The organism is Gordonia hirsuta DSM 44140 = NBRC 16056 (assembly GCF_000333015.1).
GTDB lineage: Bacteria > Actinomycetota > Actinomycetes > Mycobacteriales > Mycobacteriaceae > Gordonia > Gordonia hirsuta.
The window spans coordinates 1-56,980 of the sequence record NZ_BANT01000013.1; the positions used below are offsets into that span (position 1 = coordinate 1).

At 67.9% G+C, this 56,980-nt stretch carries 54 protein-coding genes and 1 tRNA gene (1 of these 55 cut by a window edge); 42 read left to right on the top strand and 13 right to left on the bottom strand.

Annotated features, from left to right (window positions below; all coding sequences use genetic code 11):
* The 3 genes from GOHSU_RS17165 to GOHSU_RS04795 all read right to left on the bottom strand — a co-directional run.
* On the bottom strand, positions 1 to 255 hold a 255-nt coding region (locus GOHSU_RS17165), incomplete at its 3' end, for a 2-oxoglutarate dehydrogenase E1 subunit family protein (protein WP_005937649.1).
* A gap of 127 nt (positions 256 to 382) precedes the next feature.
* Positions 383 to 4,153 carry an ABC transporter ATP-binding protein gene (locus GOHSU_RS04790; protein ID WP_005937653.1) on the bottom strand — a complete coding sequence of 1,257 codons (3,771 nt, stop codon included), beginning with the start codon at positions 4,151 to 4,153 and terminating at the stop codon, positions 383 to 385.
* The gene (locus GOHSU_RS04795) at positions 4,150 to 5,013 is read right to left on the bottom strand and encodes a hypothetical protein (protein ID WP_005937656.1); all 864 of its coding nucleotides are present in this window, start codon (positions 5,011 to 5,013) and stop codon (positions 4,150 to 4,152) included. The genes GOHSU_RS04790 and GOHSU_RS04795 overlap by 4 nt, the downstream gene beginning before the upstream one ends.
* A 251-nt stretch (positions 5,014 to 5,264) precedes the next feature.
* Between GOHSU_RS04795 and GOHSU_RS04800 the strand changes: the two genes are divergently transcribed.
* The 7 genes from GOHSU_RS04800 (at position 5,265) to GOHSU_RS04830 (ending at position 15,608) form a co-directional block, all read left to right on the top strand.
* A complete protein-coding gene (locus GOHSU_RS04800) occupies positions 5,265 to 6,752 on the top strand; it encodes a DHA2 family efflux MFS transporter permease subunit (protein WP_024332498.1) in 1,488 nt (495 codons plus the stop codon).
* A gap of 128 nt (positions 6,753 to 6,880) precedes the next feature.
* Positions 6,881 to 8,122, top strand: a complete 1,242-nt coding sequence (locus tag GOHSU_RS04805) for a metallophosphoesterase family protein (protein WP_005937661.1) — start codon at positions 6,881 to 6,883, stop codon at positions 8,120 to 8,122.
* A complete protein-coding gene (locus tag GOHSU_RS04810; protein ID WP_005937664.1) occupies positions 8,119 to 10,734 on the top strand; it encodes an AAA family ATPase in 2,616 nt (871 codons plus the stop codon). The genes GOHSU_RS04805 and GOHSU_RS04810 overlap by 4 nt, the downstream gene beginning before the upstream one ends.
* 67 nt (positions 10,735 to 10,801) lie before the next feature.
* A tRNA-Arg gene (locus GOHSU_RS04815) sits at positions 10,802 to 10,874 on the top strand.
* A gap of 149 nt (positions 10,875 to 11,023) precedes the next feature.
* Entirely contained in the window at positions 11,024 to 11,725 is a 702-nt protein-coding gene (locus tag GOHSU_RS04820; protein ID WP_005937667.1) for a PAS and ANTAR domain-containing protein, read from the top strand.
* 128 nt (positions 11,726 to 11,853) lie between these two features.
* Positions 11,854 to 12,474, top strand: coding sequence for a TetR/AcrR family transcriptional regulator (locus tag GOHSU_RS04825; RefSeq protein ID WP_005937670.1), 621 nt, complete (start codon positions 11,854 to 11,856; stop codon positions 12,472 to 12,474).
* A gap of 65 nt (positions 12,475 to 12,539) precedes the next feature.
* Entirely contained in the window at positions 12,540 to 15,608 is a 3,069-nt protein-coding gene (locus GOHSU_RS04830) for an MMPL/RND family transporter (protein ID WP_005937673.1), read from the top strand.
* 39 nt (positions 15,609 to 15,647) lie between these two features.
* Here the strand turns inward: GOHSU_RS04830 and GOHSU_RS04835 are convergent, their stop codons facing one another.
* Positions 15,648 to 15,998: a hypothetical protein gene (locus GOHSU_RS04835; RefSeq protein WP_155820953.1), complete on the bottom strand. Its 351-nt coding sequence runs from the start codon at positions 15,996 to 15,998 to the stop codon at positions 15,648 to 15,650.
* A gap of 255 nt (positions 15,999 to 16,253) precedes the next feature.
* On the opposite strand from GOHSU_RS04835, the gene GOHSU_RS04840 reads away from it, so the two are divergent.
* The 4 genes from GOHSU_RS04840 (at position 16,254) to GOHSU_RS04855 (ending at position 20,082) form a co-directional block, all read left to right on the top strand.
* A complete protein-coding gene (locus tag GOHSU_RS04840; protein WP_051139438.1) occupies positions 16,254 to 17,057 on the top strand; it encodes an SDR family oxidoreductase in 804 nt (267 codons plus the stop codon).
* A gap of 430 nt (positions 17,058 to 17,487) precedes the next feature.
* A complete protein-coding gene (locus GOHSU_RS04845) occupies positions 17,488 to 18,183 on the top strand; it encodes a sigma-70 family RNA polymerase sigma factor (protein ID WP_005937682.1) in 696 nt (231 codons plus the stop codon).
* Positions 18,184 to 18,428: 245 nt separating this feature from the next.
* Entirely contained in the window at positions 18,429 to 19,019 is a 591-nt protein-coding gene (locus tag GOHSU_RS04850; RefSeq protein ID WP_005937685.1) for a PAS and ANTAR domain-containing protein, read from the top strand.
* Positions 19,020 to 19,071: 52 nt separating this feature from the next.
* A complete protein-coding gene (locus GOHSU_RS04855) occupies positions 19,072 to 20,082 on the top strand; it encodes an iron-containing redox enzyme family protein (protein WP_005937689.1) in 1,011 nt (336 codons plus the stop codon).
* 25 nt (positions 20,083 to 20,107) lie between these two features.
* On the opposite strand, the gene GOHSU_RS16470 is transcribed toward GOHSU_RS04855, so the two are convergent.
* The 7 genes from GOHSU_RS16470 to GOHSU_RS04885 form a co-directional block, all read right to left on the bottom strand.
* The gene (locus GOHSU_RS16470) at positions 20,108 to 20,302 is read right to left on the bottom strand and encodes a CDGSH iron-sulfur domain-containing protein (protein ID WP_245551680.1); all 195 of its coding nucleotides are present in this window, start codon (positions 20,300 to 20,302) and stop codon (positions 20,108 to 20,110) included.
* 14 nt (positions 20,303 to 20,316) lie between these two features.
* A complete protein-coding gene (locus GOHSU_RS04860; RefSeq protein ID WP_005937692.1) occupies positions 20,317 to 21,024 on the bottom strand; it encodes a methyltransferase in 708 nt (235 codons plus the stop codon).
* On the bottom strand, positions 21,024 to 21,350 hold the full coding sequence (locus GOHSU_RS04865; RefSeq protein WP_005937694.1) for a hypothetical protein: 327 nt from the start codon (positions 21,348 to 21,350) through the stop codon (positions 21,024 to 21,026). The genes GOHSU_RS04860 and GOHSU_RS04865 overlap by 1 nt, the downstream gene beginning before the upstream one ends.
* Positions 21,347 to 21,664, bottom strand: a complete 318-nt coding sequence (locus GOHSU_RS17425; protein WP_500778468.1) for a metallothionein — start codon at positions 21,662 to 21,664, stop codon at positions 21,347 to 21,349. Before GOHSU_RS17425 ends, GOHSU_RS04865 begins: the two co-directional genes overlap by 4 nt.
* Positions 21,665 to 21,680: 16 nt before the next feature.
* Positions 21,681 to 21,881, bottom strand: coding sequence for a hypothetical protein (locus GOHSU_RS16860; protein ID WP_005937700.1), 201 nt, complete (start codon positions 21,879 to 21,881; stop codon positions 21,681 to 21,683).
* 73 nt (positions 21,882 to 21,954) lie between these two features.
* On the bottom strand, positions 21,955 to 22,977 hold the full coding sequence (locus GOHSU_RS04880) for a hypothetical protein (protein ID WP_005937703.1): 1,023 nt from the start codon (positions 22,975 to 22,977) through the stop codon (positions 21,955 to 21,957).
* Between the two features lie 5 nt (positions 22,978 to 22,982).
* Positions 22,983 to 23,243, bottom strand: coding sequence for a hypothetical protein (locus GOHSU_RS04885; RefSeq protein ID WP_029759727.1), 261 nt, complete (start codon positions 23,241 to 23,243; stop codon positions 22,983 to 22,985).
* 48 nt (positions 23,244 to 23,291) lie between these two features.
* Between GOHSU_RS04885 and GOHSU_RS04890 the strand changes: the two genes are divergently transcribed.
* The 9 genes from GOHSU_RS04890 (at position 23,292) to GOHSU_RS04930 (ending at position 34,001) form a co-directional block, all read left to right on the top strand.
* Positions 23,292 to 24,146, top strand: a complete 855-nt coding sequence (locus tag GOHSU_RS04890; protein WP_024332502.1) for a shikimate 5-dehydrogenase — start codon at positions 23,292 to 23,294, stop codon at positions 24,144 to 24,146.
* A gap of 146 nt (positions 24,147 to 24,292) precedes the next feature.
* Entirely contained in the window at positions 24,293 to 25,960 is a 1,668-nt protein-coding gene (gene argS / locus GOHSU_RS04895; protein ID WP_005937712.1) for an arginine--tRNA ligase, read from the top strand.
* 8 nt (positions 25,961 to 25,968) lie between these two features.
* Complete coding sequence (gene lysA / locus GOHSU_RS04900; protein ID WP_024332503.1) at positions 25,969 to 27,390, top strand: diaminopimelate decarboxylase; 1,422 nt, start codon at positions 25,969 to 25,971, stop codon at positions 27,388 to 27,390.
* On the top strand, positions 27,383 to 28,702 hold the full coding sequence (locus tag GOHSU_RS04905) for a homoserine dehydrogenase (protein WP_005937717.1): 1,320 nt from the start codon (positions 27,383 to 27,385) through the stop codon (positions 28,700 to 28,702). The genes lysA and GOHSU_RS04905 overlap by 8 nt, the downstream gene beginning before the upstream one ends.
* Positions 28,695 to 29,777 carry a threonine synthase gene (gene thrC / locus GOHSU_RS04910; protein ID WP_005937720.1) on the top strand — a complete coding sequence of 361 codons (1,083 nt, stop codon included), beginning with the start codon at positions 28,695 to 28,697 and terminating at the stop codon, positions 29,775 to 29,777. The genes GOHSU_RS04905 and thrC overlap by 8 nt, the downstream gene beginning before the upstream one ends.
* A 9-nt stretch (positions 29,778 to 29,786) precedes the next feature.
* Entirely contained in the window at positions 29,787 to 30,743 is a 957-nt protein-coding gene (thrB, locus tag GOHSU_RS04915) for a homoserine kinase (protein ID WP_005937723.1), read from the top strand.
* Between the two features lie 267 nt (positions 30,744 to 31,010).
* Positions 31,011 to 32,810, top strand: a complete 1,800-nt coding sequence (gene rho, locus GOHSU_RS04920; protein ID WP_081597720.1) for a transcription termination factor Rho — start codon at positions 31,011 to 31,013, stop codon at positions 32,808 to 32,810.
* A 49-nt stretch (positions 32,811 to 32,859) separates the two neighbouring features.
* Positions 32,860 to 33,402, top strand: coding sequence for a methylated-DNA--[protein]-cysteine S-methyltransferase (locus GOHSU_RS04925; protein WP_005937728.1), 543 nt, complete (start codon positions 32,860 to 32,862; stop codon positions 33,400 to 33,402).
* Positions 33,399 to 34,001 carry a DNA-3-methyladenine glycosylase I gene (locus GOHSU_RS04930; protein ID WP_005937732.1) on the top strand — a complete coding sequence of 201 codons (603 nt, stop codon included), beginning with the start codon at positions 33,399 to 33,401 and terminating at the stop codon, positions 33,999 to 34,001. Before GOHSU_RS04925 ends, GOHSU_RS04930 begins: the two co-directional genes overlap by 4 nt.
* 6 nt (positions 34,002 to 34,007) lie before the next feature.
* Here the strand turns inward: GOHSU_RS04930 and GOHSU_RS04935 are convergent, their stop codons facing one another.
* Positions 34,008 to 35,180 (bottom strand): diflavin oxidoreductase, encoded by a 1,173-nt coding sequence (locus GOHSU_RS04935; protein ID WP_005937735.1) that lies wholly within the window; start codon positions 35,178 to 35,180, stop codon positions 34,008 to 34,010.
* A 200-nt stretch (positions 35,181 to 35,380) separates the two neighbouring features.
* Between GOHSU_RS04935 and rpmE the strand changes: the two genes are divergently transcribed.
* From rpmE to GOHSU_RS05015, 16 genes are all read left to right on the top strand, one after another.
* Entirely contained in the window at positions 35,381 to 35,593 is a 213-nt protein-coding gene (rpmE, locus tag GOHSU_RS04940) for a 50S ribosomal protein L31 (protein ID WP_005937739.1), read from the top strand.
* A gap of 132 nt (positions 35,594 to 35,725) precedes the next feature.
* On the top strand, positions 35,726 to 36,799 hold the full coding sequence (gene prfA, locus GOHSU_RS04945) for a peptide chain release factor 1 (RefSeq protein WP_005937743.1): 1,074 nt from the start codon (positions 35,726 to 35,728) through the stop codon (positions 36,797 to 36,799).
* Positions 36,796 to 37,692, top strand: coding sequence for a peptide chain release factor N(5)-glutamine methyltransferase (prmC, locus tag GOHSU_RS04950; protein WP_005937746.1), 897 nt, complete (start codon positions 36,796 to 36,798; stop codon positions 37,690 to 37,692). The genes prfA and prmC overlap by 4 nt, the downstream gene beginning before the upstream one ends.
* On the top strand, positions 37,689 to 38,348 hold the full coding sequence (locus GOHSU_RS04955; RefSeq protein WP_005937749.1) for an L-threonylcarbamoyladenylate synthase: 660 nt from the start codon (positions 37,689 to 37,691) through the stop codon (positions 38,346 to 38,348). Before prmC ends, GOHSU_RS04955 begins: the two co-directional genes overlap by 4 nt.
* Entirely contained in the window at positions 38,345 to 39,583 is a 1,239-nt protein-coding gene (gene glyA / locus GOHSU_RS04960; protein ID WP_005937753.1) for a serine hydroxymethyltransferase, read from the top strand. Before GOHSU_RS04955 ends, glyA begins: the two co-directional genes overlap by 4 nt.
* Before the next feature lie 13 nt (positions 39,584 to 39,596).
* Positions 39,597 to 40,817, top strand: a complete 1,221-nt coding sequence (locus GOHSU_RS04965) for a glycosyltransferase family 4 protein (RefSeq protein ID WP_005937756.1) — start codon at positions 39,597 to 39,599, stop codon at positions 40,815 to 40,817.
* Between the two features lie 10 nt (positions 40,818 to 40,827).
* Positions 40,828 to 41,307: a Cg1360 family ATP-synthase-associated protein gene (locus GOHSU_RS04970; RefSeq protein ID WP_005937758.1), complete on the top strand. Its 480-nt coding sequence runs from the start codon at positions 40,828 to 40,830 to the stop codon at positions 41,305 to 41,307.
* A gap of 309 nt (positions 41,308 to 41,616) precedes the next feature.
* Positions 41,617 to 42,468, top strand: a complete 852-nt coding sequence (gene atpB, locus GOHSU_RS04975) for a F0F1 ATP synthase subunit A (RefSeq protein ID WP_428829732.1) — start codon at positions 41,617 to 41,619, stop codon at positions 42,466 to 42,468.
* Positions 42,469 to 42,549: 81 nt separating this feature from the next.
* Positions 42,550 to 42,798, top strand: coding sequence for an ATP synthase F0 subunit C (locus GOHSU_RS04980; protein ID WP_005937765.1), 249 nt, complete (start codon positions 42,550 to 42,552; stop codon positions 42,796 to 42,798).
* 14 nt (positions 42,799 to 42,812) lie between these two features.
* Complete coding sequence (locus tag GOHSU_RS04985) at positions 42,813 to 43,370, top strand: F0F1 ATP synthase subunit B (RefSeq protein ID WP_005937768.1); 558 nt, start codon at positions 42,813 to 42,815, stop codon at positions 43,368 to 43,370.
* 101 nt (positions 43,371 to 43,471) lie between these two features.
* Positions 43,472 to 44,287, top strand: a complete 816-nt coding sequence (locus GOHSU_RS04990) for a F0F1 ATP synthase subunit delta (protein WP_024332505.1) — start codon at positions 43,472 to 43,474, stop codon at positions 44,285 to 44,287.
* Positions 44,288 to 44,348: 61 nt separating this feature from the next.
* Positions 44,349 to 45,983, top strand: a complete 1,635-nt coding sequence (gene atpA, locus GOHSU_RS04995) for a F0F1 ATP synthase subunit alpha (RefSeq protein WP_005937774.1) — start codon at positions 44,349 to 44,351, stop codon at positions 45,981 to 45,983.
* Positions 45,984 to 45,985: 2 nt separating this feature from the next.
* On the top strand, positions 45,986 to 46,951 hold the full coding sequence (locus tag GOHSU_RS05000; protein ID WP_005937777.1) for a F0F1 ATP synthase subunit gamma: 966 nt from the start codon (positions 45,986 to 45,988) through the stop codon (positions 46,949 to 46,951).
* 24 nt (positions 46,952 to 46,975) lie between these two features.
* The gene (gene atpD, locus GOHSU_RS05005; RefSeq protein WP_005937780.1) at positions 46,976 to 48,421 is read left to right on the top strand and encodes a F0F1 ATP synthase subunit beta; all 1,446 of its coding nucleotides are present in this window, start codon (positions 46,976 to 46,978) and stop codon (positions 48,419 to 48,421) included.
* Between the two features lie 9 nt (positions 48,422 to 48,430).
* The gene (locus GOHSU_RS05010) at positions 48,431 to 48,805 is read left to right on the top strand and encodes a F0F1 ATP synthase subunit epsilon (protein WP_005937783.1); all 375 of its coding nucleotides are present in this window, start codon (positions 48,431 to 48,433) and stop codon (positions 48,803 to 48,805) included.
* A gap of 226 nt (positions 48,806 to 49,031) precedes the next feature.
* Entirely contained in the window at positions 49,032 to 49,364 is a 333-nt protein-coding gene (locus GOHSU_RS05015) for a DUF2550 domain-containing protein (RefSeq protein WP_005937786.1), read from the top strand.
* A 21-nt stretch (positions 49,365 to 49,385) separates the two neighbouring features.
* Here the strand turns inward: GOHSU_RS05015 and GOHSU_RS05020 are convergent, their stop codons facing one another.
* On the bottom strand, positions 49,386 to 49,976 hold the full coding sequence (locus tag GOHSU_RS05020) for a cob(I)yrinic acid a,c-diamide adenosyltransferase (protein ID WP_005937790.1): 591 nt from the start codon (positions 49,974 to 49,976) through the stop codon (positions 49,386 to 49,388).
* A gap of 44 nt (positions 49,977 to 50,020) precedes the next feature.
* Here GOHSU_RS05020 and murA point away from each other — a divergent pair, with 44 nt between their 5' ends.
* From murA to GOHSU_RS05050, 6 genes are all read left to right on the top strand, one after another.
* The gene (murA, locus tag GOHSU_RS05025) at positions 50,021 to 51,277 is read left to right on the top strand and encodes a UDP-N-acetylglucosamine 1-carboxyvinyltransferase (RefSeq protein ID WP_005937793.1); all 1,257 of its coding nucleotides are present in this window, start codon (positions 50,021 to 50,023) and stop codon (positions 51,275 to 51,277) included.
* A 160-nt stretch (positions 51,278 to 51,437) separates the two neighbouring features.
* Positions 51,438 to 52,709, top strand: a complete 1,272-nt coding sequence (gene mdo, locus GOHSU_RS05030; protein WP_005937797.1) for an NDMA-dependent methanol dehydrogenase — start codon at positions 51,438 to 51,440, stop codon at positions 52,707 to 52,709.
* A gap of 84 nt (positions 52,710 to 52,793) precedes the next feature.
* Complete coding sequence (locus GOHSU_RS05035) at positions 52,794 to 53,864, top strand: MadB family AAA-type ATPase (RefSeq protein ID WP_005937800.1); 1,071 nt, start codon at positions 52,794 to 52,796, stop codon at positions 53,862 to 53,864.
* Positions 53,865 to 53,866: 2 nt separating this feature from the next.
* Positions 53,867 to 55,420 carry a MadC family VWA domain-containing protein gene (gene madC / locus GOHSU_RS05040; RefSeq protein WP_005937803.1) on the top strand — a complete coding sequence of 518 codons (1,554 nt, stop codon included), beginning with the start codon at positions 53,867 to 53,869 and terminating at the stop codon, positions 55,418 to 55,420.
* 68 nt (positions 55,421 to 55,488) lie between these two features.
* Positions 55,489 to 56,667 carry an iron-containing alcohol dehydrogenase gene (locus GOHSU_RS05045; protein ID WP_005937806.1) on the top strand — a complete coding sequence of 393 codons (1,179 nt, stop codon included), beginning with the start codon at positions 55,489 to 55,491 and terminating at the stop codon, positions 56,665 to 56,667.
* Between the two features lie 2 nt (positions 56,668 to 56,669).
* Positions 56,670 to 56,980: the 5' portion of a MadS family sensor histidine kinase gene (locus GOHSU_RS05050; RefSeq protein WP_005937809.1), read on the top strand. The gene runs 997 nt beyond the window's last position; 311 of the gene's 1,308 nt are visible here — the first part of the coding sequence; it begins with the start codon at positions 56,670 to 56,672; its stop codon lies beyond the right edge, outside the window.

Genomic DNA, 56,980 nt, shown 5'->3' on the forward strand with positions numbered 1-56,980 from the left:
CAGGATCGGCTTGGCCGACGCCGGAGCGGCCGGCGCCGGTGCCGGGCCGTGGGAGGTCGGTGCCGGTGTCGCTGCGGCCGGCGAGGCGGGAACCGGCGGTGTGACCGGCGCCGAATCGCCGTTGGGCTTATAGCTCTTCAGCAACTCGTGCCAGCTGGGATCGACGGAGTCCGGGTCGGTCTGGAAGCGCTGGTACATCTCCTCCACCAGCCACTCGTTCTGTCCGTAGTCGGTTTCGGATGTGGAACTGCTCACAGCGTCGTCTCGCCTCTTAGATCTTCCGGAGTTGTCTTCGGTCCGAACGTCAATCGTACGCGTCGAATCGCTGGTCCGCCGCGTTCTGGTCGGCGTCGCGTGCCGACCGGCGAGTAAGTGGGCAGAATCACTCCGCGGCGACGGTATCGGGCTCGACTCCGGCTGCCCAGAGGCGGGCGTAGACCCCGCCGGCGGCCAGGAGTTCATCGTGCGTGCCGGACTCGGCGATCGTGCCGTCGGTCACCACCGCGATGCGGTCGGCTCGCGCCGCGGTGGCCAGCCGGTGGGCGACGATGACCGCGGTGCGCCGACGCTGAAGTGCCGTACCGGCGGCCAGCACCTGCGCTTCGGTGGCCTGATCCAGGGTGGCGGTCGCCTCGTCCAGCAGGATCAGATCCGGATCCACCAGCTCGGCGCGCGCCAGTGCGATCAGCTGGCGCTGCCCCGACGACAGACTGCGGCCTCGTTCGGAGACGACGAAATCCATCCCTGCGGGCAGATCGGCGATCATCGCCGCGGCCCCGACGCGCCGGGCCGCTGCGGCGATCTCCTCCGGGGTGGCGTCGGGCCGGCCGTAAGCGATGTTCTCGGCCACGGTGCCGGCGAACAGGTGCGCCTCTTGGGGAACCAGCCCCAGGTGCCTGCGATACCGGTGTAGATCCAGGCCGCGCAGATCGTCGCCGTTGAACCGGATCGTCCCGCGAACCGGATCGTAGAAGCGCGCCAGGAGTTTGACGATCGTCGACTTGCCCGCGCCGGTCGGCCCGACCAGGGCCAGGGAGGTTCCGGGCGCTAGGTCCAGGTCGATGCCGTGCAGGGCATCGGCCGGCGCTTGCGAGTACCGGAAGCCCACGCCGGCCAGGCCCACGCGCGCCCCCGAGTCTCCGGACGGTCGCGGGGCGTTGCCGCCGGGACCGGTGGACGGTGCCTCGCTCAGGGAGCTGGGGGTCTCCAACAGGTCGCCGATGCGGCGCAGACCGACCGCGGCCTGCTGGTAGGCATCGAAGACGTTGGTCAACTGCTGAACCGGTCCGAAGAGCATGGCCAGGTACAGGACGAAGGCCACCAGGGTGCCGGCCGACAGCTGACCGGTGGCGATCCGCTGGGCGCCGATTCCGATCGCCATCGCGGCGGCGACGTCCGCGCAGAACATGATGAAGGGGAAGTAGGCCGCCACCGCTCGAGCCGAGACCAGCCGGCTGCGCACCCAGGCATCGCTCAGGGCCCCGAATCGGGCCTGGGCTACCGCGGTGTGCCGGTAGGCGCGGATGGTCGCCAGACCGGCGATGTTCTCCTGGAAGTCGGCGTTGACCGCCGAGACCAGTTCGCGGGAGCGGGTGTAGGCGCGGCTGGAGATGCGCCGGAACCACACCGTCGCCAGCGCCAGGACCGGGAACACCGGGAGCACCAGCAGCCCCAGCTGCCAGTCGGTCAGCAGCAGTGCGACGAAGACGCCGATCACGGTCAGCACGGCGACCGCCGCCGAGGTGAGCCCGGTCTGGATGAACCCCGACAGTGCATCGACGTCGGTGGTCATCCGCGTCATGATGCGCCCGGACAGCTCCCGCTCGTAATAGTCCAGGCCGAGGCGCTGCAGGTGCGCGTAGCTGCGCACTCGCAGGGCGTAGAGGACACGTTCCCCGGCCCTGGCCGACAGCAGCGTGCCGATGGCGCCGACCACCCATCCGGCGGCGACCGCGGCCAGACCCGCCACGGTCGCGATCACGATGACCTGCCCGTGCTGACGCGTCCCGGCGTCCAGCACCAGTCGCGTCAGCGCGGGGAAGGCCAGTCCCAGGAGGGTGTCGGCGGACACCGCGATCAGCACCGCCGCCAGCAGCCAGCGCACAGGTCGCAGGATCTGTCGCAGCGAGAACCCGCCGTCGTCGCGCCGGACCGCGGCCAGATCCACGCGCGGATCCTCGTCGGCCGGCGGTAGCGCCGCCACGGCCGCTTCGAGTTCCGGGGTCGCCGCCACCGCGCCCAGGGCGTTGCTGAGGTTGCCACCGCCGACCCGGCCGCGGCTTCCGCCCGGCTTGACCTCGGTGACCGGCACCGCCGGCCGCGCGGCCGCGGGGCCGGCGACGCGTGCGGAAGGCCACAGGTCGTCCACACCCAGCTGATCCTGGGCGGCGATGCGGGCGGCGGCCGCTGCATTCTGCTCACCGGTGTCCGGTGGCGTCATCAGTTCACGGAAACGCGCGCAGCGGGCGTCGAGCTGATCGACGGTGCCGATATCGACGATACGGCCGTCGTCGAGGACCGCGACCCGGTCGGCGACGGCCAGAGTGGAGCGCCGATGCGCCATCAGAAGCATGGTGGTGCCGGTACTGCGCAGGTGCCGCAGAATCTGCGCTTCGGTGACCGCGTCGACTGCCGACGTGGCGTCGTCGAGCACCAGGACCCGGGGTTCGGCGTAGCAGGCGCGGGCCAGGGCCAGGCGCTGGCGCTGACCGCCGGACAGGGTCAGGCCGCGTTCGCCGATGCCGGTGGCGAAGCCGTCGGGCAGTTGCTCGATGAAGCCGGTGGCCGCAGCCGGGTCGGTGGCCGCGCGCAGCTGCCCGGCATCCGGCGGCGGTGGCGGCGATGGGCCGAAAGCCACATTCGCCGCGACCGAATCGGAGGTCAGGAAGGGGTCGTCGAAGGCGACGGCCAGCGCGGTGTGCAGGGCGGTCGGTGACAGCCCGGCCAGATCGTGCTGGCGACCGGTGGTGTCGGTGAAGGCCAGGCTGCCGGCATCGGGGTGGTAGCCGCCGGCCAGCAGAGCGGCCAGCGTCGATTTGCCCGACCCCGCGCCGCCGACCACGGCGACGCATTCGCCCGGTGCCACCGACAGGTCGACGCCGCGCAGCACCGGGCGCCCGTCATGCCCGAAGGCGACGTCGTTCAGGTGCAGCCCGAGCCGGCCCTCGGGCAGCTCGCCGACGGCCAACAGTGCCGGATCGCGCGGATGGTCGATCACCTCGAAGACGCGGGTGGTCGAGGAGGCCGCCAACTGTCCGGCGGTCACCAGATTGGTGAGGATGCGGGCTACGGCCGTCATCGTGGCCAGGTAGGTCGTGAATGCCAGAAAGGTGCCCGCGGTGATCGATCCGCGCAGAGTCAGCCAGCCGCCGACCCCGATGACCAGGACCGTTCCCAGCTGCGGGATCGCGGCCATCGTCGGGGTGAACCGGGCCGATAGCCGGGCGGCGCGCAGGCGCAGTCGGTACAGGCGGGCGCCCAGACCGGCCAGCTCGTCGGTGGCGCGTTGTTCCTGACCGAAGCCCTTGACCACGCGCACCCCGGTGACGGTCTCTTCGACGTGGCCGGCCAGATCGGCGGCGGCCTGCTGGGCCGCCCAGGTGGCGGCGAACAGGCGGCGGCGTCCGCGATAGGCCACCAGGGCCACCAGTGGCACGATCATCAGGGCGACCAGGGTCAGCACCGGGGACAACCAGGCCATGATGGCCAGGGCGATGACCACCTGCACCGCTCCGCCCAGGGCCAGCGGCGCCAGCGCCAGCAGGCTCTGGACCACCTGCAGATCGGCGATCGACCGGGAGACCACCTGGCCGGTGCGGATGCTGTCCTGTGCCCGCCCGTCCAGGTGCAGCAGGGTATCGAGCATGGACCGCCGCAGACCGTCCTGGACCACGATCGACAGTTTGCCCGCCAGCAACCGCCGCCCGAACTGGCAGGCGTAGCGGATCGCCGCGGCGATCAGCAACGCCAGCACCAGCACCGATAGGGCGACCCGGGCTGGGGAGGCGCCGGTCGCGTGATCGATGGCGGCGCGGGCGAACAGGGGTGTCACCAGATCGGCGGCGACCGCCCCGAGCGTGGCCAGGGCCGTGGCGACGGTCAGCGCCCGATGCTGCAGGCACCGGGCGCCGAGACGACGGACCCAGCCCGTCAACGCCGCCGGCCGTCGACCACGCGCAGAGCAGTGACGGTGCCGTCGACGTCCCAGTGCCGCGGCGGCGGCCCGAAGGCCTCGCGGGCGTTACGCAGGACCAGCGTGCCCAGGGCGCGGTTGCCGGCCCCGCCGATGGCGGCGCCGATTCCGCCGGGGATCAGTTTCCCGGCCACCAGCGGTGCCCGGCGTACCGCGAACTTCTTGACCAGCCGGCTGGTGAGGATGCGGTTCAGGCCGGCCAGCTGGCCCGGCGAGACGGCCGGTCCGGCCAGCCGGGCGAGCGCATCGCTGCCGCGGACCCCGGCCACTTTGCCCAGGGCGGCGATGCCTTCCTCACCCAGGGCGACCGACAGGACCAGCGCGCGGCGGCGTTCGGTCTGTTCCGGCGAAATGCCGTGTACCTCGGCGATCGCCAGCGCCAGCAGTGCGGAGGCCTCGATGAACAGCGCGGTATCGGCGCCGAGTGCCGACAGGGCGGTGACGGTGCCGACCCCGGGGATCGAGGCGGTGGCGCCCACGGCACCGCCGGAGACGGTGACGGCGTTGAGGTAGCGGCGTTCCAGCCGCCCGATGAGCTGTTCGGGGCTGTCGTCGGGGTGCTTGGCGCGCAGCCGCGCCACGTACTTGGCGACGGCCGGTTCCTGGAGGCGATGTGCCTTCTCCACGATCCGCGTCACCAGCGCCACACTGCGGGAGGCCGCTTCGGGCCGTCCGGCCGGCAGCAGTGTCTCGGGTACGGCCGCGTCGTCGACCGACACCGGCAGTGTGGGCTTGCGATAGACGTCCACCTGGGTCGGCGGCCCGGGGCCGGACGAGTTCTTTGCGGCCTTCTTCGCGCCGACGCCCTTCTTACCGATCATGGCGGTCTCCCGTTCTCGCGGACAACACCGGTTCAACCGCGGCCGACCGCGACCGATTCCCCGGACCGGACGTGTCGTGCGTCACCGTCGTTCGTTCTTCCAGGCTAGGCCAGGGCTGCAGGTGGTGACGGGCAGGAGGCCCCGATCGGGGCGGAATCAGCTCGCTCGCACGGTGTTAGGGTGAGCCGGCCCGTTGGGAGAACGCGGTCGTCGGCCGCGTCGCCGGCGACGACGAGACAAGGGTGACCGATATGACCGTTCCCGCACCGCCGACGTTCAAACCGGTCACCGACCGGCCGTGGGCAGGTCTGCTGGCGTTGTGCGTCGGCTTCTTCATGATCCTGGTCGATATGTCGATCGTGGCGGTCGCCCAGCCGCAGATCATGGAGGCGCTCGGCGCCGGGGTCAACGGCATCGTCTGGGTCACCAGTGCCTACCTGCTCACCTATGCGGTACCGCTGCTGATCGCCGGACGGCTCGGAGACAAGTACGGGCCCAAGACGATCTATCAGATCGGTCTGGTGGTGTTCACCCTCGCCAGTATCTGGTGCGGCTTCTCGGACTCCATCGGTGAACTGATCGCCGCCCGCGCCGTGCAGGGTGTCGGTGCGGCACTGATCACGCCGCAGACCATGGCGCTGGTGACCCGGATGTTCCCGCCCGAGCGCCGCGGTGCGGCGATGGGCGTATGGGGCACCGTGGCCGGGGTCGCGACGCTGATCGGTCCGCTGCTGGGCGGTATCCTCACCGACGCCTTCGGGTGGGAGTGGATCTTCTTCATCAACGTGCCCGTGGGCCTGGTCGGCCTGGTGCTGGCCGCGGTGCTGGTGCCCCGGGTCGAAACCCACGACCATCGCTTCGACTGGGTCGGCGTGGTCCTGTCCGGGATCGGGCTGACCGCGCTGGTCTTCGGCATCCAGGAGGGGCAGACGTACGACTGGGCCGGGTGGATCTGGGGACTGGTCGCCGCCGGTGCGGTCGTGCTGGTGTTGTTCGTCGTGTGGGAGGCGCGCACGCGCACCGAGCCGTTGGTTCCGCTGAGCCTGTTCCGCGACCGCAACTTCTCGCTGTCCAATGTGGGTATCGCCACCGTCGGCTTCGCGGTTTCGGGCACCATGATCCCGCTGATGTTCTTCCTGCAGTTCGTCGGGGGCATGACCCCGACGCGTTCGGCACTGATGATGGTGCCGATGGCGGTGCTGACCGGTGTCTGCGCCCCCATCGTCGGCCGGATCCTGGACCGCGTGCATCCGCGCAACGTCGTGGCCACCGGTCTGGTGGGCTACGCCGTGGCCACCGGTGCGCTCGCGGTCCTGCTGACCCCCACGACCCCGGTGTGGCTGCTGCTGATCCCGACCTACCTGATGGGCTTGTCCTCAGCAGGCATCTGGGCGCCGCTGGCGGCGACGGCGACCCGGAATCTTCCGTGGTTCGTCGCCGGAGCCGGATCGGGGGTCTACAACACGACGCGCGTGATCGGTTCGGTGGTGGGCACCGCGGCGATCGGCTCGCTGATGATGACCCGGCTGGCAGTGGAGCTGCCGGGGGTGCAGATGGCCGCACACGAGGGCAGCCGGGTGAGCCGACTGCCCGAACCGGTGCGCGACGGCTTCGCCGCAGCGATGGGTCAGTCGCTCTACCTGGGTGCAGCGGTGCTGGCGCTGGGAGCGGTGGCAGCCCTGTTCCTGGTCCGGCCCGAACACCAGTCGGTGCCGGTGATCGCCCCGGAGATGGACTGACACCTGCGCGGCGCGATGCACGCCGGCGATGTTCTCTGATCGTGAACATCGGTGCGGGCTCGCCGGGTTTGTCGGTACCGGCCCCTACGATCGACTCGACGAGCTGATCGAGGTGACAGGGGAGCGCCATGACCACGGCATTGTCCGACGCGCCGGAGCCGGCCTGGCGGCCCGCTTCGACCGGAGACAGCGAGGCCGGCGGCCCGGTGCCGGCCGGCGACCGGGAAGTGACTTTCCTGCACACCGCCGACTGGCAGCTGGGCATGACCCGGCACTTCTTGTCCGCCGACGCCCAGCACACCTACGATCAGGCCCGCGAGGATGCGGTGGCCGAGATCGGCCGACTGGCCGGCGCCACCGGCGCCGAGTTCGTGGTGGTCTGCGGTGACGTCTTCGACGATCCACGAGTCTCCTCGCGGATCGTGCGCCGCACCCTCGACGCGCTCAGCGGCTATCCGGTGCCGGTCTACCTGCTGCCCGGCAATCACGATCCACACGATGCGACCAGTATCTATCGCAGTCAGACCTTCCTGGAGGCGTGCCCGGAGAACGTGCACGTGCTCGATCATCCCGGGACGGTCCGGGTCCGCGAAGGCATCACGCTGGTGGCGGCGCCGTGGACCAGTAAGAAGCCCGATTCGGACCTGATCGCCGACCAGCTGTCCCGGCTGAGTTCCGGGCAGGACCTGCGTATTCTGGTCGGGCACGGTGGGGTCGACACCTTCAGCCCGGGGAACGATCCGGCGATCGTCGACGCGGCGAACCTGGAGAGCGCGGTCGCTGCGGGGCTCGTCGACTACATCGCATTGGGCGATCGTCACTCGACCACGGCGCTCGGCGAGTCGGAACGGATCTGGTACGCCGGTGCCCCCGAGGTGACCGACTTCGACCACGTCGAAGCCGGCTCGGGCGAGGTTCTGCAGGTCACGCTGCGCCGGGGCACCGCCTCCGCTGTCCAGGTCGTCCCGCACCGGGTCGGACGATGGACGTTCACCACACTGCGCTGCGATCTCAACGGCCCGGCCGACATCGAGGCGCTGCGCGGGCGACTGGCAGCACTGCCGGACAAGTCCCGCACGGTGGTGAAGCTGGCCGCCGTCGGTGCTCTCGGGCTCGAAGACAAGGCGGCGTTCGACGATCTGCTCAGCGACTTCTCCGAGCGGCTGGCGGCATTGCGGCTGTGGGACCGCCACCACGAGCTGTCCGTGATCGCCGATCCGTCCGATGTGGCCGGACTGGGTCTGCAGGGCTACGCCGCCGAGGCGGCCGAAGAACTGGTCGAACGGGCCGCCGGTGACGATCCGGTCGAAGCGGAGGCCGCACACGCCGCGCTGTCGTTGCTGTTCCGGCTGGCCGGGGGCGCGCGATGAGACTGCATCGGCTGCGGCTCAAGGACTTCCGCGGAATCGATGAGCGGGAGATCGAATTCGCCGAGACCGGGATCACGGTGATCGAGGGCGCGAACGAGGCCGGCAAGTCGACGATGATCGAGGCGCTGGACCTGCTGCTCGAACTGCCGCACACCAGCAAGGCGGCCGCCGTGCAGGCGGTCCAGCCGGCGGGCCGGGACGTCGGGTCGGAGGTCTGCGCCGAGATCACCGCCGGTCGGTGGCGGTTCGAGTACTTCAAGCGATTCAACCGCAAAGCCGAAGCGTCACTGACGATCCTGGAACCGCGGCCCGAACAAGTGACCGGCCGTGCCGCGCACGATCGCGTCACCCAGATCCTGGGCGAATCGCTGGACCACACGCTCTATCAGGCGCTGCGACTGCTGCAGACCGGCGGACCGGACCTGGGCACACTGAGCGATTCGGCGGCGCTGTCGAAGGCGCTGGACCGCGTCGCCACGCCGGCCGCCGGCGTCGACGATGAGGCAGCGGCGGGAGACGAGGCGGCGGACGGGCTCGGAGCGGCCTTGATCGAGGCCGCACTCGCCGAGTACAAACGCTACTTCACCCCCAAGGGCAAACCCACCGGGGAACTGGCTGCCGCGATCGGCGAGGCCGCCCAGGCCCGCAGCGTCGCCGACGAGGCGGCCGCGCTGTTGCGCGCTGCCGAAGAGGCCTCCGCCGAACTGCCGGACATCGACATCCGGCATGCGCGGACGGTCCAGGATCAGACGCATGCCACCGCCGAACTCCAGGATCTGGCCAGGCGCACCGCCGAAGCCGAGAAGATCCTCGGCCGCGTCACAGAGGCCCGGGCCCACGCGCAGCAACGTGAACTGAGGGTACAGCTGGCCCGGCGCGATCTGCAGGACCGTTCGAGGCTGGTGCATAAGATCAGCGCGCGCGAGGAGGCGATCGAGCGGGAGGCGGTCCAGGTCGCCGAACTGCAGGCGCAGGCCGGCCGCGCCGACCGGGAGGCCGCCGAACTGGCCGACGCTGCAGCCGAAGCACGCCGGGCACAGACGGCACTTCGAGCAGAGCTCCTCGCCGCCGAAACCTCCGCGCAGATCGAGGCAGATCGCGCCCGGATCGAGGCCATCGACCGGCGCCTGGCCGAGGTGGCGGAACTGCAGCGCCGTCGACGTGAACTGGATGCTGTTCTCGAAGCGAATCCGGTTGTCGCCCAAGACGTCTCGGCAGCCGATGCGCTGGACCGCAAGCTGGTGGCCGCCCGCGCCGGTCTTGCCGCCGCAGCCGCGACTGTCGAGGTGACGCGCGGCGGCCACGCACCGGTTCTGCTGGACGGGCAGCCCGTCGACGACAGGGTCACCGCCTCGGTGGTCGGCGAGACGGTTGTCGAGACCGCCGGAGCGCGCATCGTGGTCCGCGGCGCCGCCGACACCCAGGCCCTGGCGGCCGAACTGGCCGATCTGCAGCACCGGGAGCGGGTCCTCACCGATCGTTGCGGAGTCGAGGAACTGGCACAGATCGCCCCGCGGGCGGCCGCGCGCGCTGAAGCCGCGCGCGAGCTGCACCAGCTCGGGCTGGCAGTCGACCGGATCCTCGCCGGTGACTCGGCGGCCGACCTGACCGCCGAACGCGAGCGGCTGGCCGCTGGACCGATCGCCCAGGCCGCCGTCGGAGAACACCGCCCGATCGGTGAACTACGCGCTGAAGAGCGCAGATTAGCGGACCTGATCGCCCGCGCCGATGCCACCGCGGCTGACCGGCGCACGACGGCGGAAGGGCTGGCTGTGCGGGCACAGATGCGCAGCGAGGCGGAGACCGCTGAGCGCGCAGACATCGCCGCGCAGCGGGCTCAGCTGCTGGAGCACCGAGCCAAAGCCAGCGATCAGGCGCTCGAGGGTGTCCTGGCAGTCGCCCAATCCGACCACACCGCGGCGCTCGCCGTCGTCGCCGAGTGCGAGGCGGAAGCGGCCGGAATCGATCTGGCGGGCCTGCGTGCCACGCAATCCGAGGCCGAGCTGCAACTGGAGCGGATCTCGGGGGAACTCAAGTCCCTGCGCGATCGGCGGACGGCACTGCGCACCGTCCTGGAGATGTGCCGCACCGAGAATCGACTCGATGATGTCGCCGCGGCACTGAAGGCCGCTAGCGTCGCCGAAGAGCAGCGAGACAGGACCGCTGAACGGGCAGCCGGGGCGCGGATGCTGTACGAGACGCTGCTGCGCAAGCAGACCGAAAGCCGTTCCCGGTACGTGGCTCCGTTTACCCGCCGGCTCGAGGAACTGGCCGTCCCGGTCTTCGGCGACAGCGTGCGGTTCGAGGTCGCCGATGATTTCACCATCGCCACGCGCACCGTCGACGGCACCACCGTCGATGTCGCTGCGCTCTCCGGCGGGGCACGCGAACAGCTGGGGCTGATCGTCCGGCTCGCCTGCGCGATGATCGTCGACGAAGACGACGGTGTTCCGGTGATCCTCGACGATGCTCTGGGATATTCCGATCCCGAACGTCTCGACGCGATGGCGCAGGTGCTCTCGGGGGTCAGCGATGATGCTCAGATCATCGTGCTGACCTGCACTCCCGACCGTTACTCCGCCGTGGAAGGGGCGCGGGTGATCGCCGTCTGAGAACGCCAGACCGCCCCCGTGTTGGGGGCCGCGGGGCACGTGCGCTAATGTTGCTTTCGCCCTACGAGCCCCCCTAGCTCAGGGGATAGAGCGTCTGCCTCCGGAGCAGAAGGTCGCAGGTTCGAATCCTGCGGGGGGCACAGGAACACCACTGGCCAGGACCGTTTCGGTCCTGGCCAGTGGTATCTGTGCGGCAGACCTCGATGCTGGTTTCCGATCCTCATCGGACCCGATCCGCTCGAATGCGAACCCGCGTAGCGTGAGTGAGCATCGGTAGAAGGGGTGCGCGGTGAGCCAAGACACTGGACCGGAGATCGTCGTGGATGCGGCCGAACTCGGCAGGGTGGGCAGTTTCACCTACTGGTTCGACAGCGGGACGTGGGAGTGGTCGGACGCGGTCGCCGCCATGCATGGTTATCGCGCCGGTGAGACGACCCCGACCACGGAGCTGCTGAACAAGCATGTGCATCCTGATGACCGCGCGGGAGTCGAGGACGCGCTGGCGAGGATGCGTGAGACACGGACCGGCTTCTCCAGTCGGCACCGGATCGTCGACACCGAAGAAAACACCCATTCCGTGGCGGTCATCGGCCGCGTCTTCCAGGGCGAGGACGGGGAGCCTGCGGGGACCAACGGCTTCTATCTCGACCTGGACGTGATCTGCGACGACGGAGACGGAGACGACGTCGTGCGGGAGCAGGTCAGCGAACATGTGCGGGAGTTCCGCGAGAATCACGCCCCGATCGAGCAGGCCAAGGGCATGCTGATGGCGATGTACGGTATCGACGGCGACCGTGCTTTCGATGTGCTGCGCTGGCGTTCGCAGCACGAGAACCGCAAGCTTCGGGAGGTCGCGCGGACCGTGGTCGCCGCCGCTGCCGCAATGCCTGTGCCCGAGACGGTGCGGCGTGAATTCGACCTGGTCGTCCTGGCGCCTTTCGGAGGCCGGGAAGAAGTCGCTGCCGCCGAGTCCGGCGCTGGCCCATCGTAGCTGCTGCCCGGGTGGAGCCCGGGTGCTGCAGTGGCAATGATGCCATCACCGTGCCGCTGACACGACTGTAGGGCCGATGACCATTATGGTCGTCATATCCTGCCCTGCTTCCCGACCCGGAGATCTCAGTGAATCAGAACTCGATTCGAGAAGCCGATCCGCGCAGAGTACGGTCCCGGAATCGGCTTCTGGATGCGGCAACGGCCCTGTTGTCCAGCGGCGGCGTCGAGGCTGTCACCGTGGACGCTGTCACGCGGGCCTCCCGCGTGGCCAAGACAACGCTCTATCGGCATTTCAGCAGCTCCACGGAACTGGTCGCAGCTGCTTTGGAACGTATGCTGCCCGAGGTCACGTTCCCGCCGCTCACCCATGATGTGCGCGCGGATCTGATCACTGCGCTCGAATGGTTGTCGCAGCAACTCGACGAGGCGCCGGTCAAACTCTCCACGGTCGGCTGGCTCGCGGTGAGCTTGGATGAGAGCAAGCGCGAGGGCGGGTCGGCGATGGCCGACCTGCGTGACCGGCTCATCACCGCCTACCGCACCCCGTTCGAGACCGTCTTCTCCAGTTCCGAGGGACTTCGCGACCTGGGTGACGTCGACCACGATCTGGCGTTCGCGCAGTTGGCCGGTCCCGTGCTGTTGTCTCGGCTCAGCGGCAGCGAGGTGATCGCCGTCGATGAAAAAGGGCGCCGGCGAATCGTCGACGATTTTCTGCTCGCCCGCCGTTCCCGCGATCGGGTCGACTGAAAGCCGCCCGCAGAAACGCTACCGCTGTTAGCGTTGCGCTACTGACAGTAGCGGAAGGTGGCGGCATGCTGCTTGACAGGCTCCGAAGAGGTACCGGCGGACACGACGGCGAGAGCACCGTACTGCGCCGGACGGCACAGTTCTGCCTGGACCACCGCAGGCTCGTCATCGGCGCGTGGCTGCTCGCTGCGACTCTATTGACGGTGCTCTTGCCGCAGCTGGAGACGGTCGCCCGCGAGCAGTCGACGGACCCGATTCCCGCCGACGTACCGTCGTTCCAGGCTCTCGACACGATGGGGGAGGCTTTCACCGAACCGGGTGCGGCCGCGACCGTCTTCGTCGTGATGAGCAACCCCGGGGGTCTTTCGGCAGACCGCTCCCGCTATGAGCAGTTCGTCCAGGCGATGCGGGACGACAGCGTGAACGTGCAGTCGGTCCGGGACTTGGCCTCCGATCCGATTGCGTCCCAGCAGGCGATCAGTGAGGACGGTCGTGCCTGGTACCTGCCGCTGGGCCTGGCCGGTCGATTCGGCGGTACCGATACCGCCGAAGCCGTCGAAGCCGTGCGAGAATCGGCCGATCAGGTCTTCGCCGGGTCCCAGACTCAGGTGCACGTGACCGGACCGGCCGCGACCTTTGCCGATCAGCTCCACACGGCCGAATCCGAGCTGTTGCTCATCTCCATCGCGACGCTGATCCTTATCGGCGTCATCCTTCTGATCGTGTACAGATCCATCATTACGGCTCTGCTGCCGCTGTTGGTGATCGGTGTCAGCCTGGCCATCGCACGCGGTGTCCTGGCAGGTCTAGGCCTTGTCGGGCTGCCGGTTTCAGAATATTCGATCGCATTCCTAACCGCGATTCTGCTCGGCGCCGGCACCGACTATTCGGTGTTCGTGATCGCGCGCTACCACGAGCGCATCCGTGCCGGTGAGACTCCAGAAGACGCCGTGGTCTCGGCGACCGGGAGCATCGGACGTGTCGTCATCGCCTCGGCGATGACCGTCACGCTGGCCCTGCTGGCGATGGTTTTTGCGGATCTGAGTGTGTTCACCACTGTCGGCCCGGCGTGTGCCATCGCCATCCTGGTGTCGTTGGCGGCATCGCTGACACTGCTGCAGCCGGTTCTGGCGATCGCCGCCCGGCACGGATACGGTCTGCCCGGACGTGAGCTCACCGCACGGCATTGGCGGCGGGTCGGCGCGGTCGTCGTCCGTCGGCCACGGGCGTTGCTGGCTGTGAGCCTGACGGCGCTCCTGGCCTGCAGTCTGCCGCTGCTCGGTATGCAGCTGAACTTCGACGATCGTGGCGGACAGCCTCCCGGCACCGACAGCAACCGCGGTTACGCCCTCCTCGATGCGCACTTCCCCAAGGACATCACCGTTTCGGAATTCGTGCTGATCACCTCCCCGCGGGATATGCGCACCGCGACCGCGCTCGCAGATCTGGATCAGCTGGCCTTCCGCATCGCTCAGCTTCCCGGTGTGACCCGGGTGATCGGGGTGACGCGTCCGACCGGCGAAAAGCTCGAACAGGCGCAGCTGTCCTGGCAGAACGGAGAGATCGGGCGCAGCCTGGGGGGAGCGGTCAGCGATGGGCAGAGCCGCTCCTCGGATCTGACGATGCTGCGCGACGGCGCCCACCGACTGGCCGGCGCCCTCGGACAGCTCCGAGAACGAGTGGACACCGAACTGGTCCCGCTCGCCGAGAGCATCGGTGACGTGGCCGGGGCCGCGCAGAGTCTGCGCGACTACCGCCCGTACCTGGACACCCTGACGGAGATCGCGCCCGGCGTCGACGCCGTCGCCGGGAGCGCGCCGGACGCCGCACAGGCTGCTCGTGCCGCCGAACGAGCTCTCCGCGGTCTCGAACCGGCTCTCCCTGTCCTCGAGGCGCCCTACTGTCTCCAGATCACGGCCTGCGCGCAGCTGCGGACGCATTTGGCGGACCTGACCGGGCTGGGGCGCGCTGGATTCTTCTCCGATGTGGCTGCACTCACCGGGCAACTGCGATCGGGGAACACCTCGGTCACCACACTGATTACACAATTGAACCGGGCTGTGGCCCGCCTGGACACCGGCCTTGCGGCGGTGGACGGGGTCGACGTCCCGGGTGCCATCGACGAACTGAGCAGCGGGGTGGGCCTGCTCGCCGACGGCGCGAATCAGCTGGCGGCCGGTGTCGATGCTCTGGTGGACACCACGATGGAAACACTGGTGGGGATGGGGCAGGTCGCCACGGCACTGCGTACCTCCGCCACCGAGACCGCGGGATCGAACGCCGCAACCGGCTTCTATCTTCCAGCTGACGCCTTCGAGAACCAGGACTTTTCGGCCGTGGCCCGCCAGTTCATCGCTCCCGACGGTCGTGCGATCCGCTACGCAGTGCAGACCGATGTCGACCCGTACTCGCACGCCGCGATCGAGCTGTCCGGCCGAATCGCCGATGTGGTCGCCGAATCACTACCTAACACCGAATTGTCCGACGCGACGACGTATATCGCCGGCTTCCCGGCGATCAATACGGATCTGCAGCGTTTACTGGGCAGCGACTTCCGTCTCCTCGCGGTGACCACGGTTCTTATCGTCGGACTGATCCTGGCTGTCTTGCTGCGGTCGGTCGTCGCCCCGATCTACCTGGTCGCCACTGTGATCCTCAACTACACTGCGGCACTCGGGCTCGGTGTCCTGGTATTCGAGTACCTGTTGGGTCAGCCCATCTTCTGGCCGGTGCCGTTGCTTGCGTTCATCATCCTGGTCGCGGTCGGTGCCGACTACAACATGCTTCTGGTGGCGCGATTGCGTGAGGAATCGGTTGCCGGGCTGAGGGTCGGGGTCCTCCGCACGGTCGGACACACCGGTGCCGTGATCACCTCGGCCGGTGTCATCTTCGCGGCCAGTATGTTCGGCCTGATGGCCGGCTCGGTCGGGATCATGGTCCAGGCCGGATTCGTTATCGGAACGGGCCTGTTGATCGACACCTTCGTCGTTCGTACCCTGACCGTTCCGGCACTGGCCGCGCTGTTAGGCCCCGCCAATTGGTGGCCGGGGCACGATCCGGCCCATCCGCCGCGCGTAGACCGTCCCCCAGCGGCCGATCTTTCGTCGGCAGCGACGGGCGGACCTGCTGGATAAGCCGTCAATGCTGCGATCGCTGTGTGCTCGCCAACCCGGTCAGGTCGCCGCGTACGGCAAGCTCAAGGACGCGAGCATGAGCAGCAGAAGGAACCAGCCCGCTCCTTGCCAGGGCATCCACGGTCGCTGACGGCGGTAGACGGCTATACCGGTGCCTAATGCCCCGAGTCCGCCGAGGAGGAAGATCGCGGGAACCGATACGGCCAGGTACAGATCATCGCCACCGAGCACGGCGAAGAGAGCGAGCGCGACCAGCGCGAGCAGAATCACCGCAAAGGTGTAGATCACCGGACCTCGGTAGGGGGCGGGATCCGACCAGCGCTTCTCCGTGTCCCGCACACCCGGGGACAGACTGGTGGCCCTGGAGCGGTCTGGATGCGGAGTACTCATACACCTAGGTCTACGCCGTTTTCTTGCGGCGAGCCAGTCTTCCGGGCAGTCCAGGCAATCGGGTTTGAACGGGCGCTGATCGGGGTAAGGGTAGGGCGATGTGCTGGTTTTGCCAGCCGGGTCGGCGGGAACTCGTTCTCCATGGACAGCAGCGACGAGTACACCGCAAACGACCAGTTGCCCGGCCCGAATTCTCCCGGAGCATCGGACCGGCACCCGGCCGAGAACATCGATTACCCGGGTCCGACCGACCAGATGGCACAGACACCTCGCGATGAGATGCGGGACTATTCCGGGAGCGGACTGCTCGCTGGTAAACGTGCATTGATCACCGGTGGGGATTCGGGCATCGGCCGGGCCGTGGCCGTGGCACTGGCCAAAGAAGGCGCCGACGTCGCAGTGGCCTACCTCTCCGAGCGCGAAGACGGGGATGCCGCGCACACCGTCGGCTTGATCCAGGCGCAGGGCTGTGCGGCCCTGTCGATCCGCGGTGATCTGGCTGACCCGGAGAACTGCCGCCGCGCTGTCGAGGAGACTGCTGCAGCATTCGGCGGGCTCGACGTCCTGATCAACAATGTCGCCTTCCAATCCCCGGTCGACGACTTCCTGGAGCTGCAGCCGACGCAATGGGCGCGTACGTTCGCGGTCAACATCGACAGCTATTTCCACACCACGCGGGCTGCGGTGCCCTACCTCACGCCCGGCGGCGTCATCATCAACACCGGCTCGGTCAACGGCCTGCGTGGAAACAAGCAGCTGATCGACTACGCCGCGACGAAAGGGGCCGTGCACGTCTTGACCTTCTCCCTGGCCAAAGCGCTGCTCGACCGCAGGATCCGGGTGAACTGTGTGGCACCGGGTCCGGTGTGGACACCGCTGATTCCGGCGACGCTGCCGGCCGACCAGGTCGCTGACTTCGGCTCGCAGGCGCCGTACGGACGAGCCGCCGAACCCGATGAGATCGCTCCGTCGTACGTCTTCTTCGCCAGCGATCGACTCTCCTCCTACTACACCGGCGAAGTCCTTGCACCGATCGGCGGCGAGACGCTACCGGGCTGATCACGGCGGGAAAGTGCAGATGCCCGGATCGGCGAGAAGGACCGGGCGCGTCCGCGGAGGCTTGTGATCCAGATCTCTGGGGCGTAGCGTCGAAGAGGACCAGTTGAACCAGCAGCTGGCTTCCAGGCCCCGTTTCCCGGACCGTCGTCCGAGATCAGAAACGTTGTGGCATCCATTCATTCGAGGGCGTCTGGCCGCGTGACGTGCGCACCGCAGCACGTGTACGGGAATGCCGACAGGTACGTCTGTGCCAGCCATCCCGTGTCCGCTGCTCCACCGCAGCACGTTCACGAGGCTCCGCTACTGATCGAATGATCACCGATCGCACGAAGAGGAGACGATTCCTATGGCGACCGACCGATATGACACAGTAAAAACTCTGCTGGAACGACGCAGGTGCTCTGCCTGCGGCCGCTGTGAGGCGAACCGATTGCGAGAGAACGCGATCCTGCTGGCACTGCCGCTCGCCGAGCACATCGCCCGCCGCTACCGCGGACGCGGCGAATCCTTCGACGATCTGCTGCAGGCGGCCAGGCTCGGTCTGATTCACGCCGTCGACCGATACGACCCGAAGACCGGGCACGACTTCCTGTCGTTCGCTGTACCAACAGTGATGGGCGAGGTCCGCAGGCATTTCCGCGACAAGACCGTCCTGCTGCGGATCCCACGTAGTTCCCAGGAACTCAATACCCGCGTGCTGGCGGCCCGTGAAGAACTCGAGTGCGATGGTGCAGCCGTCGGTGTCGGTGATATCGCCCGGCACCTGGGCACGGCCCCGGGGCGCGTGCGCAAGGCGATTGCCGACTCCCGGGCAGCCACAGTGATCTCGATGGACGAGCGACGGGCGACCGGAAGCGGCGAAGAGGGCGGCACAGTCGCCGACCGGCTCGGCGCAGTGGATCCGAGCTACTCTCGGGTGGAGGACTGCCTGGAGATCGGTGCCGCCGTCCACGAGCTCAACCCGCGCGAGCAACGGATCATCGGACTGCGTTTCGTCGACCAGAAGACCCAAGCCGAGATCGCCACGGAAATCGGGGTCTCGCAGATGCATGTCTCCCGACTGCTGCGGCGGGCGTTGGCCCAGTTGCGCGAAACGATGGCTCCCGCGCCGATGCCGGTCTCCTGAGGGCCGGTCGGAACCCGCGCGAAAGAACGTCGATCATCTGGCGCCGCAGCTATCATGATGTGATCCAGGTGCCGTCGAAGCGCTTTTCGCGTCGTGCGAGCGTACGGCGGGTGATTCGCTGCGCCTTTGGGGGAAGGGGTCGGCAAGTCGTGTCGTCTTCGAAGGTCGTTCGAGACCAGCAGCCCGAAGCGCAAGATCCAGAGACGGGAAGCCAGGAGGAATCGGGCGGTGGACTGAGCGGCAGGGTGGGCAGTTACCGGTACTGGTTCGACGACGACGTCTGGGAATGGTCGCCGGAGGTCGCGGCTATGCACGGCTATCAACACGGTGACGTGATACCGACGACCGGACTGCTGCGCAGTCACAAGCATCCCGAGGACCGAGCGACCTTCGATGCGCTCGTCGACACCATGCGCAGCACGCGTACGCACTTCTCCAGTCGACACAGGATCGTCGACACCGCCGGCCGCGTGCATTCGGTCGCCGTCCTGGGGCGGACCTTCACCTACGACGGCCAGGTCGCCGGATCGGAAGGCTACTACCTCGATCTCGGTGTCATCGTGGGCGATTCGGTCCGCACCAGGGTCAGCTCTCACGTGGAGAGTTTCCAGCGGCAACGCTCCTCGATCGAGCAGGCCAAGGGCATGCTCATGCTTGTCTACAACATCGACGAGGATCAGGCTTTCGACCTGCTCCGCTGGCGGTCGCAGCAGGAGAACCGGAAGCTGCGTGAGCTGTGCCATGACCTGGTGGCCAGCGCACCGGTCCGCGTACACCTTCCCGAATCGGTGCGCCGCGATTTCGACGTGGTGGTATTGAGTCCCTTCGACGAATGATGAGACCCGGCGGGTGCGTTTGGCGGACGCAGGAGCCGGGTACTCAAGCTGAATGAACGAGTGTCGAGTCGGTCCTGCGCTGCCTTACCCTCGCGGCCCGGAGTCGGCCGCAATCCTGACCGCATTGGCCACCGATGTGGATCCGATGCAGTTGCTCGGCCGCATGTCTTCGGCGGATCCGCTGGGAGAGGATCGTCAGTTGGCGCTGTTCGTGCTGCAGGAACTGCACTACCGCGGCTGGGCCGGAGTCGATGACCGGCGTGAATGGGATCCGAACCTGATCGCAGTGCGCGTCCGGTACGAGGACGAGCTCTTGGCGGCGGTGGACGAGGCCTGCGCCGGACCGCCTGCCTCGGTCGACGCGGAGTTCGCAGAGTTGCTGAAGCCCACCGATGGCGGCGGTCCCGCGGACTGGCTCAGTACGCAGGGGACGATGCGAGAGTTCAGCGACTACTTCGCCGTACGGTCCCTTTACCACCTCAAGGAGGCGGATCCGCATGCGTGGGCCATTCCGAGGCTGCCGGTTGCTGCTGTCGCCGCCTTCGTCGCAGTCGAGTCCGATGAGTACGGGGGCGGTCGCGCGGAGCGCGTGCACCAGCGGCTGTTCGCTGAGCTGCTGGAGGCCGCCGGGCTGCAGTCTGCGTACCTGCACTATCTGAATGTCGCACCCGCCGAAGCGCTCGTGCCGGTCACCACGATGACGGCGCTGGGGCTGCGGCGGGCCAGACGCGGTGCCATCGTAGGGCACTTCGCCGCTACGGAAGTCACGTCGTCGCCGGCGTGCGCTCGGCTACTGGCTGGTCTGGAACGGCTCGATGCGCCCGAGCCGGTACGACACTTCTACCGCGAACACGTGGAAGCCGACGCGGTCCACGAACAGGTGATGCGCGACGACGTGGTCGCCGGCCTGCTCACTGAAGAGCCGGAGTTGGAGGCCGACGTCGTGGCCGGAATCCGCATCTTCCTATGGACGGAAGCGCGGCTGGGCCGAGTGCTCCTCGATGCCTGGGAGCAGGGTTCCACGGTTCTCGCTGCTCCGCTCGGGGCCGCTGCTACGAGGTAGAGCGACTGCGGGGTGAGGAGGGAGACTAGGCCCGCGGCCGTCGTCGGCCGCGATGGCTGGTATCGCACAGTGGAGGAGTACGGCTTCGGCCGCAGGCGCAGATCGCGACTTGGAACCGATCGCATGTGACGGTGGTGGAGCCGTACTGGATCTGGACCGGACCTTCGACGAGGATCGGTCCACCGCGCACGACCCGGACGACCCGTGGTGTCTGATTCATCCGCGGGGTCGGGCTCATCTCGGTCCTTCCGAAGTCTCACGTCGCGCGAGGAGGACGCACAGCGTCTCGGTCCACTGGTCGGGGCCGATCAGACCGCAATCGACCAGCCAGCTGCGGCGTGAACGCAGAACCGGGCCGAAAGGAATCCGTCGGCGCAGCACCTCGGTGACCCCAAAATGATCGTCACGCAAACACATCGCAGTTTTCGCCGGATCCGCAAGCAGCGACTGGACCAGCAGGAGTGAACCCCCCGGCTCCACCAGAGCCGTGGCGCGGGCGCACAGCGCGTCCAAGACCTCGCGCCCGTCTGGTCCGGCATCCCAGGCCTGGGTCGGGCCGGCCGGCGACGGACAGTCGATGCCAGGCCCGGGAGCCGGGACGTAGGGCGGGTTGCAGGTCACCAGCTCGAACGGTGCCGCCGGCGCGAAGTCGGCGACTGTCGCCTGCACACAGGTCCACGCCGGTCCGGTTGGTCGCAGCGCGGCCGCGGTGGCCACCGCGCGGGGGCAGGTATCGATCGCGACGACGCTCCGCGCGCCCAGCTCTGCCGACGCGGCCGCAACCGGGCCGGCACCCGTACACACATCGAGTACCCGGCGCCCAGTGACCGGCAGGCGACGGAGTGCCTCGATGAGCAGATACGTGTCAGCCTGTGGCCGGTAGACGTCCGCTGCGGTCGCGGCGACCGGGGCGTGATCGGAGACGGGGTCAGCCGTGGTCATCACGTGTTCCGATGCCGACGTTCGTAGTCGTCGGCCTCTTCGGCAGTGACTTCGGGGATCAGCGGATCATGTTCGGCACGGTCGTGACCGGGCCGGGATGGAAGGGCGACACGGCTGCCGGCGAGAAAGCCGACGGCCACGACCGTGCAGACGATTGCAGCCGTCACCCAGGGGGTCAGCGCCCAATCGGCGGTGGCCGCGACTACGGCTACGGCAATCAGTGCGATGGCCACCAGGAGCAATACGTAGCCGATCATCCCGATCGCCTTCAGCGGACGGACCGCCCGTCCATCGAGCAGATCGGAATCGCGTTCCGGTGTGGTCATGCCGATTCGCCTCCAATGTGATCGACCAGCTCTTCGATACCCTGGTGGCGTGCACAACTGGCGCAGCAGAAGATCGCCTCGCCGGATTGGACGCCGTGACCGATGATCCGACAGTCGCAGTGTGCGCACCGGGGAGCGTGACCGGCGATAGCGCATTCGAAACTGTCGTACACGCCTCGGCCGGGTTTGCCCTCCACCGAGATCAGCAGAGCGTTCGGGTAGTCGTTGCCGCAAATGTCACAAACGGCCATGGGAAACCTCCTTGTCGATGCGAGCGGGGTCGATGCGAGCGGGAGGAGAGCGCCGGTGCGCATCTCCTCCCGCTGCTTTTCATCGTCCGCCGTGGCTGTGTTCGCCGCCTCGGACCTTGGCTTCGTGCGGTTCGGCTTCTGCGCCCTTGCGGCCGGCTTCGTGGGGGTCGGCACCGCCTGAGGAACCGAAACTGGTCGGGCTGGCTTCGCCGCCCTTGTGTGCCTGCTCCTCCGTGTCAGCGCGATTGCCGAACTGTCCAGGGTTGTTCGGATCTGCCATCGTCGAACACCTCCTTGTTGGGGTTAGCGAAGGATTTCCTCCGCCGCCCAGGGAGTACCCGACAGGAGTGGAGTTAAACGTGCGCCAGAATCTCGGCGACCGCGGGTGAATCGTAGAAGGGTGCCAGCCGGCGGCGGACGATCTGTTCGAGTTCGCCGCTGTCGGCGGCGGCGGCGAACAGCCGCGGCGCCATCGACGTGGCGTAGCCGACCAGATCATCACGATCCAGGGCGATGTCCTCGAGCAGAACCGACGCCGGATGCCCGGCGTAGGTGGCGAAGAAGGCATCGATGAACGCGTCGATCAGCGCCAGTACCGGGGGGCTTGCCGCGGCGACGATGCTGATGTCCTGCACCACGCCGCCGAGGCGGATCGCGTCCGGCGCGGTGACCATCCTGTCGTGCCGACCGGCCGGCCGGTCGGCGTAGCGGTCGAAGACCTCCAAGACCGCGCTGCGGGTCTGGGGGTCGTTGAGGGTGGTGATGATGATCTTGTTCAGCCGGCTCATTGCGAACTCGGCGCCCTTGGCGGCGGTCTCGCCGAACAACTGCTCGAACTGTTCACCGGTCTTGCCGATAGCCTTGCCGGCCACCGACGTACCCAACGACATCAACGAGCCCACGCCCGGGATCTTCTCGGCGACCGCGCGATTGCCGGCCAACACATCGTTGACGATGCGACCGACGAACCGTGAGGCCAGCGAGGCGACGATGGGACTGCTGGTCAACTCATCGAGACCGCGTTCGAGGATCGGGGTCAGCGCGAGTAGTTCATCGGTGAGCCGTTCGACGTTCTGGCGGTCGATCAGCTCGCTCAGGGTGTATTCACCGGCGGGGTTCTCCACCAGGATCTGGGCACCGGACTGGACCATCGTCGAGGCGATCGTGCTGGCCGGAACCCGGGTCAGCGCCAGTCGGGCCAGCGATTTGATGTCGGCCGGATCCAGCAGTTGGGCCACCGTGCACGTTTCACCGGTGCCCAGGACGTCGTCGACCAGGTCGGTGACCAGCGCAGTCAGTTCCTCCCCGCGTAATTGCTCCAGCGTCCACCGCACCTGGGCGTCGAGCAGTTGCTGCGCGAGCGAAGTTGCCGTCATCGTCGTCAGCTCAGCCCGTCGTGCTTCTTCTGTTCCTCATACTGCTCGGCCGGGCTCACCGAGTACGGATCCAGCGAGACGATCGGCTGACCGCCGAACTCGCGGTAAAGCGCGAAGCCGGACAGCACGGCCCCCAGAACGCCACAAGCGTAGGTGCTTCCCGGAACCTCGCCCCAACCGAGATCGACGATGTCGACGATCATCCAGACGATCCCGGCGAATCCGAGAGCCACCATGATCACCAGGAACCCACTGACGCGTTGCATGGGCTCGATCATGCCACGGAGCACGCCGCGGTCCGTACGCTCGTGGCCATGACCGCACCGCTGCCGCATCCGGCCCATGCCCGTGCCCTCGACCGGGACACCGTGCTGTGCGTTTCGCTGTCGGGGCGACCGTCGAACTTCGGCACCCGGTTCCACAACCATCTGTACAACGCCTACGGGCTCAACTACGTGTACAAGGGGTTCGCGCCGACGGGCATCGCCGACGCGATCGCCGGGGTCCGGGGCCTGCCGATCCGCGGTGCGGCGGTCTCCATGCCGTACAAGGAGGCGGTCATCGATCTGATCGACGTTCTGGAGCCCTCGGCTGCGGCCATCGATTCGGTCAACACCATCGTCAACGACGACGGCGTGCTGCACGGCTACAACACCGACTACCAGGCGGTGGTCGATCTGCTTGCCGACTCGGGCTTCGACCGCGACTGGCCGGTCGCCGTCGCCGGCAGCGGCGGTATGGCCAAAGCGGTCGTTGCCGCCCTGCGCGACAGCGGATTCAGCGATGTCACCGTGATCGCCCGGAACAGCCAGACCGGCACCGACCTGGCCGGCCGATACGGCTTCGACTACCGGCCGACCGCTGATCCAGGCGCGCGCTACGGCTTGCTGGTCAACGCCACGCCCGCGGGTATGGCCGGTGCCGACGGAGCCGACGCCGATCGCCTGCCGTTTCCATCGGAGCTGGTGGATGCGGCCAAGGCCGGACTCGATGTGGTCGCGATGCCGCCCCAGACCCCGCTGGTGCGCCGGATGCGCTCCGCGGACAAGCCGGTGATCAGCGGCGATGCGATCATCGCCGGTCAGGCCGCAGCCCAATTCGCTCTCTACACGGGGCTCACACCGTCCCCGGAGGCTGTGCGCGCGGCGGCGGAATACGCCGGACGCTGACCGCTGCCGACCCGGCTTCCGGTGGTCTGCCGACCCGGCTTCCGGTGGTCTGCCGATCCGGCAGGGCCGAGGGTCTCCGCGGCGTCCCGGGAGACAGGGTGGGCCGATTGTCCACCGAGCGGGAAGAAACAATAGGATGGGGAGCCGTGACTCCCACCGATCTCGCCGCGCTGATTCGTGCCGCGACACAAGCCGTATTCCAGGCGCACGACCTGGACGCCTCGCTCGTGCCCGAGACCGTCGTGGTGGAGCGCCCCCGGAACCCCGAGCACGGTGACTACGCGACGAACATCGCCCTGCAGCTGGGTAAGCGCGCCGGGGTGAACCCCCGTGAACTGGCCGGCTGGCTGGTCGACGAACTCAAGGCCGATGCCGGTGTCGCCGATGCGGATCTGGCCGGTCCGGGATTCGTCAATCTACGGCTGGCCGCGGCCGCGCAGAACGCCACGGTCGCCACCATCCTGACCCAGGGCGCCGACTACGGGCGGGGTGAGGAGTTGGCCGACGCGGTGGTCAACCTCGAATTCGTCTCGGCGAACCCGACCGGCCCGATCCATCTGGGCGGTACCCGTTGGGCGGCGGTCGGCGATGCGCTCGGCCGGGTGCTGACCGCCCGCGGGGCGTCCGTCACCCGCGAGTACTACTTTAACGACCACGGCGAGCAGATCAACCGTTTCGCCCGGTCCCTGGATGCGGCCGCCCGCGGGCTGCCGACCCCCGACGACGGCTACGCCGGGGAGTACATCGACCAGATCGCCGCCGCGGTGGTCGCCGCGCACCCCGGGATCGAGGAGCTCGACGACGAGCAGCGGCTGGAGACCTTCCGCGCCCAGGGTGTGGAGCTGATGTTCACCCACATCAAGGCGACCTTGCACGAGTTCGGCACCGACTTCGACGTCTTCACCCACGAGAACGCGATGTTCGAGCGCGATGCCGACGGCAACAGCCTGGTCGACGTGGTGATCGCCGAACTCAAGGCCAGCGACAACCTGTACAGCGCCGACGGCGCGTGGTGGCTGCGGTCCACGTCCTACGGCGACGATAAGGACCGGGTCGTCCTCAAATCCGACGGCAACGCCGCCTACATCGCCGGCGACATCGCCTATCTCAAGGACAAGCACGACCGTGGTTTCAATCACCTGATCTACATGCTCGGCGCCGACCATCACGGCTACGTCATCCGGCTGAAGGCCGCCGCGGCGGCGCTGGGCTACGACGATGCGCGCGTGGAAGTGCTCATCGGGCAGATGGTGAATCTGGTCAAGGACGGCAAACCCGTCCGGATGAGCAAGCGCGCCGGCACCGTGATCACCCTCGACGACCTGGTCGAAGCAGTCGGTGTCGACGCGGCACGCTATGCCCTGATCCGCTCGTCGATCGACGTCAACATCGACATCGACCTGGATCTGCTGCGCAAGCAGTCCTCGGACAATCCGGTGTACTACGTCCAGTACGCCCATGCGCGCCTGTGCGCGCTGGGCCGCAACGCCGCCGAACACGGTCTGTCCGCCGATGTCGACCATCTGGACCTGCTGTCCCACCCGGCCGAAGGGGAACTGATCCGCACCCTGGGCGATTTCGGCGCGGTCCTGGGCACCGCCGCCGAACTACGCGAACCCCACCGGATTCCGCGGTACCTGGAGAGCCTGGCCGGTTCCTATCATCGCTTCTATTCGCACTGCCGGGTGCTGCCGCAGGGCGACGAGGAGGCCGGCGATGTGCACCGAGCTCGCCTGGCCCTGGGGGAGGCCACCCGCCAGGTCCTGGCCAACGGACTCGAACTGATCGGCGTCAGCGCGCCGGAACGGATGTAGGAAGACCCATGGCACACCCTGCAGGCCCACGACACGCCGAGATCCTGGCTGCCCCGCAACTGGCGCAGCGGCCCAGCGATCCCGAGGCGATGGCCCAGATCCCGGCGAATGTGTTCCCCCGTAGTGCTTTCCGCAATGCCGACGGGGTGCTGGAGGTCGGTGGTGTCGCCGTCACCGAGCTCGCCGAGGACTATCAGACCCCGCTGTTCGTCTACGACGAGGACGATTTCCGGTCCCGGTGCGCGCAGATGCACGAGGCCTTCGGCCCCTACGGCCGTGTCCACTATGCGAGCAAGGCGTTCCTGTGCGGCGAGGTCGCCCGCTGGGTGCAGGACGAGGGACTGTCGCTGGACGTGTGCACCGGGGGAGAGCTGGCGCTGGCGCTGCATGCGGGTTTCCCGGCCGAGCGCATCGCCCTGCACGGCAACAACAAGAGCGAAGACGAACTGGACGCGGCGCTGGCGGCCGGTGTCGGTGACGTCGTACTCGATTCGATGGTCGAGATCGAGCGACTCGACCGGCTGGCCGGCGAGCGCGGGACGGTCGCCGATGTCCTGATCCGCATCACCCCGGGCGTCGAGGCGCACACGCACGAGTTCATCGCCACCGCGCACGAAGACCAGAAGTTCGGCTTCGCCATCGCCGGCGGCGCCGCGATGGAGGCGATCCGGGCGGTCTTTGCCACCGAGAACCTGCGCCTGGTGGGCCTGCACAGCCACATCGGCTCGCAGATCTTCGAGATCGACGGATTCGAGCTGGCCGCACACCGCGTCCTGGGCCTGCTGGCAGAGGTGGTCGAAGAGTTCGGGGTGGAGAAGACCAAGCAGATCGAACTGCTCGATCTGGGCGGCGGACTGGGCATCGCCTACCTGCCCGACGACGATCCGCTGCCGGTGAGCACGCTCGCGCAGGCCCTGGCACAGATCGTGCGCCGCGAGTCCGAGCAGCTGGGTCTGCCGATGCCCAAGATCGCCGTCGAACCGGGCCGGGCGATCGCCGGACCGGCAGGTATCACTCTGTATCGCGTCGGCACCATCAAGGACGTCGCCCTGGAGGGCAAGACCGCGCGGCGGTACGTCTCGGTTGACGGCGGGATGAGCGACAACATCCGCACCGTCCTGTACGACGCCGAATACGACGTCCGGCTCGTCTCCCGCACCTCCGAGGCCCAGGCCGTGGTGTGCCGCGTGGTCGGCAAGCACTGCGAAAGCGGCGATATCGTCGTACGCGACTGCTGGCTTCCGGCGGACCTTGCGCCGGGGGACCTGCTGGCCATCGGAGCCACCGGCGCCTACTGCTATTCCATGTCCAGCCGCTACAACCTGGTGCCGCGACCGGCGGTGGTGGCGGTCCAGGGTGGACGATCCCGCCCTATCCTGCGACGGGAGACCGTCGAGGACTTCCTGAGCCTGGAGGTAGTAAATGAGTGAGACCGCTGTGACCGCGGGGCGCCCCATCGGCGTCGCCGTGCTGGGGATGGGCAATGTGGGGGCCGAGGTGGTCCGCATCCTGACCGAGAACGCCGCCGACATCCAGGCCCGCGTCGGCGCCCCGGTGGTGTTGCGCGGGGTCGCGGTGCGGGATCTGTCCAAGACCCGTCCCGGCATCGATCCGGCCCTGCTGACCGCCGATCCGGCGACCCTGATCGCCCGCAAAGACGTGGATCTGGTGGTCGAGCTGATCGGTGGCATCGACCCGCCGCGCGCGCTGATCCTGGAAGCACTGGAGACCGGGAAGTCGGTGATCACCGCCAATAAGGCACTCATGGCGGCGCACGCCGGAGAGCTCTCGCAGGCCGCCGGCGCCAACGCGGTCGACCTGTACTTCGAGGCCGCCGTCGCCGGGGCGATCCCGGTGATCCGTCCGCTTACGCAGTCGCTGGCCGGTGACTCGGTGAACCGGGTGGCCGGCATCGTCAACGGCACCACCAACTACATCCTGTCCGAGATGGCCGAGACGGGCGCCGACTACGACGAGGTACTCGCCGAGGCCGGCCGGTTGGGTTACGCCGAGGCCGATCCCACCGCCGATGTCGAGGGCTACGACGCTGCCGCCAAGGCGGCCATCCTGGCTTCGATCGCCTTCCACACGCGAGTGACCGCCGACGATGTGTACCGCGAGGGCATCAGCGCGATCACCCCGGCAGATCTGGAGGCCGCGGCCAAGTTCGACTGCACGATCAAACTGCTGGCCATCTGTGAGCGCCTGACCGACGATGGCACCCAACGGATCTCGGCCCGGGTGTATCCGGCGCTGATTCCGCTGGAGCATCCGCTGGCAACGGTCAACGGTGCGTTCAACGCCGTGGTCGTCGAATCGGAGAACGCCGGCCGGCTGATGTTCTACGGCCAGGGTGCCGGCGGTGCCCCGACGGCCGCCGCGGTGATGGGCGATCTGGTGATGGCCGCCCGCAACCGTGTCTTCCGCGGCCGGGGCCCGCTGGAGTCGACCTATGCTTCGTTGCCGATCGCCACGATCGATGATGTCCAGACCCGCTATTACGTCTCGCTGAAGGTGGCCGACCGGCCCGGTGTGCTCGCGCAGATCGCCGGGGAGTTCGCCAAGAACGGGGTCAGCATCGCGGCGATGCGGCAGGAGGGCGCCGGCGACGAGGCGCGCCTGATCATCGTCACCCATCGTGCTTCCGACCAAGCACAGTCGGAAACCGTTGCCGCACTGGAAGAACTGGATGCCGTCACCAAGGTGTCCAGCGTACTTCGCCTGGAGGGAACCAATGACTGACACCCATACGCCGATCCACCGCGCCTGGCCCGGACTGATCGAGGCCTACCGCGACCGGCTGCCGGTCGCCGACGACTGGAAGGTCGTGACCCTCCTGGAGGGCGGTACGCCGTTGATCTCGGCGCCGTACCTGAGCGAGGTGACCGGTTGCGAGGTGTATCTGAAGGTCGAGGGCCTGAACCCGACCGGTTCGTTCAAGGACCGCGGAATGACCATGGCCGTGACCACCGCGGTCAACAACGGCAAGCGTGCGGTGCTGTGCGCATCGACCGGTAACACCTCGGCTTCGGCCGCGGCTTACGCCACCCGGGCCGGTATCACCAGTGCGGTGCTGATCCCCGAGGGCAAGATCGCGATGGGCAAACTCGCCCAGGCCGTTATGCACGGCGCCAAGGTGATCCAGGTGCAGGGCAACTTCGACGACTGTCTGGAACTGGCCCGCAAGGTCACCGCCGACTACCCGGAGATCGAACTGGTCAACTCGGTCAACCCGGCCCGGATCGAGGGGCAGAAGACCGCCTCGTTCGAGATCGTCGACGTGCTGGGCCGGGCACCGGATGTGCATGCGCTGCCGGTCGGCAACGCCGGCAACATCACGGCCTACTGGAAGGGCTACCGCGAGTACCACGCCGACGGAGTCATCGACGCGCTGCCGCGCATGCTCGGAGTGCAGGCCGCAGGGGCAGCCCCGCTGGTGCTGGGCGAACCGGTGGCCAACCCCGAGACGATCGCCACGGCGATCCGTATCGGCGCCCCGGCCAGCTGGAACCAGGCGGTGGCGGCCAAGGACGAGTCCGGCGGCATGTTCCGCGCGGCCACCGATGACAAGCTCCTGGAGGCCTACCGGCTGCTGGCCGGCAAGGTCGGCGTCTTCGTCGAACCGGCCTCCGCCGCGAGTGTGGCCGGATTGCTGGCCAGCCGGGAAGAGGGCTGGATCGAGCCGGGTTCGCTGGTGGTGTGCACCGTCACCGGCAACGGGCTCAAGGACCCCGATACCGCCCTGCGCGATCTGCCGCAGGTCGAGGCCATCGGTGTGGATCCCGTCGCTGTCGCCGACGCCCTCGGCGTCCGATAGTCGGTGGCCATGAACGCAACTCCCACCGCGCCGGCCGGCGCCCCCGATGCACAGCTGCGGCTGACGCCCGGCCAGCGCGTTCAGGTCCGGGTGCCGGCCTCGACGGCCAACCTCGGACCCGGGTTCGACTGTCTGGGCCTGGCACTGGGCATCTACGACACCATCGCGGCGACGGTGACCGAGGGCGATGTGGTCGTTGAGGCCACCGGTGAGGGTGCGCACGACGTGCCGCGCGACGGCACGCATCTGGTGGCACGCGCGCTGATCCGCGGCCTGCAGTACGCCGGCATCTCGGCGCCGGGTCTGCATCTGCACTGCACCAATATGATTCCGCACTCGCGGGGGCTGGGGTCCTCGGCGGCAGCGGTGGTCGGCGGCCTGGTCGCGGCCTCGGCGCTGATGGCTGCCGAGGGGCTCCGATCCGCCCTGAGCGAGACCGAGCTGGTGCAGCTGTCCGGGGAATTCGAGGGGCACCCCGACAATGCGGCAGCCAGTGTTCTCGGGGGCCCCGTGGTGACCTGGATGGACGGAGAGGGCGGCTACTTCGCCCGGCGGGTCCACCTGCATCCGGCGATCACCGCCACCGCCTTCGTGCCGCAGACCGAGTCGTCGACCGCGGTGACCCGGGGTCTGCTGCCGCATGATGTTCCGCGCGCCGACGCTGTGTTCAATCTGAGTCGATCGGCACTGGCCGTCGTCGCGCTGACTAGCGATCCGTCGTGCCTGTTCGATGCCACCGCCGACCGCCTGCATCAGGACTATCGCGCACCGGCCATGCCGCAGACACATGCGCTGGTGACCGAGCTGCGCAGCGGCGGTCACGCGGCGACCGTCTCGGGCGCCGGCCCCTCGGTGGTGGTCCTGGGAACCGAACCGCTGGGACAGGCCGAAGCCGAATCCGCCGCCGCAGCCGGGTTCACGATGACCCCGCTGGCCATCGGCGAGGGTGTCACAGTTCATACTTGATCGGGGCGGTGCTACACTTGCACTGTTCCGCCGCGAAGATTCTGTCCTCGCTTCTTCGTCGGGTCACCGACGCGGCCGCCTTCTCCCGATGTGGTGCGGCGCCAGCATGGGACCGATCGCGATCTTCTCGCCGCGGCAGAGCATTGAGTATCTCCACACCACTGGTCGACAGTGGTCCCGGCGGCCTCTGCCTCCGGGAACGAAAGGAAATCCGTGACCGATACGGACCTGCAGACCCCCGACACCGGCCAGCGTGGCCTGTCCGCCATGCTCCTGCCGCAGCTGCGCGGGCTCGCCGGTGAATTGGGTATCAAGGGCACCTCGGGGATGCGCAAGGGCGAGCTGATCGAGGCTATTCATGCGCACCAGCGAGGCGGCTCCGCCAAGCGCGAGGCACCGAAGACCGATGCCCCCACGGCGACCGAAGCCACGACGGAGGCCACCAAGACTCAGCCCGCCAAGGCCCAGTCCGCCAAGACGGAGCCGGCTAAGACCGGCGCGACCAAGGCCGAAGCGCCCGACGCCGAGTCGACCATCGCTGACGCGCCCAAGGCCCAGTCGGCCACCGCTGAGGCGCCCAAGGCCCAGTCGGCTAAGAGCGAGCCCGCTAAGACAGAGTCGGGCCAAGGCGATACGACTCGCGGTGGACAGGCTGCGGGCGAGAAGTCCGACGACCGGTCCGAGGGCGGGCGCAACCGGCGTTCCCGCGAAGGCGGCCGCGGCGACGGCGGTAAGAACCAGGGTGGCCAGAACCAGGGTGGCCAGAACCAGAACCAGGGCGGCCAGAACCAGGGCGAGGACGACGGCGAGGGCGGTTCGGGCCGCCGGCGCGGTCGCCGCCGTGAACGCAACCGGCGCAACCGGGACCGCAGCGACCACGGCGAGCCGCAACTCAACGAGGGCGATGTCGTCGCACCTGTGGCCGGCATCCTCGACGTGCTCGACAACTACGCTTTCGTGCGCACCTCCGGCTATCTGCCGGGGCCGGACGATGTCTACGTCTCGATGAACATGGTGCGCCGCTACGGTCTGCGCCGCGGCGACGCCATCACCGGAGCCGTCAAGGTGGCCCGCGAGGGCAGTGAGGGACAGCAGCAGTCCCACCAGCGGCAGAAGTTCAATCCGCTGGTGCGACTGGACACCGTCAACGGCGGCGATCCGGAACTGTCGCGTAAGCGCCCGGATTTCAACAAACTCACCCCGCTGTACCCGAACCAGCGACTGCGTCTGGAGACCACTCCGGACCGGCTGAGCACCCGGGTGATCGATCTGATCATGCCGATCGGCAAGGGGCAGCGTGCCCTGATCGTGTCGCCGCCCAAGGCCGGTAAGACCACGATCCTGCAGGACATCGCCAATGCGATCGCCACCAACAACCCCGAATGCCATCTGATGGTGGTGCTGGTGGACGAGCGGCCCGAAGAGGTCACCGACATGCAGCGCAGCGTCAAGGGCGAGGTGATCGCCTCGACCTTCGACCGGCCGCCGTCAGACCACACCACCGTCTCCGAACTCGCGATCGAGCGGGCCAAGCGTCTGGTGGAGCAGGGTAAGGACGTCGTGGTTCTGCTCGATTCGATCACCCGGCTGGGCCGGGCCTACAACAACGCCTCGCCGGCATCGGGACGGATCCTGTCCGGTGGTGTCGACTCGACCGCCCTGTACCCGCCCAAGCGCTTCCTTGGCGCCGCCCGCAACATCGAGAACGGCGGCTCGCTGACCATCATCGCCTCGGCACTGGTGGAGACCGGTTCCACCGGTGACACGGTGATCTTCGAAGAGTTCAAGGGCACCGGCAACGCCGAGCTCAAACTGGACCGGAAGATCTCCGAGCGTCGCGTCTTCCCGGCCGTCGACGTCAACCTGTCCAGTACCCGTAAGGACGAGTTGCTGCTCTCGCCGGACGAGTTCGCGATCGTGCACAAGCTGCGCCGGCTGCTCTCGGGCCTGGACAGCCAGCAGGCGATCGACCTGCTGGTCAAGCAGCTGAAGAAGACACGCAGTAACGTGGAGTTCCTGATGCAGGTGCAGGCGACGGCTCCGGGCGCGCTCGACGACAACGCCTGATCCGATCCGGCCGTGCCGGCCGCCGGAACGAGGTACGAGGGGAGAACCGATGACCGACCAGCCGTCCGCCGCCGGCGACGATCGGGACCTGCCCGAGGTGGTCTACCGCGTCGTGGACTCTCCCATCGGCGAGCTGTTCGTGGCCGCTACCCCGGTGGGGGTGGTGCGGGTGGCCTATGAGTGCGAAGACCGCGATGCGGTGCTCGCCGAACTGGCCGCCAAGATCTCGCCGCGCATCGTCGAAGACCCGCGGCGGCTGGATGCGGTCGCGCGGGAGCTGGACGAATACTTCGCCGGCCGGCGCCGGGAATTCATCATCCCGCTGGACTACTCGCTGACGTCGGGTTTCCGGGAGACCGTTCAGCGTTATCTGACGCAGATCGGTTACGGCCAGACCCGGACGTACAAGCGGATCGCCGAATACCTGGGCAATCCCGGTGCGGTGCGCGCGGTCGGCAGCGCCTGTGCCACCAATCCGCTGCCGCCGATGGTGCCCTGTCACCGGGTGCTGCGCACCGACGGTGGACTCGGCGGCTACCGCGGAGGCCTGGAGGCCAAGATCATGCTGCTGGACATGGAAGGCGGCGCGTGAGTGGCCCCGACCCTCTGGTGATCGGGGCCGACGGACTGGCCAGACCGGCCTGGGCCGCCGCAGACCCGTTGCTGCGCGACTACTACGACACCGAATGGGGCATGCCGGTCCGCGACGAACGCGGCATGTACGAGCGGTTGAGTCTGGAAGCTTTTCAGTCGGGGTTGTCGTGGGCGACGATCCTGCGCAAGCGCCCCGCCTTCCGCGCGGCGTTCGCCGGTTTCGATCCCGATGCCGTAGCCGCCTTCGCGGAGGCGGACGTGCAGCGGCTGCTGGCCGATGCCGGCATCGTCCGGAACCACAAGAAGATCCTCGCCGCGATCGGCAACGCCCGCGCGACCGTCGCGCTGCGTGAATCGGGGGGTCTGGCCGACTTCGTGTGGAGCTTTCAGCCGCCCACGACGCCCCGGCCGGTCACGGCGGACCAGGTGCCCACCAGCTCGCCAGAATCGACCGCATTGGCAAAAGCCCTGCGCAGCAGGGGTTTCACCTTCGTCGGACCGACGACGATGTACGCACTGATGGAAGCGGTCGGCATCGTCGACACCCATCTGCTCGGCTCGCACCGGCGCGGCAGTTCGGGCATCTGGCCGGACTGACCGCGGTCAGTACACGTCGCGCAGGTACCGGCCCTCGTCCCGCAGTTCGCCGACGCGGGCGCGGGCGGAGTCCTCGTCGTGCGGACCGTACTGGGCCAGGATGGCCACCAGTGCCTCCTCGACGCTGTTGGCCATCTCGTCGGCGTCCCCGCACACGTACAGCACGGCGCCGTCGCGCAGCCAGTGATAGATCTCTTCGCCGTGGCCGTCCATCAGGTGCTGGACATAGACCTTCTCCTCCTGTTCGCGAGAGAAGGCGACGTCGAGCCGGTCGATGACGCCGTCGGAGTGCAGTGCCGTGATCTCCTCGCGGTAGAGGAAATCCTGGTCACGGTGCCGGGCACCATGGAAGAGCCAGTTGCGGCCGCTGCCGCCGACGGTGGCCCGCTGGTGCAGGAACCCGCGGAACGGCGCGATCCCGGTACCCGGACCGATCATGATGATGTCGGTATCGGGTTCGGGCAGCCGGAACGACTTGTTCGGCGTCAGATAGATCCCCACCACGTCACCGGGCACGACACGATCTGCCAGGTAGGTCGAGGCCGCCCCGCCCCGGTCGCGGCCATCGCCCCATTCCGGTGTCGCCGGATGCCGCACGGTCGCGGGGGTCAGGTGCAGGGTGTCGGCGTGCACCTGCGGTGACGAGGAGATCGAATAGGTGCGTGCGGCCAGGGGACGCAGCTCGCCCAGCAGGGCTTCGGGGGTGGGGGACCAGTCCGGTTCCAGATTGAGCAGATCGAGCACATCGCGTCCGCGGGACCAGGCGTCGAGTGCACTGCGCTCACCGGCCAGCAGTTGCGCGGCCACCGGATTGTCCAGCGCCGTCGCCAGGTGGTCCAGCAGGTACTGGGAGACCGAGGTGATCTCGAACCCGTGCGTCAGCGCATTGGCCAGGGTCTGCGAGCCCTTGCGGTCGACGATCTCGGTATCGGCCGGCACACCGAGCCGCTCGATGATGGCCGCCACCAGGTGCGGGTCGTTGGTGGGCAGGACCGAAACCGCGTCGCCCGGCTGATACTCGAGCCCCGAGTCGGCGATGTCGAGCACCAGGTGCCGCACCTCCTTCAGGCTCTGGGCCGAGGTGAGCAGATTGTTCTCGATGACCCGCGCCTGGAACGGATTGCGCCGGGACCAGCGCGGCTTACGGGCGGCGCGAGGGCGGGTGGCATCGTCGGTCATCGGTGTGTTCTCCTCGGCGGGAATCCTCGGCGGGCGACAGGGCAACGGGTGCGATCTGCAGGTTTCAGAATAGTCTCGCCGCCGGCGATTTAGCGGCTGGGGTCGGGCTGTGGAATAATTGACCGGTCAGTCCGGTTCCGGTTCACATCGAGGCCCTCCGCCCGATGACCCGGCGACCACAGAGATTAAGGACCCCCGATATGAAGCAGGATCTGCACCCCGCCTACGAGGCGACCACCGTCGTCTGCGGTTGCGGCAACACCTTCGAGACCCGCAGCACCGCCAAGAACGGCCGGATCAACGTCGAAGTCTGCTCGCAGTGCCACCCGTTCTACACGGGCAAGCAGAAGCTGCTCGACACCGGCGGTCGCGTCGCCCGCTTCGAGAAGCGGTACGGCAAGCGCACCAAGTAGCTTTCCCACGGCGCCCGGCTTTCGATCGAACCACGATCGCAGCCGGGCGCCGTTGGTTTACCCCCACCCCGTTGTCCGATTTCCCTCCCCGAATTTCCCTCCCCGAAGCAATCCCCCGGAAGTGAGCGTCAGGTGACCAGGCAGGCATCCGCGATCGACGACATCCTCGCCGAACACGCCGGACTGGAACAGCAGCTGTCGGACCCGTCGCTGCACGACGATCCCGCAAACGCACGCCGCGTCGGCAAGCGGTTCGCCGAGCTGGCTCCGATCATGTCGACCTACACCAAGCTGAACGCCGCCCGCGAGGATCTGGCCGCCGCCCAGGAACTGGCGCAGTCCGACCCGGGGTTCGCCGAGGAGGTGCCCGCACTCCAGTCCAGCGTCGACGAGCTCGACGCAATCCTGACCGATCTGCTGGCCCCGCGCGATGAACACGACGGTGACGATGTGGTGCTGGAGGTCAAATCCGGCGCCGGCGGTGAGGAATCGGCGCTGTTCGCCGCCGACCTGGTGCGGATGTACCTCAAGTACTGTGAACGACGCGGCTGGAAGGCCACCGTCCTGGGCGTCACCGAATCGGATCTGGGCGGCTACAAGGACGCCACCGTCTCGATCAAAGCGCGTGAAGCCGGCCGCGACGGGGTGTGGTCGCGACTGAAGTTCGAGGGCGGCGTGCACCGCGTGCAGCGGGTGCCGGTCACCGAATCGCAGGGCCGGATCCACACGTCGGCCGCCGGGGTCCTGATCTACCCCGAACCCGACGAGATCAACGAGATCGCGATCGACGACGCCGATCTGCGCGTGGACGTCTATCGCAGCTCCGGGAAGGGCGGCCAGGGCGTCAACACCACCGACTCGGCGGTGCGCCTGACGCACCTGCCGACCGGAATCGTGGTGACCTGCCAGAACGAGCGGTCACAGTTGCAGAACAAGGCGCGCGCCATGCAGGTGCTCGCCGCACGGCTGCAGGCCGCCGCCAAAGAAGAGGCCGAGGCCGAGGCGGCGGCCGGCCGGGCGGCGCAGATCCGCACCGTCGACCGGTCCGAACGGATCCGCACCTACAACTTCCCGGAGAACCGGATCACCGATCACCGTATCGGGTACAAGGCCAACAACCTCGACGCCGTCTTGGCCGGTGAGATGGAGTCGCTGCTGGATGCGCTCGTCGAAGCCGATAAGCAGGCCCGCCTCGAGCAGCAGTGACCGCTCGGGTCAGCGCCACTGATCTGCGCGCGGCCGGCGCCCGCACCCTGGCGGCGGTCGACATTGACTCGGCCGCCGGTGATGCCGGATGGCTCCTGGCGCACGTGCTCAAGGTGGAACCGGGCCGGTTGCTGCTGGTCGACGCCGTCGACGAGGCGGACCGCGTCCGGTACGCGGAGCTGATCTCGCGCCGGGCCGAGCGGGTCCCGCTGCAGCACCTGACCGGCGAAGCGTCCTTCGCCGGGATCGAGCTGGCGGTCGGGCCGGGGGTGTTCGTCCCTCGCCCGGAGACCGAACTGCTGGTCGAATGGGCGATCGGAGCGGCCGCCGCGACAAGGCCCGGCCCACTGCGGGTCGTGGATCTGTGTTCGGGCAGCGGCGCCCTGGCCATCGCGATCGCCGCCGCAGTCCCGCGCGCCGAGGTGATTGCCGTGGAGCTGTCCGCCCAGGCACTGGACTATCTGCGCAGAAACGTCGCCGCACAGTCCGAGCCGGTGGGCCGCCGGATCCAGGTGCTGGCCGGTGATGTCACCGACCCGGAACTGTGGGGTCGGATCGGACCGGCCGATCTGGTCGTGAGCAACCCGCCCTATGTTCCGGCCGCGGCACCGGTGAGCCCGGAGGTGGCGCACGATCCGGCCGACGCGGTGTTCTCCGGCGCCGACGGCATGGATCTGATCTCGGCCATGGTGCCGTTCATCGCGACGGCGCTGGTCCCCGGCGGCTCGGTGGCGGTGGAGCACGATGACACCACCGCTGAACAGAGCGTGACGACCTTCACCGATCAGGGGGTTTTCGCCGAGGTGGCCAGCCGCCGCGATCTGGCCGGGCGCCCGCGTTTCGTTACCGCGACCCGGGCCGGCGGGCCGGGCGTGCAAGGATGGACTGCGTGAGCGCCGTCTACGACTGCAGTGACCCTCAGGAACGAGCGGCCGGACTGCACGCGGCGGTAGGTGCCGCGCGCGGCGGCCGACTGGTGGTGCTGCCCACCGACACCCTGTACGGGCTGGGCTGCGATGCCTTCGACTCGGAAGCGGTCGCGGCCCTGCTGGCCGCCAAGCACCGTGGCCGAGATATGCCGGTGCCGGTCCTGGTCGGTTCCTGGCACACCATCGACGGTCTGGTCCGCCGCGTCGGACCGCAGGCCCGGGACCTGGTCCAGGCCTTCTGGCCCGGCGGTCTGAGCCTGGTGGTCGAACAGGCGCCGTCGCTGGCCTGGGACTTGGGCGACACCGACGGGACCGTGATGCTGAGGATGCCGTTGCATCCGGTGGCTATCGAGGTGCTGCGCGAGGTCGGGCCGATGGCAGTCTCCAGCGCCAACGTCTCCGGCGCCCGTCCGGCCGCGACCGTTGAGCAGGCACGTGAACAACTGGGTGATTCGGTGGCGGTCTACCTCGACGGCGGACCGGCCGATCATGCGGTGGCCTCGACGATCGTCGACCTGACCGGTGAGACGCCGCTGATCCTGCGCGAGGGCGCGGTGTCGGTCGAGGAGATCTCCGAGGTCTTGGATCTGGAGCCCGAGGAACTGCGGAGACCGGGATGAGTCTCCTGGACCCCGAGGTGCTGCGCGCCGCCGACCCGCAGATGGCAGCTCTGATCTCCCGTGAGGAGACGCGTCGCAGCCGCGGTCTACAGCTGCTGGCCGCCGAATCGACGGCGTCGCCGGCGGTGCGCGCGGTGCTCGGTTCGGTGCTCTCGGACAAGTACGCCGAGGGCTACCCGGAGCGGCGCTTCCACGGCGGCTGCGAGGTGGTCGACGAGGTGGAGGAACTCGCGCGGGCGCGCGCCCGGGACCTGTTCGGCGCGCAGTACGCCAATGTGCAGCCGCTGTCGTGGGTCCTGGCGAATCTGGCCGTGCTGGCAGCGTTCGCCCAGCCGGGGGATCAGTTGCTGTCGCTGAGCCTGCGGCACGGCGGGCATCAGACGCACGGTTCTCGCGCCAACTCCTCGGGCCGGTGGTTCAGCGTCGTCAACTACGGGGTCCGTCGCGACACCGAACAGGTCGACTACGACCGCATTCACGAGCTGGCCATGCTGCACCGTCCGCGCATCCTGGTCGCCGGCGGCACCGCCTACACCCGCACCTGGGATCTGCCGCGCCTGCGGGCCATCGCCGACGAGGCCGAGTGCATCCTGTGGGTCGACGCCGCCCATCTGGCCGGTCTGGTGGCCGGGGGAGTGCTCGAATCGCCGGTGCCGTATGCCGATGTGGTGACCGTGGCCACCAACAAGGTGATGCGCGGACCGCGCGGTGGCCTGTTGCTGGCCCGCGCCGAACACGGGGCCGCCCTCGATCGCGCCGTCTACCCGTTCCTGCAGGGCGCCCCGCCGATGCATGCCATCGGTGCCAAGGCCGTCGCCTTCGCCGAATCGGCCACCCCGCAGTACCGGGACTACGCCGGGCAGGTGGCGGCCGTCGCACGCACCCTGACCGATGCGCTGGCCGCCCGGGGGCTGCGGCCGATCGGCGGCGGCACCGACCTGCACCTGGGAGTCGTGGAAGTGACGTCGCTGGGAGTGAGTGGGCGGCTGGCCGCCGACCGGCTGGCGGCCACCGGGATCATCGTCGACAAGGCCGTGACCCCCTTCGATACCGCCGATGTGGCGGCGGGCTCGGCCATCAGGTACGGCACCGCGGCCGCCGTCGTCGGCGGCCTGACGGTTGCGCAGGTTCCTGCCGTCGCCGATCTGATGGTCGCCGCGATGACCACACCCGTCGACGATACGGCGCGACACGTCGCCTTGGCGCGTGAGGTCGATGACCTGGTCGCCGGGTAGCGTGACGGGAGTGATGGGACCGGGATTCGAGGGCCGCGTCGACGCGATCGACCTGCTGGCTTTCGAATCCTCGGCCGGCGCCGGTGTTCCGCTGCGCGAACTGGCGCTGGTGGGACTCACCGCAGCCGGCATCACCTACCTGATCACCGCACTGGTGCGCGTGTTCGCCGTGCGTGCCGGGGCGGTGGCGGTGCCCCGCGAACGCGATGTGCACGTGATCCCGACACCACGGTTGGGCGGGGTCGGCATGTATGTCGGCGTGGTCAGCGCGATCGCGCTGGCCGCCCAGTTGCCGGCGCTGAACCGCGGTTTCGCCTACACCCCCGATATGACCGCCGTGGTCACCGCCGGCCTGGTGATCGTGCTGGTCGGGGTGATCGACGACCGGTGGGGCCTGGATGCGCTGACCAAATTCGCCGGGCAGGTGACCGCCGCCGGAGTTCTGGTCCTGATGGGGGTCAGCTGGTATCTGCTCTACGTCCCGTTCGCCGATATCGGCACCGTCGTCCTCGATCCGCTGCAGGCTGGGCTGCTGACCGTCCTGATCACGGTCACCACGATCAACGCCATCAACTTCGTCGACGGCCTCGACGGTCTGGCAGCCGGTCTGGGCCTGATCGCGGCCCTGGCCATCCTGGTCTTCTCCCTGGGGCTGCTGCACGATCAGGGCGGCGACGTCAGCTACTATCCGCCGGCCCTGATCACCACCGCACTGGCCGGGGCCTGCCTGGGGTTCTTACCGCACAACTTCTCGCCGGCGCGGATCTTCATGGGGGACTCCGGGGCGATGCTGATCGGTCTGATGCTGGCGGCGGCCTCGACCAGTGCTTCGGGGCGACCGGCGCGCAGCGCCTACGGCACCGCGGACATGTTCACCCTGCTGTCGCCGTTGATCCTGGTCGCCGCGGTCGTCTTCATCCCATTGCTGGATATGGTCCTGGCCGTGATCCGGCGGACCCGGGCCGGTGTCGGTTTCGCCACCCCGGACAAGATGCATCTGCACCACCGGCTGCTGGAGCTCGGGCATTCTCAGCGTCGCGTCGCCCTCCTGATCTACCTGTGGGTCGGACTGTTGGCGCTGTCGGTGGCCGCGTGCACGCTCTTCTCTCCGCTGGCGGTGGCACCCTTCTTCGTGATCGCCCTGCTGGTGGCTCTGGCCGCCACCTTCGCGCCGGAGGTCAACCGGCGCAGACGGGCGCAGGCCGAAGGTGACCAGGCGCTGCTCACTCGCTAGCCTGGTCGGCGTGTCCTCCAACGGCGAACTCCACGACCAGACCTCCGGCGACCAGTCCTCCGGCGGTGAGGTGGGCGCGACGGTCTACGATTCGCTCGCGCCACTGAAGAACGGGTTGCGCTACGGGCTGCTCGGCCTGCTGGCGCTGACGGCGGTCGGGCTGGCCATCTGGGGGCCCTACAAGGGCTTGCCCGGCGTCTGGGGTGTGCTGGTCGGTGCCGGCGTGGGCGGCAGTTTCATCCTGCTCACCGTCATCACGATCATGGCCACCGCCAAACTGCCGCCGTCGATGACGATGGCCGCGGTGATGGGGTCGTGGTTCCTGAAGATGGTCGTGGTGCTCGTGGTGATGGCGATTCTGGGCAACATGGATTTCTATGCCAAGGGCGCGCTGGTCAGCATGCTCATCGGTGCCATCGTCGCGGTGCTCGGCTCGGAGGTGTGGGGAGTCCTCACCACCAAGACGCCGTACATCGACGACGTCGACTGACCGGTCTCGTGCGGCGGGGGAGCGGCCGACACCAGTGCTACGTCGGGGACGACACGGCCGCCTCGAGAACGTGACCAGTCCCATAGTTCGGGCGCTGACCTGCTACTACGGTCGATAGTACCGCTGCACCGAGCGGTTCGGCGGTAACGGATTCGGCCCTGATTCGTTGCGGAGGGTAACCACTTGATAAAGTTCTCACCGCACGACAACTGCGAACGCGGCACTCACGAGGGTCGCTGATCTCCGGCTGTGACCGCCGGGACCGCGGATGCGTGCTCGCACAGATTGCCGATCGGACCGCGGGTTGGATTGACTCGCAGGTCCCGAACACGGGAGAGAACGCTGAGCGTCATCCTTGCCGCCGTCGAGCACGGTGCCGTGCTCGCCGCCGACGAATTCCATACGCCGAGCCTGAGTGACTTCTTCCCCGAGGCGGTGCTCTTCAAGGATTCGCCGTACTTCCAGCTGAACCGCATCACCATCATGCGCGTCGCGATCGCGGTGCTGGTCGCTGCGGTCTTCGCACTCGGGATGCGCAACGCGAAGCTTGTTCCGCGCGGCCTGCAGAGCGTCGTGGAGAGCATGCTCGACTTCGTTCGGGTGAACATCGCCGAAGAGATCCTGGGTAAGGAGAACGGCCGCAAGTACATGGTCCTGATCTCGTCGATCTTCTTCGCGACCGTCTTCCTGAACCTGCCGTCGATCATCCCGTTCCTCAACATCTCCCCGAACGCCCGGATCGGTATGCCGATCGTCATGGCTGCCGCGGCCTACATCGCCTATGTCGGTGTCGGTATGCGCAAATACGGCGTCTTCGGTTTCATCAAGTCCTCGATCGTGATCCCGGGTGTGCCGATGGCCATCCAGCCGCTGCTGATCCCGATCGAATTCGTCTCGACCTTCATCCTGCGGCCGTTCACGCTGACGGTGCGACTCATGGCCAACATGCTGGCCGGTCACATCATGCTGGTGCTGTTCTTCGCCGCCACCCAGTACTTCCTGTTCAGTGGCACCTGGCACGTGGTCTTCGCGCCTTTCTCACTGATCGCAGGCATCGGCTTCACCTTCTTCGAGCTGATGATCATCGTGCTGCAGGCCTACATCTTCGCGCTGCTGACGGCGGTCTACATCGACCTGTCGCTGCACGCTGACCAGCACTGACCGACCAACCGCACACCACACAGACTGACTCACTCGTCCGCCCGGGCGGGGAGCCACCAAGAAAGAAAAGGGAATCGCAAGATGAGCTACATCGCCCAGACTCTCGCCGACACCACCACGACCTTCGAAGGTTCCGGCTTCGGTGCCATCGGTTACGGCCTGGCCGCCATCGGCCCGGGCATCGGCGTGGGCATCGTGGCCGGCAAGGCCATCGAAGGTATCGCCCGCCAGCCCGAGCTCGCCGGCCAAATCCGCACCACCATGTTCCTCGGTATCGCACTGTCCGAGGCACTGGCGCTGATCGGTATCGTCGTCGGCTTCATCTTCTGATCTGAGCGGACGACATGATCAACACCACTGAGCTCATCTACCTGGCCGCCGGGGACGAGGACCAGAACCCTCTGCTTCCGGCGTGGTACGACATCATCTGGTCGTTGGTCGCCTTCGCCGTCGTTATCTTCGTCTTCTGGAAGTACGTGATCCCGCAGTACCAGAAGATGCTCGATGAGCGTCGCGACACCATCGAAGGCGGCATCGAACGTGCCGAGGCGGCACAGGCCGAAGCGAATGCGGCCCTGCTGGCCTACCGTGAGCAGCTCGCGGGTGCTCGGGAAGAGGCCGCAGGTATCCGTGATGAGGCGCGCCAGCAGGGCACGCAGATCATCAACGCGATGAAGGTCCAGGCCACCGAGGAAAGCGACCGGATCATCGCCAACGGTGCGGCCCAGCTGGCCGCCCAGCGGCAGCAGGTCGTCGCCGAACTGCGCAGCGATGTGGGCCGCCTGTCGGTCGACCTCGCCGAGAAGCTGGTCGCCAGCGACCTGTCGGACACTGCGAAGCAGGCCGGCACCGTCGACCGGTTCCTTGCCGAACTCGACGACGCCAACCTCGGCGCGAAGTAAGTCCCCGATGATGACCGAGTCAGGTGCAGGGCGGCGAAGCGATCTTCGCCGCACCTGTGACCGTCTCGGACGTGCCACGCCACAAGAAGGAATGTAGGTACATGTACGCAGCGTCAAGCCGCGAAGCCCTCGAGGGCGCACGCGTCGAACTCGAAGCCGCCCTGCGCGGTGTCGATGCCGACGCCGAAATCGCCATCGGGACCGAACTGCTGTCGGTCGCCGAGACCGTGGCCGACAATCGGGCGCTGCGGGCAGCGCTCGCGGACTCGTCGGCCGCCCCGGGCTCCCGGGCTGCGGTTGCCGAATCCGTGCTGGCCGGCAAGGTCCACGAGATCACGCGGGCGACCGTGGCTTCGGCCGCGGCACGTTCCTGGTCCAAGGACAGCGACCTGTCCGCGGCACTGCAGTCGCTCGGCCGCGAGGCCATGCTGCAGTCGGCCAAGCGTCAGGACAAGCTGGACAAGGTCGAGGCCGAGCTGTTCCGTCTAGGCACCATCATCAAGGACAGCCCGGAGTTGGAACTGGCCCTCTCGGACCGGTCTCGGTCGGGGCAGGATCGGGCAGAACTGCTCACCAGGCTCATCACCGGCAAGGTGGAGCCCGTCACCGAGCGTCTGGCAGTCCAGGCCGTCGTCGTCGACCAGCTCGCCCCCGGCGATGCGATCGACCAGCTCTCGGCACTGGCCGCGGCCACCAACGGCCGTAAGGTCGCGTATGTGGCCTCGGCCGGCGAACTGTCTGCAGCACAGCGCACGGAGTTGGCCGAGAAGCTGTCCCGGATCTTCGACGCGCCGGTCACCCTGCACGTCGAAATCGATCCCGAGCTCCTCGGTGGCGTCGTCGTCCGGGTGGGCGACGAGCGTATCGACGGAAGCATCGCCGGCAAGCTCGCGGCACTGCGCCGCAGCCTGCGGTGACCACCCAAGCAATAACGATTCCCAAGACCCTTTAAGCAAGCCAGGAAGAGCAGGCAGGAACATGGCCGAGTTGACCATCTCCTCCGACGAGATTCGGAGCGCGATCGCAAATTACACCGAGGAGGTGCGCGGGGAGGCCACTCGTGAAGAGATCGGCCTCGTCACCGACACCGGCGACGGCATCGCTCACGTGAGCGGACTGCCGGGCGCCATGGCGAACGAGCTGCTGGAGTTCCCCGGTGGTGTTCGCGGCGTCGCCCTGAACCTCGACCTGGACGCCGTCGGCGCCGTCATCCTCGGTGACTACGAGAACATCGAGGAGGGCCAGGAGGTCAAGCGGACCGGCAACGTGCTGTCGGTGCCGGTCGGCGATGCCTTCCTGGGCCGCGTGATCAACCCGATCGGCCAGCCGATCGACGGTCTGGGCGCCATCGAGGCCGAGGACGAGCGGGTGCTCGAGCTGCAGGCCGCTTCGGTGCTCGAGCGCCAGCCGGTGGAGGAGTCGCTGGCCACCGGTATCACCGCCATCGACGCGATGACCGCGATCGGCCGCGGCCAGCGCCAGCTGGTGATCGGCGACCGTAAGACCGGTAAGACCGCAGTCTGCATCGACGCCATCCTGAACCAGAAGGCGAACTGGGCCACCGGCGATCCGGAGAAGCAGGTCCGCTGCATCTACGTCGCGATCGGCCAGAAGGGTTCGACCATCGCCGGCGTCAAGACCGCTCTGGAAGAGGGCGGCGCGATGGAGTACACCACCATCGTCGCGGCCCCGGCCTCGGACTCGGCCGGTTTCAAGTGGCTTGCCCCCTACACCGGCTCGGCCCTCGGCCAGCACTGGATGTACCAGGGCAAGCACGTCCTGATCGTGTTCGACGACCTGTCCAAGCAGGCCGAGGCCTACCGTGCGATCTCGCTGCTGCTGCGTCGCCCGCCGGGCCGTGAGGCCTACCCCGGTGACGTGTTCTACCTGCACTCGCGTCTGCTGGAGCGTTGTGCCAAGCTCTCCGACGAGCTCGGCGGTGGCAGCATGACCGGCCTGCCGATCATCGAGACCAAGGCCAACGACGTCTCGGCGTTCATTCCGACCAACGTCATCTCGATCACCGACGGCCAGGTCTTCCTGGAGTCGGATCTGTTCAACAAGGGTGTCCGCCCGGCCATCAACGTCGGTATCTCGGTCTCCCGCGTCGGCGGCGCCGCCCAGACCAAGGGGCTCAAGGACGTCTCCGGCTCGCTGCGTCTGGAGCTTGCCCAGTACCGCGAGCTCGAGGCCTTCTCGGCGTTCGCCTCCGACCTGGACGCGGCCTCCAAGGCACAGCTCGAGCGCGGTGCGCGCTGGGTGGAACTGCTCAAGCAGGACCAGTTCAGCCCCGTGGCCGTCGAGGACCAGATCGTTTCGCTGTACCTGTGCGGCGAGGGCTTCATGGACTCGGTGCCGGTCGACGATGTGCGCCGCTTCGAGAGCGAACTGCTCGAGGAGTTGCACTCCAGTGCAGCCGGTGTCTACGAGAACATCGCCGGCGGCAAGAAGCTCAGTGACGACGACAAGGCCGCACTGGCCGTCGCCACCGACAACTTCAAGCAGGGCTTCATCGCCTCGGACGGCTCGCGCGTGGTCGAGGTCGACGCTGATCCGCTGGCTCCCGAGGACGTCGTTCCCGAGACGATCCGAGTGACGAAGAAGACGAAGTAGTCATGGCGACAATTCGGGAACTTCGTTCACGGATCAAGTCGATCGAGTCGACGAAGAAGATCACCAAGGCGCAGGAGCTGATCGCGACCTCGCGCATCACCAAGGCGCAGGCACGCGTGGCCGCGGCTCGTCCCTACTCGGACGAGATCACCGAGGTCGTCGCCGTGCTGGGTGAGCGGGCCCATCTGGCCTCGATCCCGCTGCTGAACCCGCGGGATAATCCGCGCCGGGTGGCGGTGCTGGTCGTGACCAGTGACAGCGGCCAGTGCGGTGGCTACAACGCCAACGTGCTCAAGGAGACCGAAGAGCTGCTCTCGCTGCTCCGCTCCGAGGGCAAGGAGCCGGTGGTCTACGTCTTCGGCCGCAAGGGGATCGGCTACTACCGGTTCCGCGACCGCGAGATCGCCGGTGGCTGGTCCGGGTTCTCTCAGCAGCCGGTCTTCGCCGACGCCGCCCCCGCCACCAGTCATCTGGTGGAGGCATTCCTGGCCGGCAGCGACGGCAGCGTGCCGGCTCCGGACGGACACGGCGAGGTCGCCGGGTTCGACGAACTGCACATCGTCTACACGCGCTTCGTGTCGATGTTGAGCCAGCAGCCGATCGTGCGCCGTATGGCCCCGATCGACGTCGAGTTCGAGCTCGAGCAGCTGGACATGGGTCAGGACATGCTCGACAAGACGCCGTCCGCCGGTGGCGTCAGCGCCGAGATCGAGTTCGAGGGCGACGACGCCACCGCGCTGCTCGACGCCCTGCTGCCCAAGTACGTGGCGGCACGGATCTTCGCCGCGCTGCTGGAGGCGGCCGCGTCGGAGAGCGCTGCTCGCCGTACCGCCATGAAGGCCGCGACGGACAACGCCAACGAGCTGGAGAAGAACCTGAGCCGACAGGCCAATGCGGCCCGCCAGGCGCAGATCACCCAGGAAATCAGCGAGATCGTCGGCGGCGTCGAAGCGCTCGCGCACAACTAAGACATACGAGGAAAGAGAAGAAACATGACTGCAGCAGTCACCGAGCCGACCACGGCCGCTTCGGCGACCGCCGGTCGCGTCGTCCGGGTCATCGGCCCGGTCGTCGACGTCGAGTTCCCGCGCGGCGCCGTACCCGACCTGTTCAACGCTCTCCACGCCGAGATCACTCTCCCGGCTGTGGCCAAGGTCCTGACCCTTGAAGTCGCCCAGCACCTGGGTGACAACGTGGTCCGCACCGTCTCCATGCAGCCCACCGACGGTCTGGTCCGCGGTGCGGAGGTGACCGACACCGGCAAGCCGATCTCGGTTCCGGTCGGCGACGTCGTCAAGGGCCACGTCTTCAACGCGCTGGGCGACTGCCTGGACGCGCCGGGCACCGGTCGCGACGGCGAGCAGTGGGGCATCCACCGCAAGCCGCCGGCCTTCGACCAGCTCGAGGGTAAGACCGAGATCCTGGAGACGGGCATCAAGGTCATCGACCTGCTGACCCCGTACGTCAAGGGCGGCAAGATCGGTCTGTTCGGTGGTGCCGGTGTCGGCAAGACCGTGCTGATCCAGGAGATGATCACCCGTATCGCCCGCGAGTTCTCGGGCACCTCGGTGTTCGCCGGCGTCGGTGAGCGTACCCGTGAGGGCACCGACCTGCACCTGGAGATGGAAGAGATGGGCGTCCTGCAGGACACCGCCCTGGTCTTCGGCCAGATGGATGAGCCGCCGGGCACGCGTATGCGCGTGGCTCTGTCGGCGCTGACCATGGCCGAGTACTTCCGCGACGTCCAGCACCAGGACGTGCTGCTGTTCATCGACAACATCTTCCGGTTCACCCAGGCCGGCTCGGAGGTCTCGACCCTGCTGGGCCGGATGCCGTCGGCCGTGGGCTACCAGCCGACGCTGGCCGATGAGATGGGCGAGTTGCAGGAGCGGATCACCTCGACCAAGGGCCGTTCGATCACCTCGCTGCAGGCGATCTACGTTCCCGCCGACGACTACACCGACCCGGCGCCGGCGACCACCTTCGCCCACCTGGATGCGACCACCGAGCTGTCCCGCCCGATCTCGCAGCTGGGTATCTACCCGGCTGTGGATCCGCTGACCTCGACCTCGCGCATCCTGGAGGCCTCGATCGTCGGCGAGGAGCACTTCCGCGTCGCCAACGAGGTCAAGCGGATCCTGCAGAAGTACAAGGAGCTGCAGGACATCATCGCCATCCTCGGTATGGACGAGCTGTCGGAAGAGGACAAGGTCACCGTCGCCCGTGCGCGCCGGATCCAGAAGTTCCTCGGCCAGAACTTCATCGTCGCCGAGAAGTTCACCGGTCAGCCCGGTTCGGTGGTGCCGCTGGCCGAGACCATCGACGCCTTCGACCGTCTCTGCAAGGGTGAGTTCGACCACCTGCCCGAGCAGGCGTTCAACAGCTGCGGTGGCCTCGACGACGTCATGGCTGCCGCTGCCAAGATCACCGGAAAGTAGTCTGGAGTCATGGCTAAGAGCTTCCGAGTGGATGTCGTCTCGCCGGACAAGATGCTGTACACCGGTGACGCGACGTTCCTGCGTGCTCAGACCACCGACGGCGAAGTCGGTATCCTCGCCGACCACGCCCCGCTGTTCGCCGAACTGGCGCCCGGCGGGTGCGTGGTGGTGACCCTCGAGGACGACAGCAAAGTCGCGATCGCGGCACAGGGTGGCTTTCTGTCCATCACCGAGGCCAACGTGAAGGTGCTCGCCGAGTCGGCGCAGCTGGCTGAGGAGATCGACATCGAAGCCGAGCGTGCAGCTCTGGAATCGAACGAAGAGGGCTCCGCGGGCTACCTGCAGGCCCGATCCCGGATCCGTGCCTTCGAGGCAGTGAGCTGACGAGATAAGAGCCGAGCATGAACAGCGTCGCAGGCCGTCCCGAGAGTCCGGGGCGGCCTGCGGCGTTTTTCCGCTCGGGAGACGACTGGATGAAGGTGAGCTGAGTGGCCTGGTGGGGCTGGGTGATCGTGATCGTCCTTGCGGTGGGCGCGTTCCTGCTCGGCGGTCTGGTCTACCGGATCCGGGGGAAGTACGCAGTGCCGGTACCCCGGTGATCTTTCGTGCCATGCCGGCCGGTACCGACCGCGGCTGGCGTCACGGCTCGGTGCACTACACCGAGCCTTCTCTGGTCTACTACCGGCTGACCAGCTTCCGGCCCGGACCCACCGCGGTCCTGTCCCGCCGGTACCTGGAGCTGACGCGACGGCGGGTGCCCGAAGGCACCGAACGCGAGATCATGGACCCCGATATGGTGGTCCTGGAACTGCGGGTCAATGAGCCGGGCTCGGCGCCGGCCGACTACGAGATCGCGATGAGTCCGGATCTGGTCACGGCGCTGCTGTCCTGGCTCGAGTCCCGTGCGCCGCAACGGGCGCGCCGCCCCCGCCGTTCGGCCTGATCGAGCGGCGCTGCCGCCGGGTCACCGGGTGCGATTGGCTCCGGGAACCCATTTCACGTCCTCGCGGCCGGCCCGCACATTGGCGACGCGGGCGAGGATGAACAGCAGATCCGAGAGCCGGTTGAGGTACTTCGCCGGAAGCACGTGCGTGTCCTCGGGGTGGGCGTGCACCGCCGCCCACGCGGCCCGTTCTGCCCGCCGCGTCACCACCCGTGCCTGGTGCAACAGAGCGGCCAGCGGAGTCCCGCCGGGCAGGATGAACGAGTTCAGGGGCTGGAGTTCGGCGCCGAAACGGTCGCACCAGGCCTCCAGCGCATCGATGTAGCCGGCCTCGATCCGCAGCGGCGGATATTTGGGGTCGGGGATCACCGGCGTCGACAGATCGGCGCCGGCGTCGAAGATGTCGTTCTGCACGGTGGTGAGCACCTCGGCGATATCGGCGGGGACCTCACCCCCGAGTGCCAGCGCCAGGCCGATGGCCGTATTCGCCTCATCGCAGTCGGCATAAGCGACGACGCGGGGGTCGGTCTTGTCGACTCGCGAGAAATCCGAGAGACCGGTCGTACCGTCGTCGCCGGTGCGGGTGTAGATCTTCGTCAGGTGAACGGCCATGCCATCTGAATCTACTCCAGATCGCCATGCCATAAACTGACGCCGTGAGTGATCGCTATTTGGTGACCGGTGGAGCCCGCCTGACCGGTGAAGTGGTTGTCGGCGGCGCCAAGAACAGCGTGCTGAAGCTGATGGCTGCGGCCCTGCTAGCCGAGGGGCGCACGGTGCTGACGAATGTGCCCGAGATCGCCGACGTCCCGTTGATGGCCGAGGTACTGCGCGGGCTCGGTGCACAGGTGGCCGTCGACGGCGACACGGTGGTGATCGATTCGCCTGCCGTGCCGGACCACCATGCCGACTTCGACGCGGTCAAGCAGTTCCGGGCGTCGGTCTGTGTGCTCGGGCCGTTGATGGCGCGGTGCAAACGTGCGGTGGTGGCCCTGCCGGGCGGTGACGCGATCGGCTCGCGTCCGCTGGACATGCACCAGTCGGGCCTGCGGGCGCTGGGCGCGCAGAGCAACATCGAACACGGCTGCGTCGTCGCCGAGGCCGACAGACTCATCGGTGCGCCGATCGCCCTGGAGTTCCCGTCGGTGGGGGCCACCGAGAACATTCTGATGGCGGCGGTCCTGGCCGAGGGGGAGACGACGATCGACAACGCCGCCCGTGAGCCGGAGATCATCGATCTGTGCGAGATGCTCAACCAGATGGGAGCCAAGGTCGAGGGCATCGGCAGTTCGATGCTGACGGTGACCGGCGTCGAGCAGCTCTCGCCGACGACCCACCATGTGGTCGGCGACCGGATCGTCGCCGGCACCTGGGGCGTGGCCGCGGCGATGACCCGCGGTGACGTGACGGTGCGCGGCATCGATCCCCAGCATCTGAATCTGGTGCTCAAGAAGCTGGTCGACGCCGGCGCCAAGGTCGAACGGTTCGCCGACGGCTTCCGGGTCCGGCAGGACGAACGGCCCCGGGCGGTCGATATCGCGACGCTGCCGTTCCCGGGGTATCCGACGGACCTTCAGCCGATGGCGATCGGTCTGGCTGCGGTCTCCGAAGGGATGTCGTTGATCACCGAGAACGTCTTCGAGGCGCGGTTCCGGTTCGTCGAAGAGATGATCCGGCTCGGTGCCGACGCCCGGACCGACGGGCACCACGCGGTGGTGCACGGCGTCGAGCAGCTGTCCAGCGCACCGGTCTGGTCGAGCGACATCCGGGCCGGGGCAGGCCTGGTACTGGCCGGGCTGGTGGCCGACGGCATCACCGAGGTGCACGATATCGAGCACATCGACCGCGGCTACCCGCACTTCGAGGAACAGCTGCAGAGCCTGGGCGGCACCATCGAACGTGTCCGGGACTGACGCGCTGGGCGACCTGTCCGATCGGCTAGGTTGCGGGCCTGACCGGACGGCCCCTAACCTCGGGTAACAGGTCAGGGGCCCTTGTCGCGGGTGTGACCTGAGGAACACGCTGAATGGTGTACGAGCTACATCACACCGTTTCAGCGAGGAGACTTCCGCGATGGCCATCGAGATGAATCAGATCTGGGACTTCCCGATCAAGGAGTTCCACCCGTTCCCCAAGGCCAAGCTGGGGGTCGGCGCCCACGACATGATCGGCGTCGAAGCCAAGGATCTGGGCATGACCCGTGTCCTGCTGATGACCACGGGCCTGCGCGGCTCAGGAATCATCGACGAGCTCAAGGGCAAGATCGAATACCAGGGTGTTGACGTCGTCGTCTTCGACAAGGTCGAGTCGAATCCGAAGGACTACAACGTCATGGACGCCGCCGCGGTGTACCAGACCGAGAAGTGCGACGGCATCATCTCCGTGGGCGGCGGATCGAGCCATGACGCGGCCAAGGGTGCGCGCATGGTGATCGCCCACGACGGCCGCAACATCAACGAGTTCGAAGGGTTCTCGAAGGCCACCAACAAGGAGAACCCGAAGCACATCGCGGTCTCGACCACGGCGGGCACCGGCTCGGAGACCTCGTGGGCCTATGTCATCACCGACACCTCCGATATGGAGAACCCGCACAAGTGGGTCGCCTTCGACGACACCTGCCTGGTGGATCTGGCCATCGATGATCCGCTGCTGTACTACTCGTGCCCCGAGCACTTCACCGCCTTCTGCGGTTTCGATGTGCTCGCGCACTGCTCCGAGCCCTATGTCTCGCGGCTGGATTTCGCACCGTCGCTGGGCAACGCCAAGTACGCGATCGAGCTGACCACCAAGTACCTGCGGACTGCGACCTACGAGCCGCACAACCTGGAGGCGCGCACCGGGATGATGCACGCCCAGTACATCGCCGCGCAGGCGTTCAACTCCGGTGGCCTGGGCCTGATCCACTCGCTGTCGCACGCCTTCAGCGCCTTCTACGACAGCCACCACGGCCTCAACAACGCGATCGCGCTGCCGCGGGTGTGGGAGTACAACCTGCCGGCCCGGTACGAGCGCTTCGCCGATATCGCCTCTCTGATGGGTGTGGACACCTCCCGGATGACGGTGGTGCAGGCCGCCGACGCCGCCGTCGAGGAGGCCATCCGGATATCCAAGGATCTGGGTATCCCGGACAACTTCGGCCAGCTGAACGTCAACAGCTACGAGAAGAACCGGATGAACACCGGCAAGTACGAGGGACGCGGCCACGGTGTCGACACCTCGGAGGAGCAGATCCGGGCGATCTCCGAACACATGATGGACGACTGGTGCACCCCGGGTAACCCCCGCACCTGCACCGTGGAGTCGATGATCCCGATGGTCCGGCACGCGATGGTCGAGACCTACTGAGACCGATCGCCGCCGGGTCCGAGACCGAGTCCGGGCCCGGCGGCGATCGACCACCCCGCCGGTCACCCGCGAACTGAGGAAGCGATGAACAACCAGACCACAGCCCCGGCGTCCAGTGAGGGCTTCGCCTCCGTGGCAGAGCTCACGGCCGCACTCACCGAGCAGGGCTACCTGATTCAGGACGAGTTGGCGGTGGTGCTGCACCTGGCCACGGTGCTGGATCGGCCCCTGCTGTTGGAGGGACCGGCCGGGGTGGGCAAGACCGAGTTGGCCAAGGCCCTGGCCGCGGCCTCGGGCCGCGAGCTGATCCGGCTGCAGTGCTACGAGGGCCTCGACGATGCCCGGGCGCTGTACGAGTGGGATTACGCCCGGCAGCTGCTGCACGTGCAGATGCTGCGGGACCGGATCAGTGAGGAACTGGCGTCGTACCAGACGCTCTCGGAGGCCTCCTCGGCGCTGGCCCGGACCGAGGTCGGCGTCTACAGCGAGGACTTCCTGGTGCCGCGTCCGCTGCTGGCCGCAATCGTCTCGGCCGAGCCCGTCGTCCTGCTGGTCGACGAGATCGACCGCACCGATGAAGCGATGGAGGCGGTGATGCTGGAGGTCCTGGCCGAGCGGCAGGTGACGGTGCCGGAGCTGGGCACCTTCACCGCCCGGTCGGCACCATGGGTGATTCTGACGTCCAACGACACCCGCGAACTGTCACCGGCCCTGAAACGGCGCTGCCTGCACTTCCAGGTCGACTATCCCGATGCGGAGCGTGAATGCGCGATCGTGGCGGTGCGCGCACCCGAGGTGGAGGCGACGGTGATCACCGATGTGGTGGAGCTGGCCCGCCGACTGCGAGAGTTGCCGCTGCGCAAGAGCCCGTCGATCGCCGAAGTGATCGACGCGGCGCGGGCGGCCGCGCGACTGGCCGACGACGACGCGGATTCGACTGAGACACCGCAGACACAGATCGGTGGCCACAATCCGGCGCTGATGAGTCTGCTGGTCAAGTTCGGCACCGATTTGGACCAGGCCCGCCGCCGGCTCGGCGCTGAGCTGGCCGATACCGGCGCGACCCCTGTCGCAGTCGACGGCAGCAGCCCGGGCGGCACGGTCACCGAACGCGCTTTCGGTGCGGGCCGGGCCCGCAGTTCCGCGCGGGGCTGACGATGGTCTCCGTGACCCCGGCACAGTCGCCGCCGGGTTCGGTGGTGGTCGGGCGCGCGGGCCTGCTGGACCGGATCGCGGTTGAGTTCGGCCGGGCCCTGCGGGTGTTTTCCGTCGCCGCCTCGCCGGCCGAGGTGATTGAGATCCGCCGGGTCCTGGATCTTGTCGGCGCGAGCGACCCGGACCTGCTCCGCACAGCGCTGCGCGCGGTCAGTGTCAAATACGGTTACGAACGCGAGGGCTTCGAGCTGGCCTTCGACGTCTTCTTCGCCGGATCGCAGGGCCAGGGCGACCCTGCTGAACTGCCTCGGGTGCGGGGGCTGTTGTCCGGTTTGCCCGATGAGATCGACTGGGACGAGGAGTTCGAGGGTGGGGGCCGGATGATCGGCGCCGACGAGCACACCGAGGAGATCGGTGACCTGATGATCGACGATCCCGACGCCCGCGAACGCACCGCCCAGAGCGCACATCGGGAGGAGAACGATTTCACCGTGTCTTCGGGCGCCGAGCAACTGCAGGTGGATACCGATGCCTCGGCGGTCTCGGGTGGAGTCACCTACACCGTGGAGGTCGACCATGCCGCCGCCGGCCAGGTCGGGGAACTGACCGCCGCGACGACACGGGTGGAAGGCACGACGCTGAATCTGACGGATGCGGCAGCCCTGCTGCAAGCATTGGACGCGTCCGACGGCCGCCATGCGTACGGTGTCGACGGCGCCGAAGGCCTGGACGAGCAGGCGATCGCCGAACTCGAACAGGCACTGCAGCGATTCGTCGCAGCACTGACCGAACGGCTGGCCGGAGCGGCCGCGCTCGCCCCGGAAGGACAAGTCGCGCACCGGGTCCATCGCGACCAGGCCGACCTGGATCGGGCGTGTCATCGACTCGTACAGCGGATGCGCGGTGCCCCCCGGCGGGTCAGCAGGCTGACCACCGTGGGACGCCTGGACTTTCGTCGCACGATGCGCGCGGCGGTGGCCACCGACGGCGTGCCCGCACAGTTGTGGCGCCGCCCGGCGGTCCCCGGGCCGGTGCGGCTCCTGGTGATCGTGGACGTGTCCATCTCCGTTCGTCCGGTCACCGGATTCATCTTGCGCCTGGCGCAGACCCTGCACCGCTTCGGAGACCGCTGCGAGGTGGTGGCCTTCGTCGACTCGCCGGTACTGGTGACGCCGGCGTTGCGCAGTGCCTCCCCGGACGCGGCGCTGGCCGCCGTCCTGGCCGCCGACGGCCTGGACCTGTCGGCGACCAGCGACTACGGCCGCATGTGGCACGAGTTGCTCGACGGATACGGCGACCTGATCAGCCCGCGCACCAGTGTGCTGGTGGTCGGCGATGCACGGCACAACGCCTTCGATCCGCGTCCGGATCTGTTCGCCGAGGTCGCCCGCAGAGCGTTCCGGGTCGCGTGGCTGACGCCCGAACCCGAGCGGTACTGGCACCAGACCGGCTGTGCTCTGGACGAATACGCGCAACAATGTGCGGGAGTGGTCAGTGCTCGCGACGGGGCCGAGGTCCTGGAGCGGTGCGATGAACTGGGTGCGGCCCTGCGGTGAGTCACCGACACACCCGCAGGGCAGAACAGATCCCGCTGGGATGAGCGGAACAGGAGGGCCGGACGCCGATGACACCCCGCGCACGCCGCAGACCCGAACTGGACCGTGTGGTGAAGTTCCACACCCCGGAGATCCTCTTCGGCCCCGGCGCGCTGGACGAGGCGGCCAATGCCGTGGCCGCATTGGGAATGGACCGTCCCCTGGTGGTCTCGGACCCCCATCTGGCCGTCACACCCTGGTTCGATCGGCTGCTGTCGGACCTGCGTCGTCGAGGGCTGACGCCGGCCGAGTTCCTGGACGTCAGCCCTAACCCCCGCGCCGGTGAAGTGGCCCTCGGGCGTGAGGCGTACGGACGGCATCGCGCCGATGGTCTGGTGGCGCTCGGCGGGGGTTCGGTGATCGATACCGCCAAAGGCATCGCGGTGGTCGCGGCCAACGGCGGCCACATCCTCGAATACGAGGGGATCGACAAGGCCGAGCGCGCGCTTCCGCCGGTGGTGGCGATCCCGTCGACCGCGGGCAGCGGGGCTGACGTCTCCCAGTTCTGCATCATCAACGACGCCGAGCGCCGCACCAAGGTCACGATCGTCGGGCGAACACTGGTCCCCAATGTCGCCGTGGTCGATCCGGTCCTGGTCAGCACGGCGCCGTCGGCGGTGATTGCTCAGGCAGGGATGGACGCGCTGACACACTGCGTGGAAGCGTTCGTCTCCCTGGCTCGCGGACGGCTCACCGATGCGCTCGCCGTGGAATCGTTGACCGGCCTGTGGCACAACCTCGAACAGCTGGTGAACGATCCGGCCGATGCGCAGGCCGCCGCCGAGATGTCCCTGGCGTCGCTGCGGGCAGGTATGGCCTTCACCAACGCGATTCTGGGCGCCACCCATGCGATGAGCCACCCGGTCGGCGGCTACTGCGATGCCCCGCACGGCACGATCAACGCGGTGCTTCTGCCGCATGTGATCCGCTACAACGCAGTCACCTGTGCCGCCGATTTCGCCGAACTCGCCGACGCCATCGGGCTCGCCTCCGGCGGCAGCGAACGATCCGTCGCCGACCGGCTGGCCGCCGAGATCGCCGATCTGGGCCAGCGCGTCGGGATGCCCGAGACCCTGACCCCGCTCGGGGTACGGCCCGACGACCTGGATCTGCTCACCGAGCGGGCGATGGCCGATTCGTGCATGCTGACCAATCCTCGCCGGCCCGAGGCCCAGGCCATTCACGGCGTGTATCGGCAGGCGCTCTAGCGATGCCGGAGAAGGATGACCTGGCCAGTCTGGTCGGCCTGAGCAGCGTCAAAGCCGGACACTATGCGCAGTACCGCGGCTCGGAGACCCGCCTGAGCAGGGTGATGACCGCGCTGGAGGGAATCTCCAGTGCCCTGGTCCAGACCGACCGGGGCCCCGAACATCTCGTGGTCGCGGTGCTCGAGGCGATCCGCGAGCATCTGGACGCCGATTGGGTGGTGTTCGCGCTCGCCGACGGCCAGCTCGATCGGGCGGGACCCCGGCATCTGATCGCCGCTCGGGACGATGGGATCCTGGCCTTCGAAGGGGCCGG

What these genes read in the sequence shown, in the direction of transcription:
- GOHSU_RS05015 (WP_005937786.1), top strand. Translation starts at nt 49,032, where the DNA reads ATGCCGGCCGGTACCGACCGCGGCTGGCGTCACGGCTCGGTGCACTAC.
- GOHSU_RS05035 (WP_005937800.1), top strand. Translation starts at nt 52,794, where the DNA reads ATGAACAACCAGACCACAGCCCCGGCGTCCAGTGAGGGCTTCGCCTCC.
- GOHSU_RS04835 (WP_155820953.1), bottom strand. Translation starts at nt 15,998, where the DNA reads ATGAGTACTCCGCATCCAGACCGCTCCAGGGCCACCAGTCTGTCCCCG.
- GOHSU_RS04810 (WP_005937664.1), top strand. Translation starts at nt 8,119, where the DNA reads ATGAGACTGCATCGGCTGCGGCTCAAGGACTTCCGCGGAATCGATGAG.
- thrB (WP_005937723.1), top strand. Translation starts at nt 29,787, where the DNA reads ATGAACGCAACTCCCACCGCGCCGGCCGGCGCCCCCGATGCACAGCTG.
- GOHSU_RS04985 (WP_005937768.1), top strand. Translation starts at nt 42,813, where the DNA reads ATGATCAACACCACTGAGCTCATCTACCTGGCCGCCGGGGACGAGGAC.
- GOHSU_RS04980 (WP_005937765.1), top strand. Translation starts at nt 42,550, where the DNA reads ATGAGCTACATCGCCCAGACTCTCGCCGACACCACCACGACCTTCGAA.
- lysA (WP_024332503.1), top strand. Translation starts at nt 25,969, where the DNA reads ATGGCACACCCTGCAGGCCCACGACACGCCGAGATCCTGGCTGCCCCG.
- GOHSU_RS04885 (WP_029759727.1), bottom strand. Translation starts at nt 23,243, where the DNA reads ATGCAACGCGTCAGTGGGTTCCTGGTGATCATGGTGGCTCTCGGATTC.
- GOHSU_RS05010 (WP_005937783.1), top strand. Translation starts at nt 48,431, where the DNA reads ATGGCTAAGAGCTTCCGAGTGGATGTCGTCTCGCCGGACAAGATGCTG.
- thrC (WP_005937720.1), top strand. Translation starts at nt 28,695, where the DNA reads ATGACTGACACCCATACGCCGATCCACCGCGCCTGGCCCGGACTGATC.
- atpA (WP_005937774.1), top strand. Translation starts at nt 44,349, where the DNA reads ATGGCCGAGTTGACCATCTCCTCCGACGAGATTCGGAGCGCGATCGCA.
- GOHSU_RS04890 (WP_024332502.1), top strand. Translation starts at nt 23,292, where the DNA reads ATGACCGCACCGCTGCCGCATCCGGCCCATGCCCGTGCCCTCGACCGG.
- GOHSU_RS17425 (WP_500778468.1), bottom strand. Translation starts at nt 21,664, where the DNA reads ATGCGCACCGGCGCTCTCCTCCCGCTCGCATCGACCCCGCTCGCATCG.
- GOHSU_RS04840 (WP_051139438.1), top strand. Translation starts at nt 16,254, where the DNA reads ATGGCACAGACACCTCGCGATGAGATGCGGGACTATTCCGGGAGCGGA.
- GOHSU_RS04795 (WP_005937656.1), bottom strand. Translation starts at nt 5,013, where the DNA reads ATGATCGGTAAGAAGGGCGTCGGCGCGAAGAAGGCCGCAAAGAACTCG.
- GOHSU_RS04935 (WP_005937735.1), bottom strand. Translation starts at nt 35,180, where the DNA reads ATGACCGACGATGCCACCCGCCCTCGCGCCGCCCGTAAGCCGCGCTGG.
- glyA (WP_005937753.1), top strand. Translation starts at nt 38,345, where the DNA reads ATGAGTCTCCTGGACCCCGAGGTGCTGCGCGCCGCCGACCCGCAGATG.
- GOHSU_RS04800 (WP_024332498.1), top strand. Translation starts at nt 5,265, where the DNA reads ATGACCGTTCCCGCACCGCCGACGTTCAAACCGGTCACCGACCGGCCG.
- GOHSU_RS04965 (WP_005937756.1), top strand. Translation starts at nt 39,597, where the DNA reads ATGGGACCGGGATTCGAGGGCCGCGTCGACGCGATCGACCTGCTGGCT.
- GOHSU_RS05045 (WP_005937806.1), top strand. Translation starts at nt 55,489, where the DNA reads ATGACACCCCGCGCACGCCGCAGACCCGAACTGGACCGTGTGGTGAAG.
- GOHSU_RS05020 (WP_005937790.1), bottom strand. Translation starts at nt 49,976, where the DNA reads ATGGCCGTTCACCTGACGAAGATCTACACCCGCACCGGCGACGACGGT.
- GOHSU_RS04880 (WP_005937703.1), bottom strand. Translation starts at nt 22,977, where the DNA reads ATGACGGCAACTTCGCTCGCGCAGCAACTGCTCGACGCCCAGGTGCGG.
- rho (WP_081597720.1), top strand. Translation starts at nt 31,011, where the DNA reads ATGCTCCTGCCGCAGCTGCGCGGGCTCGCCGGTGAATTGGGTATCAAG.
- madC (WP_005937803.1), top strand. Translation starts at nt 53,867, where the DNA reads ATGGTCTCCGTGACCCCGGCACAGTCGCCGCCGGGTTCGGTGGTGGTC.
- GOHSU_RS04990 (WP_024332505.1), top strand. Translation starts at nt 43,472, where the DNA reads ATGTACGCAGCGTCAAGCCGCGAAGCCCTCGAGGGCGCACGCGTCGAA.
- GOHSU_RS04865 (WP_005937694.1), bottom strand. Translation starts at nt 21,350, where the DNA reads ATGACCACACCGGAACGCGATTCCGATCTGCTCGATGGACGGGCGGTC.
- GOHSU_RS04860 (WP_005937692.1), bottom strand. Translation starts at nt 21,024, where the DNA reads ATGACCACGGCTGACCCCGTCTCCGATCACGCCCCGGTCGCCGCGACC.
- GOHSU_RS04925 (WP_005937728.1), top strand. Translation starts at nt 32,860, where the DNA reads ATGACCGACCAGCCGTCCGCCGCCGGCGACGATCGGGACCTGCCCGAG.
- GOHSU_RS16860 (WP_005937700.1), bottom strand. Translation starts at nt 21,881, where the DNA reads ATGGCAGATCCGAACAACCCTGGACAGTTCGGCAATCGCGCTGACACG.
- rpmE (WP_005937739.1), top strand. Translation starts at nt 35,381, where the DNA reads ATGAAGCAGGATCTGCACCCCGCCTACGAGGCGACCACCGTCGTCTGC.
- GOHSU_RS04830 (WP_005937673.1), top strand. Translation starts at nt 12,540, where the DNA reads ATGCTGCTTGACAGGCTCCGAAGAGGTACCGGCGGACACGACGGCGAG.
- GOHSU_RS16470 (WP_245551680.1), bottom strand. Translation starts at nt 20,302, where the DNA reads ATGAATCAGACACCACGGGTCGTCCGGGTCGTGCGCGGTGGACCGATC.
- GOHSU_RS04855 (WP_005937689.1), top strand. Translation starts at nt 19,072, where the DNA reads ATGAACGAGTGTCGAGTCGGTCCTGCGCTGCCTTACCCTCGCGGCCCG.
- atpD (WP_005937780.1), top strand. Translation starts at nt 46,976, where the DNA reads ATGACTGCAGCAGTCACCGAGCCGACCACGGCCGCTTCGGCGACCGCC.
- GOHSU_RS05000 (WP_005937777.1), top strand. Translation starts at nt 45,986, where the DNA reads ATGGCGACAATTCGGGAACTTCGTTCACGGATCAAGTCGATCGAGTCG.
- GOHSU_RS04905 (WP_005937717.1), top strand. Translation starts at nt 27,383, where the DNA reads ATGAGTGAGACCGCTGTGACCGCGGGGCGCCCCATCGGCGTCGCCGTG.
- mdo (WP_005937797.1), top strand. Translation starts at nt 51,438, where the DNA reads ATGGCCATCGAGATGAATCAGATCTGGGACTTCCCGATCAAGGAGTTC.
- GOHSU_RS04805 (WP_005937661.1), top strand. Translation starts at nt 6,881, where the DNA reads ATGACCACGGCATTGTCCGACGCGCCGGAGCCGGCCTGGCGGCCCGCT.